The sequence below is a fragment of the Roseivirga seohaensis genome, from assembly GCF_001592945.1.
Lineage (GTDB): Bacteria > Bacteroidota > Bacteroidia > Cytophagales > Cyclobacteriaceae > Roseivirga > Roseivirga seohaensis.
Window position 1 is genome coordinate 1 of the sequence record NZ_LRPB01000012.1, and the last position, 57,671, is coordinate 57,671.

50 protein-coding genes (1 of these 50 running past the window's edge) are annotated in these 57,671 nt (G+C 38.9%); 29 read left to right on the top strand and 21 right to left on the bottom strand.

Going from position 1 to position 57,671, the window contains the following annotated elements:
- Positions 1-179 precede the first annotated feature (179 nt).
- The 5 genes from AWW67_RS05175 (at position 180) to AWW67_RS05195 (ending at position 10,335) form a co-directional block, all read left to right on the top strand.
- Positions 180-1,925, top strand: coding sequence for a tetratricopeptide repeat protein (locus AWW67_RS05175; RefSeq protein WP_082793979.1), 1,746 nt, complete (start codon positions 180-182; stop codon positions 1,923-1,925).
- 227 nt (positions 1,926-2,152) lie between these two features.
- The gene (locus tag AWW67_RS05180) at positions 2,153-2,419 is read left to right on the top strand and encodes a response regulator transcription factor (protein ID WP_062300570.1); all 267 of its coding nucleotides are present in this window, start codon (positions 2,153-2,155) and stop codon (positions 2,417-2,419) included.
- A gap of 25 nt (positions 2,420-2,444) precedes the next feature.
- Positions 2,445-5,033, top strand: a complete 2,589-nt coding sequence (locus tag AWW67_RS05185; protein WP_141655381.1) for a tail fiber domain-containing protein — start codon at positions 2,445-2,447, stop codon at positions 5,031-5,033.
- A gap of 68 nt (positions 5,034-5,101) precedes the next feature.
- Positions 5,102-9,871, top strand: a complete 4,770-nt coding sequence (locus AWW67_RS05190; RefSeq protein WP_176699995.1) for a tandem-95 repeat protein — start codon at positions 5,102-5,104, stop codon at positions 9,869-9,871.
- A gap of 2 nt (positions 9,872-9,873) precedes the next feature.
- Positions 9,874-10,335, top strand: coding sequence for a hypothetical protein (locus AWW67_RS05195; RefSeq protein ID WP_053223504.1), 462 nt, complete (start codon positions 9,874-9,876; stop codon positions 10,333-10,335).
- Here the strand turns inward: AWW67_RS05195 and AWW67_RS05200 are convergent.
- Both AWW67_RS05200 and AWW67_RS05205 read right to left on the bottom strand, forming a co-directional pair.
- Positions 10,311-10,586 carry a hypothetical protein gene (locus tag AWW67_RS05200; RefSeq protein ID WP_141655382.1) on the bottom strand — a complete coding sequence of 92 codons (276 nt, stop codon included), beginning with the start codon at positions 10,584-10,586 and terminating at the stop codon, positions 10,311-10,313. The two genes, AWW67_RS05195 and AWW67_RS05200, sit on opposite strands and share 25 nt — an antisense overlap.
- A 20-nt stretch (positions 10,587-10,606) precedes the next feature.
- Positions 10,607-12,295, bottom strand: a complete 1,689-nt coding sequence (locus AWW67_RS05205) for a Na/Pi cotransporter family protein (RefSeq protein ID WP_053223505.1) — start codon at positions 12,293-12,295, stop codon at positions 10,607-10,609.
- A gap of 222 nt (positions 12,296-12,517) precedes the next feature.
- Here AWW67_RS05205 and AWW67_RS05210 point away from each other — a divergent pair, with 222 nt between their 5' ends.
- The 5 genes from AWW67_RS05210 (at position 12,518) to AWW67_RS05230 (ending at position 16,680) form a co-directional block, all read left to right on the top strand.
- Positions 12,518-13,681 carry a Na/Pi symporter gene (locus tag AWW67_RS05210; protein ID WP_071387062.1) on the top strand — a complete coding sequence of 388 codons (1,164 nt, stop codon included), beginning with the start codon at positions 12,518-12,520 and terminating at the stop codon, positions 13,679-13,681.
- A 123-nt stretch (positions 13,682-13,804) separates the two neighbouring features.
- The gene (locus AWW67_RS05215; RefSeq protein ID WP_062300719.1) at positions 13,805-14,980 is read left to right on the top strand and encodes a porin; all 1,176 of its coding nucleotides are present in this window, start codon (positions 13,805-13,807) and stop codon (positions 14,978-14,980) included.
- A 197-nt stretch (positions 14,981-15,177) separates the two neighbouring features.
- Positions 15,178-15,522: a phage holin family protein gene (locus AWW67_RS05220; RefSeq protein ID WP_062300574.1), complete on the top strand. Its 345-nt coding sequence runs from the start codon at positions 15,178-15,180 to the stop codon at positions 15,520-15,522.
- 5 nt (positions 15,523-15,527) lie between these two features.
- Positions 15,528-15,935, top strand: coding sequence for a hypothetical protein (locus AWW67_RS05225; RefSeq protein WP_141655383.1), 408 nt, complete (start codon positions 15,528-15,530; stop codon positions 15,933-15,935).
- Entirely contained in the window at positions 15,925-16,680 is a 756-nt protein-coding gene (locus tag AWW67_RS05230; protein WP_062300575.1) for a phosphoglycerol geranylgeranyltransferase, read from the top strand. Before AWW67_RS05225 ends, AWW67_RS05230 begins: the two co-directional genes overlap by 11 nt.
- On the opposite strand, the gene AWW67_RS05235 is transcribed toward AWW67_RS05230, so the two are convergent.
- From AWW67_RS05235 to panC, 7 genes are all read right to left on the bottom strand, one after another.
- Positions 16,666-17,589: an AraC family transcriptional regulator gene (locus tag AWW67_RS05235; RefSeq protein WP_053223510.1), complete on the bottom strand. Its 924-nt coding sequence runs from the start codon at positions 17,587-17,589 to the stop codon at positions 16,666-16,668. The two genes, AWW67_RS05230 and AWW67_RS05235, sit on opposite strands and share 15 nt — an antisense overlap.
- A 130-nt stretch (positions 17,590-17,719) precedes the next feature.
- Positions 17,720-18,859: an acyl-CoA dehydrogenase gene (locus AWW67_RS05240; RefSeq protein WP_062300576.1), complete on the bottom strand. Its 1,140-nt coding sequence runs from the start codon at positions 18,857-18,859 to the stop codon at positions 17,720-17,722.
- Positions 18,860-18,913: 54 nt separating this feature from the next.
- A complete protein-coding gene (locus AWW67_RS05245) occupies positions 18,914-19,603 on the bottom strand; it encodes a zinc metallopeptidase (RefSeq protein WP_053223512.1) in 690 nt (229 codons plus the stop codon).
- Between the two features lie 10 nt (positions 19,604-19,613).
- Complete coding sequence (gene rfaE2 / locus AWW67_RS05250) at positions 19,614-20,039, bottom strand: D-glycero-beta-D-manno-heptose 1-phosphate adenylyltransferase (protein ID WP_053223842.1); 426 nt, start codon at positions 20,037-20,039, stop codon at positions 19,614-19,616.
- Positions 20,040-20,070: 31 nt separating this feature from the next.
- On the bottom strand, positions 20,071-21,081 hold the full coding sequence (locus tag AWW67_RS05255) for a lysylphosphatidylglycerol synthase transmembrane domain-containing protein (protein WP_176699996.1): 1,011 nt from the start codon (positions 21,079-21,081) through the stop codon (positions 20,071-20,073).
- Between the two features lie 7 nt (positions 21,082-21,088).
- Positions 21,089-21,436, bottom strand: coding sequence for an aspartate 1-decarboxylase (panD, locus tag AWW67_RS05260; protein ID WP_053223514.1), 348 nt, complete (start codon positions 21,434-21,436; stop codon positions 21,089-21,091).
- Between the two features lie 25 nt (positions 21,437-21,461).
- Positions 21,462-22,310, bottom strand: coding sequence for a pantoate--beta-alanine ligase (panC, locus tag AWW67_RS05265; RefSeq protein WP_062300578.1), 849 nt, complete (start codon positions 22,308-22,310; stop codon positions 21,462-21,464).
- A 131-nt stretch (positions 22,311-22,441) separates the two neighbouring features.
- On the opposite strand from panC, the gene AWW67_RS05270 reads away from it, so the two are divergent.
- From AWW67_RS05270 to glmS, 3 genes are read left to right on the top strand one after another with little or no spacing between them, the layout of a single operon-like run.
- Positions 22,442-23,254: a glycogen/starch synthase gene (locus AWW67_RS05270; protein WP_053223516.1), complete on the top strand. Its 813-nt coding sequence runs from the start codon at positions 22,442-22,444 to the stop codon at positions 23,252-23,254.
- Positions 23,247-24,539 (top strand): DUF4270 family protein, encoded by a 1,293-nt coding sequence (locus AWW67_RS05275; protein ID WP_176699997.1) that lies wholly within the window; start codon positions 23,247-23,249, stop codon positions 24,537-24,539. The genes AWW67_RS05270 and AWW67_RS05275 overlap by 8 nt, the downstream gene beginning before the upstream one ends.
- Positions 24,540-24,583: 44 nt before the next feature.
- Positions 24,584-26,419, top strand: coding sequence for a glutamine--fructose-6-phosphate transaminase (isomerizing) (glmS, locus tag AWW67_RS05280; protein ID WP_062300580.1), 1,836 nt, complete (start codon positions 24,584-24,586; stop codon positions 26,417-26,419).
- A gap of 52 nt (positions 26,420-26,471) precedes the next feature.
- On the opposite strand, the gene AWW67_RS05285 is transcribed toward glmS, so the two are convergent.
- Positions 26,472-27,140 carry a 3-hydroxyacyl-CoA dehydrogenase family protein gene (locus AWW67_RS05285; RefSeq protein WP_062300720.1) on the bottom strand — a complete coding sequence of 223 codons (669 nt, stop codon included), beginning with the start codon at positions 27,138-27,140 and terminating at the stop codon, positions 26,472-26,474.
- A 49-nt stretch (positions 27,141-27,189) separates the two neighbouring features.
- On the opposite strand from AWW67_RS05285, the gene AWW67_RS05290 reads away from it, so the two are divergent.
- The 3 genes from AWW67_RS05290 to AWW67_RS05300 all read left to right on the top strand — a co-directional run bounded on the left by AWW67_RS05290 (position 27,190) and on the right by AWW67_RS05300 (position 29,442).
- Positions 27,190-27,573 (top strand): RidA family protein, encoded by a 384-nt coding sequence (locus tag AWW67_RS05290; RefSeq protein WP_053223519.1) that lies wholly within the window; start codon positions 27,190-27,192, stop codon positions 27,571-27,573.
- A gap of 90 nt (positions 27,574-27,663) precedes the next feature.
- The gene (gltX, locus tag AWW67_RS05295) at positions 27,664-29,178 is read left to right on the top strand and encodes a glutamate--tRNA ligase (protein WP_062300581.1); all 1,515 of its coding nucleotides are present in this window, start codon (positions 27,664-27,666) and stop codon (positions 29,176-29,178) included.
- Positions 29,179-29,220: 42 nt separating this feature from the next.
- A complete protein-coding gene (locus AWW67_RS05300) occupies positions 29,221-29,442 on the top strand; it encodes a hypothetical protein (protein WP_053223521.1) in 222 nt (73 codons plus the stop codon).
- A gap of 27 nt (positions 29,443-29,469) precedes the next feature.
- Here the strand turns inward: AWW67_RS05300 and AWW67_RS05305 are convergent, their stop codons facing one another.
- Positions 29,470-30,465 (bottom strand): DUF8457 domain-containing protein, encoded by a 996-nt coding sequence (locus tag AWW67_RS05305; RefSeq protein WP_062300582.1) that lies wholly within the window; start codon positions 30,463-30,465, stop codon positions 29,470-29,472.
- Positions 30,466-30,498: 33 nt separating this feature from the next.
- Here AWW67_RS05305 and AWW67_RS05310 point away from each other — a divergent pair, with 33 nt between their 5' ends.
- Genes AWW67_RS05310 through chrA form a run of 6 tightly spaced genes read left to right on the top strand, consistent with a single transcriptional unit; the run spans position 30,499 to position 36,593 of the window.
- Complete coding sequence (locus AWW67_RS05310; protein WP_053223523.1) at positions 30,499-30,822, top strand: 2Fe-2S iron-sulfur cluster-binding protein; 324 nt, start codon at positions 30,499-30,501, stop codon at positions 30,820-30,822.
- Position 30,823: 1 nt separating this feature from the next.
- Positions 30,824-31,429 (top strand): thymidine kinase, encoded by a 606-nt coding sequence (locus tag AWW67_RS05315; RefSeq protein ID WP_062300583.1) that lies wholly within the window; start codon positions 30,824-30,826, stop codon positions 31,427-31,429.
- 35 nt (positions 31,430-31,464) lie between these two features.
- Positions 31,465-33,678, top strand: coding sequence for a type IX secretion system anionic LPS delivery protein PorZ (gene porZ / locus AWW67_RS05320; RefSeq protein WP_062300584.1), 2,214 nt, complete (start codon positions 31,465-31,467; stop codon positions 33,676-33,678).
- Positions 33,678-34,367 carry a DNA repair protein RecO gene (gene recO / locus AWW67_RS05325; protein ID WP_062300585.1) on the top strand — a complete coding sequence of 230 codons (690 nt, stop codon included), beginning with the start codon at positions 33,678-33,680 and terminating at the stop codon, positions 34,365-34,367. Before porZ ends, recO begins: the two co-directional genes overlap by 1 nt.
- A 53-nt stretch (positions 34,368-34,420) precedes the next feature.
- A complete protein-coding gene (locus AWW67_RS05330; RefSeq protein ID WP_062300586.1) occupies positions 34,421-35,395 on the top strand; it encodes an isopenicillin N synthase family dioxygenase in 975 nt (324 codons plus the stop codon).
- A 13-nt stretch (positions 35,396-35,408) separates the two neighbouring features.
- Positions 35,409-36,593 carry a chromate efflux transporter gene (gene chrA / locus AWW67_RS05335; protein ID WP_245620798.1) on the top strand — a complete coding sequence of 395 codons (1,185 nt, stop codon included), beginning with the start codon at positions 35,409-35,411 and terminating at the stop codon, positions 36,591-36,593.
- Between the two features lie 63 nt (positions 36,594-36,656).
- Here chrA and AWW67_RS05340 read toward each other — a convergent pair whose 3' ends face one another.
- Entirely contained in the window at positions 36,657-37,559 is a 903-nt protein-coding gene (locus AWW67_RS05340; RefSeq protein ID WP_062300587.1) for a S66 peptidase family protein, read from the bottom strand.
- 74 nt (positions 37,560-37,633) lie between these two features.
- Positions 37,634-40,255, bottom strand: a complete 2,622-nt coding sequence (gene clpB / locus AWW67_RS05345) for an ATP-dependent chaperone ClpB (protein ID WP_062300588.1) — start codon at positions 40,253-40,255, stop codon at positions 37,634-37,636.
- A 164-nt stretch (positions 40,256-40,419) separates the two neighbouring features.
- On the opposite strand from clpB, the gene AWW67_RS05350 reads away from it, so the two are divergent.
- The 3 genes from AWW67_RS05350 to AWW67_RS05360 all read left to right on the top strand — a co-directional run bounded on the left by AWW67_RS05350 (position 40,420) and on the right by AWW67_RS05360 (position 44,412).
- Positions 40,420-40,842, top strand: coding sequence for an acyl-CoA thioesterase (locus AWW67_RS05350; protein ID WP_062300589.1), 423 nt, complete (start codon positions 40,420-40,422; stop codon positions 40,840-40,842).
- Between the two features lie 17 nt (positions 40,843-40,859).
- Positions 40,860-41,900 carry a dual-specificity RNA methyltransferase RlmN gene (gene rlmN, locus AWW67_RS05355; RefSeq protein WP_062300590.1) on the top strand — a complete coding sequence of 347 codons (1,041 nt, stop codon included), beginning with the start codon at positions 40,860-40,862 and terminating at the stop codon, positions 41,898-41,900.
- A gap of 64 nt (positions 41,901-41,964) precedes the next feature.
- Positions 41,965-44,412, top strand: coding sequence for a TonB-dependent receptor (locus AWW67_RS05360; RefSeq protein WP_062300591.1), 2,448 nt, complete (start codon positions 41,965-41,967; stop codon positions 44,410-44,412).
- Here the strand turns inward: AWW67_RS05360 and AWW67_RS05365 are convergent.
- The 4 genes from AWW67_RS05365 to AWW67_RS05380 are packed head-to-tail and all read right to left on the bottom strand — an operon-like array spanning position 44,409 to position 48,364.
- Positions 44,409-45,323, bottom strand: coding sequence for a rhomboid family intramembrane serine protease (locus tag AWW67_RS05365; protein WP_062300592.1), 915 nt, complete (start codon positions 45,321-45,323; stop codon positions 44,409-44,411). The two genes, AWW67_RS05360 and AWW67_RS05365, sit on opposite strands and share 4 nt — an antisense overlap.
- Positions 45,324-45,329: 6 nt before the next feature.
- A complete protein-coding gene (locus AWW67_RS05370; protein WP_062300593.1) occupies positions 45,330-46,127 on the bottom strand; it encodes a rhomboid family intramembrane serine protease in 798 nt (265 codons plus the stop codon).
- A gap of 5 nt (positions 46,128-46,132) precedes the next feature.
- The gene (gene mutL, locus AWW67_RS05375; protein ID WP_062300594.1) at positions 46,133-47,995 is read right to left on the bottom strand and encodes a DNA mismatch repair endonuclease MutL; all 1,863 of its coding nucleotides are present in this window, start codon (positions 47,993-47,995) and stop codon (positions 46,133-46,135) included.
- A gap of 15 nt (positions 47,996-48,010) precedes the next feature.
- Complete coding sequence (locus AWW67_RS05380) at positions 48,011-48,364, bottom strand: hypothetical protein (protein WP_053223537.1); 354 nt, start codon at positions 48,362-48,364, stop codon at positions 48,011-48,013.
- A 109-nt stretch (positions 48,365-48,473) separates the two neighbouring features.
- On the opposite strand from AWW67_RS05380, the gene AWW67_RS05385 reads away from it, so the two are divergent.
- Genes AWW67_RS05385 through AWW67_RS05395 form a run of 3 tightly spaced genes read left to right on the top strand, consistent with a single transcriptional unit; the run spans position 48,474 to position 53,393 of the window.
- Positions 48,474-51,401 (top strand): serine hydrolase domain-containing protein, encoded by a 2,928-nt coding sequence (locus AWW67_RS05385; RefSeq protein WP_062300596.1) that lies wholly within the window; start codon positions 48,474-48,476, stop codon positions 51,399-51,401.
- A 38-nt stretch (positions 51,402-51,439) separates the two neighbouring features.
- Positions 51,440-52,582: an N-acetyl-alpha-D-glucosaminyl L-malate synthase BshA gene (gene bshA, locus AWW67_RS05390; protein ID WP_062300597.1), complete on the top strand. Its 1,143-nt coding sequence runs from the start codon at positions 51,440-51,442 to the stop codon at positions 52,580-52,582.
- Positions 52,583-52,592: 10 nt separating this feature from the next.
- Entirely contained in the window at positions 52,593-53,393 is an 801-nt protein-coding gene (locus AWW67_RS05395; RefSeq protein ID WP_062300598.1) for an NAD(P)H-binding protein, read from the top strand.
- A 12-nt stretch (positions 53,394-53,405) separates the two neighbouring features.
- On the opposite strand, the gene AWW67_RS18965 is transcribed toward AWW67_RS05395, so the two are convergent.
- The 3 genes from AWW67_RS18965 to AWW67_RS05405 form a co-directional block, all read right to left on the bottom strand.
- A complete protein-coding gene (locus tag AWW67_RS18965; protein WP_176699998.1) occupies positions 53,406-53,573 on the bottom strand; it encodes a hypothetical protein in 168 nt (55 codons plus the stop codon).
- A 188-nt stretch (positions 53,574-53,761) separates the two neighbouring features.
- Positions 53,762-54,178 (bottom strand): DUF1761 domain-containing protein, encoded by a 417-nt coding sequence (locus AWW67_RS05400; protein ID WP_071387063.1) that lies wholly within the window; start codon positions 54,176-54,178, stop codon positions 53,762-53,764.
- Positions 54,179-54,200: 22 nt separating this feature from the next.
- On the bottom strand, positions 54,201-54,647 hold the full coding sequence (locus AWW67_RS05405; RefSeq protein WP_062300600.1) for a hypothetical protein: 447 nt from the start codon (positions 54,645-54,647) through the stop codon (positions 54,201-54,203).
- Positions 54,648-55,213: 566 nt separating this feature from the next.
- Here AWW67_RS05405 and AWW67_RS05410 point away from each other — a divergent pair.
- Positions 55,214-57,094, top strand: a complete 1,881-nt coding sequence (locus AWW67_RS05410; protein ID WP_062300601.1) for an asparagine synthase-related protein — start codon at positions 55,214-55,216, stop codon at positions 57,092-57,094.
- A 2-nt stretch (positions 57,095-57,096) separates the two neighbouring features.
- Here the strand turns inward: AWW67_RS05410 and AWW67_RS05415 are convergent, their stop codons facing one another.
- On the bottom strand, positions 57,097-57,671 hold the 3' portion of the coding sequence (locus AWW67_RS05415; protein WP_062300602.1) for an HTTM domain-containing protein. 250 nt of this gene lie beyond the right edge of the window; only the last 575 of its 825 coding nucleotides appear in the window; the start codon falls outside the window, past its right edge; it ends in the stop codon at positions 57,097-57,099.

The window sequence follows — 57,671 nt, forward strand, 5'->3', positions numbered from 1 at the left end:
TTAATCTCTTGGGGTTTTTTTATGACCTTAGTCTTTAGGAAAGATGGTAAAGGACAGTTTTGAAAGCGCTTTTATATGAATTTTGTTTCAGGGAAGTGAGAAATATTGTATTATAGTAAAGAATTTCTATTTGTATTAAGCAGTAGCAATTTCGACCTTGAACTGAACGCCTCAACTCGATGATCCAGATACGTATATGTCACTATACGACAAAAATATTTTTTACATTATTATTTTGTTTCATATTTTTCCTCGTTACAAGTTCTCCATTACATTCTCAATCTGAGAAAATTTCTGACTTAATAGAACTGTCTAAACGAAATTCACGGTATCCAGATAGTTTAGCACTTTATGGAAGGGAACTCATTTCATATAATGATTCTCTTGCATTGACAGAAGGTCATTTCGCCATTGGTTATGCTTTTTACCAAAGAGGAATAATGGAAGCTGCTGGTTTACATTATGATAGTGCGTTAAACTTCATTGATTCTTCAAAAGATTACTTAACCTATAGTAGAATTAAAAGAAATAGGGGGATAGTTTACCAGAGGCAGGGTGAGTTCACAAGGGCAAAAGAAGTTTTTGAGACATTATTTCAGGAGGCTCAAGATCAAAAGAATGAGTTGGGTCAGGCTTTGATGTACAATCAATTAGGGATTATTGCACAGTCACAAGGTAATTATAATGAAGCTGCGGACGACTTCAATAAGGCTATTGAGATATATTCAAAGAAGGATTCTGCCAATATAGCCAATACATTAATGAATTTAGGCACCCTATATGGGAGAATGAACTTGATTGGCCAATCTAACCAGAAATTACTGATTGCTGCTGAGATTGCTGGAAACTTCAAACAGTGGGTAATACAGGCTAGATGTTATAATAATATTTCTGTCAATTATAGAAAAGTATCTAACCTAGATTCTAGTAATTATTATCTTAGTTTAAATGAGCAACTGTACAAAAAGTTGAATAATAGATTAGCCTTAATTGAGGTCTATCAAAACAAAACCAGTAATTTTTTAATTGCTAAAAACGCAGATAGTGCTTATTATTTTTTAGAGAATGCACTTTCGTTAATTACACCAAATCAGGATTTATATAGGGAGTCGCAACTAGATTTTTTAAGAGCTAGGGTTGAGTTGGAGTTTGGAGATGCGAATTTAGCCATACAATATGTGAACGATGCTATTACTAAGGCATTAGCTCAGAATAGGGTTGATGATCTCAATGATCATTATGTTTTACTATCTGAGGCATATGAAAAGGAAGGTGATACAAAGGCGGCCTTGGCTATTATGAAGAAGTGGAAAATTTTGGATGATAGTCTTGAGATATATAAAAGCATTAAAACTATTCATGAGATAACTTCTGCTTATGATTTGGCAAGATCAGAAGAGGTAATTAAACAGAGCCAAGAACAGGCTACTTTTTTTCAGAAATTAAGTACTCGTTTGGCTATTGGCGCTATTTTATTTGCTGCTTTAAGTGCCTTACTCTATTTTAAATTTAGGAAAAAGAGTAATGAAGCAGAGCTCATAGAGAGTGAGGTAAATGAATTGAAGTCGAAAATATCAGAATTACAACAGAAAGTTAAAAAGTCAACCGAGAACTTTATTACCCTTAAAAGCAAAGCAGTAATACCTCTAAACAAGTTGATGTTCGTTCAATCCGATGGCCCTTATCTAGAATTTTTTCTAGAAAATAAAGAGAGACCCGAGATTGATAGAGGAACCTTAAGGGATTTGAAAACCGATTTGCCAATCAATACCTTTATTCAGGTTCACAGATCATATATAATCAATATACATTTTATACGTGAAGTGTATGCCAATAGAGTGGTGTTACAAAACGGCCATGAATTGAATATTTCTAGGAGTTTTAAGACGAATATGGATGAGATTTTTCAAGCAAAAGCTTCTTAGCTAACATTTGTGCTAAACCCAAACTCAAAAAAGGAGTGTCAATCATTTTAGGTTTTTGGTGATTCATGACAAAATCTTTCAATTTTACTTTTTTTGGGTATTGAAAGCATTTCCATTCGTGCTGAGACTACTGTCATTCGTGACATTTTTTTTGAATAACCCATATTCCTTTCGACCTTTTCCTAACAACAACTAGTACCCGAATTCGGGTGTGATTTCAGACGCTTATGACTATTGTAAGATTTCGAGAAACTCGAAAATCTATTATTGAAATACTTTCTAATCGAGAAATGGAGGTTCTACTCAGGCTTGCAAAAGGAGAAAGTAGAAAAGGCATTTCGGAACAGCTTGGTATTTCAGTTCTTACTTATGATGAACATCGAAAAAATATAAAACAGAAGCTACGGTTGAGAACGCAAGCCGATTGGGCTTCTGCTATTGTGCTTTTTAGAAATTCCGGTTCAATAACTGTAAAAAAGAAAATTGATAAATAAACATCAAACACATAATAACCCACTCATGAAAAAACATTTACTACTCTTAACATTGTTTAGCGCCTTTATGCTTTTTAACGGCCTCAACAGTTATGCAAGTCCCTTTCAGGAGACAACGGTACCAGCAAATGCTGGTATGAAAATGAACTTTCAAGGAACACTTTATGAAAATGGTGAACCTGTGAATGGCGATAGAAGTATGACTTTCAGTATTGATATTGAAGGTACAGCATGGACTGAAACCCAAACGGTTCAAGTAATTGAAGGTTTGTATTCGGTTACTTTGGGAGCTGAGAACCCACTTCCTGAGAGTCTATTTTATGATGTAGCTGAGAGGAGTCTTACAGTAAGTGTAGGAAGCAACACTCTTGGTACTGTTCAACTTTTGGCTCCTTTTTCACCTAAAGAAATTGGCCCAGCTAATGATTTGCCTAGGAGGATTGAAATTGACAATGAAAAAGCCAATTCAGATACCATTTTTCACTTTGTAATGAGTTCTGATAATCTGAATAATGGAGCTCAAAGAGGTCTTCAGATTGACATGACCGGTATAGGCTTCAAAATGGCGGTTAGAGGAAATATTGCTTCTCAAGCTGAAGACGCTACTACTAAAATTGGTTTAATAGGTAGTACGATAGGTCAAGGTACTGGAAATCATTATGGTGTTTTTGGCCAAGCATTTGGAGCCGGTAAAACTAATGCTGCTATTTACGGTTTAGCAGGTGGTCCTGGAAACGGGGATGAAGGTTACGAAAACGGTTCTTACAACAATGGTGTGCTTGCGTATGCTCAGTCTAACCCTTGGGGGAACGTTGGAGTTACTGGTTTTGCAACGGGTACTGTTGGAGTTGATAATATAGGTGTGTCAGGTATTTCTTGGGTTGGTCAAGCTGGAAATACAGAAATTGAGAACAAAGGTGTTTTAGGTAGGGCTGAAGGGCCAGGAATAAACAAAGCTGTTTGGGCAAGGGCCATGAATGGTGTAGAAAACTGGGCTGGTTGGTTCGAAGGCGACATAGCGATAAGAGGTGGCAAAAATTTGAAAATTTTTGGGCCAGAAGAAAATCTAAAGGCAGATTTAAATTATTACGAACCAAATAATGCAGGTTCTTTGGTTTTGTACGGGCATAATAACACTAGACGAGTAATTCTTGGTAGTAATTCTGGTGGTCAGGCTGGATTTTTAGGACTATATGATTCGTTAGATGTTAGTCGTGCGGTATTAAGGGCTTACCCATCTGGAAATGGATTTTTTAGTTTGGCAGGTAAGAACTCAACAAATATTGAGGCTGGGGCTAAATTTTGGGAAGAAAATTCAGGTTTAGATTTAGGCTACTTCAAAATTCAAGGCTCAACCCAAGTAGACGATGGAAATGGAGGAACTTATTTTCCGGATTTAGTTTGGATGGACGCTCAGAGATGGGAAGATGGTACCGAACTGGGTTCAATAGAATTTAGATCTACTGATGGTGCGCATTTTGGAATGAATGCTTACGGTTTAACAGGGAATAGACCTATTGAAATACATGATAATGAAGGTGCTGTTAAGTCTGCGCTTAGGTTTGATGAGGGTTATAACTCAGGTATTCTAGAGCTATTTGGTGCCACAAGTGAGCCAGATATAAAAATGGGATCTTTCGGTAGTAGCCCAGGAGGCCGTTTGCAAATGTACAGAAGAAGCGATGATAATAGTTTTGTAAGAAGCGCTATTGCTGCGGCTGCATATGGTGAAGGGATGTCTTATTTAAACTTATATGCTGAAAACTTTACGGCAGATAATAATGCAAGATTAGTCGATTTATACACTTACAATAGAGATATTAATAACAACCCATACTCTGATAATTATAAGCGATCAGGCATTGATTTTTATGATAACCAAGGAACGAGGCTGGTTGCTGTTGGTTCAGATAGAGAAGAAGGAGGAGCAGACCCAACGGGTAGGTCTGGCTTTATTTACTTATCTGGAACAAACTCTCCGAACGTAGAAATGTCAGGAAAAAGAGGTGAAAATAATGATTTGGGAGCCATTAGAGTTTATGGGAATACCTCAGATGGAGGCGCTTGGTATCATGCGAATGCTTCTATGGAAGTAAATACTGATGGAACCAACCAATGGGGAAGATTAAGCTTAAATAAGACAGAAATTGCGAACAGTACATCTAGCGAAAATATTGTTCTAGATGCCAATTCAGGAGATATTGTAATATCAGGCTCTTTATCTCAATCATCAGATGTACGTCTTAAAAAGAATATTTCAACTTTAACTTCTGGCCTAGCCACAGTAAATAGATTGAGAGGAGTACGCTATAACTGGAAAGATTTATCTCAACCAGAAAACAAAATAGGCTTCATTGCACAAGAGGTAGAAAACATACTTCCAGAACTGGTAAACACAAAATCAGATGGATTTAAAACAGTGAATTATGCTGAAATGACAGCCGTTTTAGTAGAAGCAGTGAAAGAACTTAGTCAGCAAATTGAAGACTTAAAAAAGGAAAACACTTCTTTAAAAGCTGAGCTAACAGGCGTAAAAGAGATGGAAGATCGATTGGCCAGAATTGAGGCTTTATTGGGCGCACAAAACACAACTCAAAAAACTGATCAGAAATAATCATGGTGGATTTAAAAGGAATATTTAATGTGTTCCTGAAATCCATATGCTGCCTATCTCTATTGCTTTTGACACATCAAGTAGAAAGTCAAGAAGTTAATAAAGATGATTTGCGAAACCGTAGGGTGACCAACGCAAGGGGTGGAGAATGGATTTCAGGAGGAATATACACCGGTTATACTTCGGTGGGTCAATATGGTTCTTCTAGTGTGTTAACAGTTACCGATGGACAAACAGAGCTCAAGGGTTCTTTTGGTTTCGTTATACCGTTATTTAATCTTGAAGAAAACAATGCGCCTATTGCCATTGTACCCAGTTCAGAGGTGTTTTATAATTTGGGTAGTAGTATTGAACTGAACGGATTCGATCCTGATGATGACGAAATTACTTTTGAAATAACGGGTAATCCAATGTTGGGGGATTTGACAGCTGTTGAAGGTTCTGATTATGAATTTCAATTCTCGCCTTCATCAAGTTTGGCCGCTGGGTCAGGTTATAAGGATACCATCAGGTTTAAAGTGAATGAAGTTGAGGGTGAGCTTTCTTCAGAGGTTGCCACTTTCCCTTTTACATTCAATGTTGAAGATAAACCTCATGCAATTACAGATTTTCAGGTAATTACGGCTTTAGCCGATAGCAAAACACTAGGGCTTAGTTTTGAAGATGATCGATTCAACTCAAGCTACGATGTTAAGATTAGCTATATTGATTTGTCGCAACCAGGAGCTGTTACACTGGTAACTTTGGTTGATCAAACGTATAAATTAGCAGACCTAACAGCGTCAGGAAACAAGCTAACGGTAAATGTTAATGCTGCTAAAGCGCAGTTCCCATATCTTTTTTCAGCATCACAAGTATTTATTACGGCTGAAGTGAGTGTGAACAATGGCTATGAGGATGACGAGGCCTTTGTTCTTAGTAATTCGGCCGATGGTAGTTCGAGTGGAGCCATAGCAAATTCGGAAAATACATCAGGTTTGTTTGATATTTCTTCGGCAACCGCTGCCACGGGTGTAGATACACAAACCTCTGCTGATGGACAGTTTTTCACTTTTGCTACCAGAAAATCGACTCCTGAGAACCAATCTGTGGAATTGAATTTGTATGCAGTAGAATTAGGTGCTTTTGATTTAACGAAGGCTTCAATTGAAATTCCAACACTTCCTAAAACAGGGAGCAATGAAAGCCCTGTGAAAGTAAAAAGCACGGCTAATTTGGTTCAATGGTCTGTAAAGTATAAGCCTAAAGGAGAAAAAGGCTATTTAGATTCTTTACAGTTCGCGGTGAATAATACGGGAAGAGGTTTTACTTCGAAATCATATGCTGTGGTGCAGGTAGTGGATGTTAACGATCCGCCAACGATGAGTGATATTCCAAACCAACAATTGGATGAGGATGGAAGTCTTACACTTACCTTGGCTTTTGCCGATGTAGATAGTGACTTGACCGTAACGGCCAAATCATCAGATAACACTAAGGTGGGCACTACAGTTAATGGAAACCAGTTAACAATAACTCCAGCAGCAAACTTCAATGGCAATGCGAATATTTCGGTTCAGGTGTCCGAGACGGGTACAACCGAAGCGTATTCTGTTATAAAAAGCTTCACTGTAAATGTTCTACCAGTGAATGATGCACCTATCATTGCTGATATTAATGATGTTACTATTGATGAAGACAACTCGGGAACAATTAACATTTTAACCACAGATGTAGATTCTAAGATTTCCGTTTTCAACTATACTGTAACACCTGACAAATTAGGTGTGGTTGACGTTTCATTTTCGGGAAATACAATGAAGGTGACACCTAAACCTAATTATAATGGTACGGTGAGTTTTAGTGTAAAGGCCGATGATCGACTAGGCACAGACCAATCTATTTCTCAGCCTAAAACCTTTAACTTAGTAATTAACCCAGTAAACGATGTGCCAATTGTTGAACAGGTTATTCCTACTCAGAAGGTATTGAAAAGCTTTCCTACTTATACCTTAGAGTTAGGGCGCTTTTTTCAGGATGTTGAGACAACGGACGCTAACCTTACATACAGCTTGAGTAATAGCTCATTATTTACCTTAACCGAGGCTAATGGTGTGTTAAGCATAAGTCCTAATAATGTGGCTGCCGGAAATGAGTCGGTTACAATTACGGCAAGTGATGGCACTGCGAGTGTAAGCCAAAGTGTATCTTTCGTATTAGAAGAACTGGCAGCCGATATTCAAGTGGCGAATCCTATTTCTAACCGAAATGAAAATGAAGACTTCGGTCAGGTGAGTTTTGATATTAGTAATGTGTTTACCGATGTGAATGATGCGAATGCAGTTTTCACCTATGAAGTTACAGGTAATTCCTCCATTGGTGCCAGTATTTCAGCAGACGGTAAATCCATAGTTCTTACTTCGCCTCAGAACTATTCAGGAACAGAAAAAGTATTTTTGGTTGGGAAGACTGGGGCAAAGTCTGGATTCGTATCTTTTGACATCACCGTCAGCCCAGTAAACGATGCTCCAACTTTAGGAACTGTCTCAAATCAGACGGTTCAAGAAGATTTTGCATTGAACGGACTGTTTGTATCATATGAAGATATAGATAACAGCTTAAGCGAAATGAGCTTTACGGCTTCATCTTCTAACCAGAATTTGATTAAAGACGGGGCAATTACGTTGACCCCGAGCGAAACAGGAGTGTTGGTTTCTTTAAATCCAGAAGTCAATAAAAATGGAGTTGCAGCCATCACGTTAAACGCCTCTGATGGAAATTTAAGTGCAAGCCGTACTTTTGATGTAACGGTTCAATCTGTCAACGACATCCCAACCGTAGTTTCAACAACTATGGCTGATGCAACCGAGGATGTAGCCTATACGGTAGACCTATCAACACTCTTCAACGATGTAGATAACGATAAGCTTACATTCACTTTTGAAAACAAACCTACATGGTTAACCTTTAGCGGAAACCAATTGGCAGGAACACCTTCTAATGAGAATGTAGGGACAGCGACCTTCTTTGTAACAGCCGATGACGGAAGTGGCGGAAAGGTGCGTCAACCCTATAGTTTGAATACTATTAATGTAAACGATGCACCAACATTGGTTACTGCGTTGCCAACTATTAATGCTACCGAAGATGTATTGTTGAGTGTAGCGTTGAATGAAGCTTCTTTCCTCGATGTGGATGGAGATAACCTTACTTATTCAGCTACTTTTAGTGGAAATAGTTGGTTAAGCTTTGATGCGGCTACAAAACGCTTTACGGGAACGCCAAGTAATGATAATGTTGGAGATGTTACCGTTACTGTAACGGCTACCGATGGTTCGAATGAAAGTGTTAGTGCTACATTCCAGTTGAAAGTTATCAATGTAAATGATGCACCAACGGACATCACTATACCAACTTTAACTATTGCAGAGAACGCAAGTTTAGGCGCTGTTTTAAGTGCGCTTTCAACAGCCGATGTGGATGCTGGTGATGTACATACTTACACTTTGGTTTCTGGAGAAGGCTCAGACGATAACAGTGTGTTCAGCATAAACAACAGTAATTTGCTAACAGCTTCTGCTATCGACTTTGAAAGTAAATCATCATTAAAAATCAGGTTGAAATCTGCCGATGGAAGCGGAGCAAGCATCGAGAAGGCCTTTGTTGTTACGGTAACAAACGTAAATGAGAGCCCAGAAGCAATAGTTTTAAGTGCTAGCAGCATCGAGGAGAACAAAGCTTCTGGAACAGTGATTGGCGCATTAACCACAACTGACCCAGATAACGGTGATAGTCACACCTATTCGTTCGTGGCTGGAGCCGGAGATACAGATAATGCTTTGTTCGAAATTTCTGAAGGCAATTTGGTTAACAAGTCCGCCTTTAATTATGAGGCAAAAACGGCTTATTCGGTACGTATTAAAACCACAGATGCTGATGGATTGAATTTTATACAAAATTTCACAGTGAGTGTTCAAGATGTGAATGAAGCCCCAAGTGCTGTGGCTTTGAGTAACCTGTCTGTTTTGGAAAATGAAGATGCAGGAACTTTAGTAGGTAATTTAAGCACTACCGACCAAGATGCGGCTGATAGCCATACCTATGCTTTTGTGAGTGGTGAAGGAGATGGTGATAACAGTGACTTTATTATTAATGGAAATCAATTGGTAACAGCTCAGACTTTCGATAGAGAAGCCAAGGGTGCGTATACCGTGCGGGTGTCAACTACTGATGGAGGCGGGTTGAGTATTGAAAAAAGTTTTACCATTGAAATTTCGAATGTGGCAGAACCTAATTTGAAAGTAGAAGGCGATCTGAGCTTTAACCAAACGGATATTGGTATGAGTAGTGAGTTGACTTTCACCATTACCAATAATGGAGATGGAGACGGTTTGGAGGTCACTAATATTCAAGTGCCGGAAGGCTTTAGTGTAGATAAGAGTACCGTTAGTCTTTCAGCAGGAGCTTCTGAAGAAGTGAAGGTTACATTCAGTCCTACTGAAGGTAAAACCTATAATGGTCAAATCTCTATAAGCTCTAATGCTGGAACTGAAAGTTTGAATGTTTTAGGTGAAGGGGCAGTAGTAACAGATATTGATGATGATTTAATAGATCAGGATGAAGTTCAACTCTATCCGAATCCTTCTAGAGATATTGTTACAATTGACTTAAGTCTTGCTCCTGTAGTAACTCCAGATGTTGCCATTGTAGACATAAACGGAAATACGGTTTGGTCACTGAGTAAGGTGAAGGAACGAAAGGTTCAAGTGACTGTGAGTCAGTATCCGGCAGGCACCTATTTGGTGAGAATATCTTCAGAAAAGGGTTCCGTAATTAAAAAGCTAATGATAATTAAATAGTCATGTATACTTTCAAAAATAAAATATCGAGACACTTTGAATTACTATTGTTAGCTATTGTAATTCTGTTAATTACCGCCTCCTGTGGGGGAGGCGGTGGTGGTGATGATAACCCAGGCCCTTCCGAACAAGAGTTGGCCTTTGACAAGCTTAAGGGAGATTGGGGAATTACCAATAATGGTAAAATTGAACTGGATGGAGGCAATGTAGCCGCTAATTATGTTGGTTTTACACTTTCCTTTACAAATGGCGCATTCACAACTACTAATGCTGGCGATCTTTTTCCAGCAACTGGAACATGGGAGTGGGTTGGAGAAGGAACCAATCAAATTCGTACAGGAAGAGGGAAGCTTGTTACAATTACATCCCTTACCACAACAAATTTTGAATTCTCTTTTACAAAAACGGCAAGTAATTCTGTAGCCGGAGTAAGTGGAAATTATGTAATTAAGGTAACCAAATAAACTTCTATTATTATGATGGAGAGGCCAATGGTCTCTCCATTTTTAATTGAAAAAAGTAAAAATACCCTAAACTGGGTATTGATACTGGAAGCCAAAAAACTCAATTTTGAATTACTAGTTGGGATTAACACTTCATATAGTAGTCTGATTTTAGTTGAGTCTCTTAGGGTATTGCGTACGGCAGTACCCTTTCTTTTTGCCCTATCATTAATAGGCATAAAAAAAGGCATCACCGATGATGCCTTTTTCATTTTGATGAGCTTTTTATTATTTACATGTCTTCATCATCCTTACCAAAGTCTCCGCGAACAGCCTCGCTTACATTGATAACGTGATCCCCAATCTTTTCGGCAGCAAAGAATAAATCTCGGTAGATGATTCCACTTTGAACATCATATTCTTTTTTCTCAGTGCTCTTTAAATGCTGCTTTCTCATTTTCGTTTTAAGGGCATTAATGGCCATTTCTGTTTCAATAGCTCCAGAAATATCTACTTTACCATAAACACCATTTAAATTGGTAATCATTTGTTCAATAGAAAGGTCAACCAATCCGAATATTTCCTTAATATTTTTGTTTTGCTTTTCTGAGAAAACAGACTTTTGTTTATTCCCTCGCTCAATATCCTTCGACATCCTAAGAATAATATCGGCAATTCTTTCTAAGTCATGAGCAATGCTCAGTATGGACCTCACTTTAACGGAGGATTCAATACTCAATTGTTGTTCAGAAACCCTTACTAGATAGTCGGCAATTCTTTCTTCAATTTCATCTGTACGAACTTCCAGTTTAGATATTTTGGCTTTTAGTTTATCTCTTGTGTCCTGTTTTTGCTCATTTAGAAGTTCTTTGAGGTTAGTAAACATGAGCTTAGTAATTTCAGCAAACTTAATGCTCTCCTTTTGTGCGCTTAAAATAGATACCTCTGCAGTTAATGGTGCATCATAATTGATGTTTGTAAGAGAGAACTCTTCGTCTTCATCTCCTTTAGATTTCACCAATCTTGTAGCCAGCTTCACAATTGAAGGCACAAACCAAATCAAGAGCATTACATTCATAAAGTTGAATGTAGTGTGGAATAATGCCAAGGTAAATTTGTTTGGATCGCCAGTTTCTGGTGCAGGCCAAATGTAGTGTAGAAGATCTAGCACATACGGTAGCATAATCACCATCCATGTTACCCCAATAATATTAAAGAGAGAGTGGATTTTAGCCGACCTTTTTGCGTGAACGTTTCCAACTAAAGCGGCTAATTCTGCAGTAATCGTTGTTCCAATGTTTTCTCCCAAAATCATTGCTGTTCCAATTTCAATTGGCAAACCCTGTGCACAAAGCACAATAGTAACCGCCATAGCAGCACTAGACGATTGAACAACGATAGTAAGTATAGTACCAACACCCACAAACAATAACCTTGTTAATATGCCTGGGTCATTAAACTGAGTAAGGAAGGAGAGTAGTTCTGGGCTTTTTTGTATTTCTGGAACGGCCTCTTTTAGAGCTTCTAAACCCAAGAAAAGAAGGGCAAATCCGATCATAAACTCTGACCAGTTTTTAAGGTTTGGCTTTTTAGAGAACATTAGAGGCATTGCAACTGCAATTAGAGGCAGCGCATAAGCCGAAATTTTCATTTTAAAGCCAATCAAAGAAACTAGCCAGCCTGTAATGGTGGTTCCAATGTTCGCTCCCATCATTACACCAGCTGATTCCACCAATGAAATTAAACCCGCATTAACAAAGCTTACCGTCATTACTGTGGTGGCAGATGATGACTGAACTATAGCAGTGATTAAAAAGCCCGTAAGTACTCCCGTATATCTATTGGAAGTCATGGTGCCTAAAATGCTTCTGAGGTTATCTCCTGCAGCTTTTTGAATGCCTTCGCTCATGACTTTCATGCCGTAAATGAAGAAGCCAAGAGCGCCTAAAAGTTCTATTACATTCCAGATGCCGTAATCCATTGTGTTATTTTACTGTGATGACGATATTATGAAAATTCGTTTTTCAGCCGTAAAAGTAGAAATACTTTTTTTAAGGCTAATGTTAAATAATCATTACCAAGCTGCGTAATCTTGTCAAGCATACTTAACAATAGGTTCATGTTGCCTAAAAGTCTTTGAGTCAATTAATAATTACCTTTGCGACTTTCTAATGACTTTAAAGAAACGGGAATTTTAAACAATATGAAAGAAGTTACCTTTGAAGAGAGCGTATTCTCTAGCATAGTTGCGAAGGTGACCCTTATTATATTGGCCGTTCTATTTTTTCTAGTATCCATTGATCTAGTGATTACCGCTCTTTCGGGCTCTCTCAATTTTATAAATGAGAACTTACTCTCAAATGCTCTGAATCCTTTTGTAGGGTTGTTCTTAGGGTTATTGGTTACCGCCATCATTCAGAGTAGCTCTACTACCAGCACTATGGTTGTAGCGCTTGTAGCTTCTGGTACTCTTTCACTCGAAGAAGCCGTTCCTATTATAATGGGAGCAAATGTGGGTACAACACTTACCAGTACAATTGTAGCTTTAGGCTTTATTTCCAATAAAAGAGCATTTAGGAGAGCTGTAGCAGTAGGTACTATTCATGATTTTTATAACATCATTTTAGTGTTGATTTTATTTCCACTCGAGCACTACTATGGGTTTCTTTCGGGCGTTTCTTTTTACTTTAGTGAACTTTTATATGGTAGCGGTATTTCAGAGGCCTTACCACATACTGATAACGTTTTAGGAAGCGGCTTAACAAACCAGTTTGTACTTTGGGTAAATAATAGTGTTCTGATTTTAATCATCTCTTTTGGTTTTTTATTCGCCTCGATTAAGCTTCTAACCTGGATCATTAAAAAAACTATTATTGGGGAGTCGAAAAATAGGTTGCAATCTTTTGTTTTTGGTAAGCCTATACAATCCTTTAGTTGGGGTGTTTTACTTACAGCGGCAATTCAATCAAGTTCTGTAACTACCTCTATTTTAGTCCCCTTAGCTGCCGCAGATAAAATTAAGTTAAGAAATGCCTTTACTTTTATTATTGGAGCAAATGTTGGCACTACCTTAACAGCACTTATAGCAGCTGGCTTTAGGTCTGAAGCTGCAGCTACTATAGCCATAGCCCATTTACTGTTTAATTTAACAGGGGTAATTATTTTTATGTCATTACCTATACTCAGAAAATTGTTGGTTCATTTTGTTAAGGAATTTAGCTATGCTATCGCTAAATATAGAATTATAGGTTTGGCTTATATAATTGTTATGTTTTTCTTATTGCCCTTCTTGCTAATTTCATTGAACAGAAATATGGACAAGCCAGTTGATAAGGTACATGATACAAGTGTGGGTCAGCACTTTTAACTTAAAAAAATTTACTCATTAATGTAAAGTTAGCTTTACATTAATGAGATATTTGTAATTAAAAATAGATTAATGCTGAAATTAGACGATCCTATAACGGGTGCAATATGCAGAATTTTTTTTATGGCTGTGTTATTTTCCGCTCTGACTTTACCCCTAAATGGGCAAGATAAGAGTAGCAACAGTTTTGGTAAGGGACTTCAGGTTGTAGCCTCAGACTCATCGTTTTCGATGAAGTTTGGATTGAGATTTCAAAGCCTGTATCAAGGGTCTCTTAATGTAGTTTCAGAAAAATGGAGTGATCAATTTTTAATTAGAAGAGCTCGGATGAAATTTGATGGTTTTGCATACCATCCTAGCCTTACTTATAAAGTTGAATTAGGCCTTTCTAGTAGAGATATTAGTGGAGGTGATGTAGATGAACATAGTAATACTTCTCGTATAATTTATGATGCCGTTTTGAAATGGCAGTTTAAAGAAAATTGGAGTCTTTGGGCAGGTCAAACAAAATTACCTGGAAATAGAGAGCGTGTAATTTCGTCTCAAAAAATGCAATTTGTAGATCGTAGCCTTTTAAACGCTAGGTTTAATATAGACAGAGACATAGGAATTCAATTACACCATTCAGCTAACCTTGGTAAAAGGGCTGTGATCAAAAATATTTTGGCGATTTCAATTGGTGAAGGACGTAATCTTACCACTGATAATATTGGTGGGTACGATTACACTTACAGGCTAGAGTATCTGCCATTTGGAGAATTTTCTGGAAAAGGTGATTATTTTGGATCTGATTTGAAGCGAGAAACCGCCCCAAAACTAGCCATAGGTGCTACTTTTGATTACAATGACGGTGCTGCTAGGCAAAGAGGGCAGCTCGGAAGTTTTGTGCAAGGTTCAAACGGGTATCAACTTTCAACCGATCTTTCTACCTTATTTATTGATACTCACTTTAAATATAGAGGGTTTTCATTGATGGGGGAGTACGCCAATAAACGATCATCTAAGCAAGTGTTTGTTGTATTAGACGATTTCTCAACACTAAAGTATACTACAGGAAATGCTATTAATCTTCAAGCGGGTTATTTAATTGATAAGTCTGAATGGGCTGTTCGCTATACGCAGGTAAAGCCTGATGACTTGGAGTATTCAAGTTTGAAAGAAGAAACGCAGTATACCCTTGGGTACTCTAGGTATATTGTTGGTCATAGTTTAAAACTACAAAGTGACTTATCTTATACTAACAAGGCACTTGGAGATAACTTGGTGTCATTCAGGGTCCAATTTGAAATTTCGTTTTAACGAAGTAACCAACCTTACTAATTGTTAACCCCCTAATCATAAAGCGCCTAATATTAATATGAAGGTAATAGCGTTTACATTCAAACAAAGTTGCCTGAAAAGGGATTGTTTATTAAGAGCGTTACTGGAGCTATTTTAAGCCGAATTGCCTGATAGTTCCTTTCTTCTTCTTAAATTGAAAACTTAAATCAGGGAGTTTGAAACTATTCGATTTTCATAAATTAATTGAGGCCCTTACTGGCTTTATTGAAACCAAAGTTGAACTTTGGAAGCTCGAAGCTAAAGAAGAGATTGGTGCGCTTATCGCTAAAACACTAGTGGTAATTTTGCTGGCTTTGGGGGCTGTAATGGTCTTATTGTTTTTTACTTTGGGCTTGGCCTTTCTTTTGAATAATGTACTTGAAAGTAAAATATGGGGCTTTGTTATTGTAGGAAGTCTTTATGGCATTGTTACCACTGGCCTTTACCTCAAAAGAAGGGCTATTGTCGATATTATTATTAAAAGGCAGAATAACGAAATTGAAGGAGTAAGTGAAGAATAATGCTTATGAAATCTAGAAAAGAAGAGTTGGAACAATCTAACGCTAGCTACAAAGAGTTATTGGAAGATCAGTTTGAGTTGATAAAAAACAATTTTCAAGATACAGGAAAGAAAGCTTTGTGGATTGGCGGTTCACTTTTATTGGCTTATGGACTGACCAGATTAATTACATCTGGTACTTCTGAAGAAGGTGAGGAAACGGAAGAAGGTCAAATTATTGAAATTATACCAGAACCTTCATCAAGCAAAAAGATGAAAGTGAGAAAGTTAGTTCAAAATGAACATACTGAAGAATCAGCTGTTGTAAGTGCCCTAAAACACCAAGCTATTGTTTTTGTGTTAGGCTTGGCTGCTAAAAAACTTGGAAGCTTTCTAAACGAACTCGGAGAAAAAGAAGAAAATAGTGGTTCTTAATTTATTCAAACAAAGAGTACGAGAAGGTAAAAAATCCCTTGCCTTGCTTATCGACCCTGACGACATAAATAAAAGTGGTTTAGGCGCTGTTATTAATGCTGCCATTGAAAACAGAGTTGATTATTTTTTTGTAGGAGGTAGTTTAATTACAACCAATAATCTTTCATCTGTTATAGAATGTATAAAATCCCAAAGTAGTATTCCTTGTGTATTGTTTCCTGGCAATGCCATCCATATTCATTCAGATGCAGATGCTATTCTTTTTCTGTCTTTAATCTCTGGAAGAAATCCCGAATTGCTTATTGGGCAACACGTGGTAGCTGCGCCAGTTATAAAAAGGAGTAGGCTGGAAGTTATACCAACGGGCTATATGCTAATCCATTCCGGAAAACCTACGAGTGTTTCATACATGAGTAATACTCAGCCTATTCCAAACGACAAACCAAGTTTAGCGGTAAGTACAGCCATGGCGGGCGAAATGCTTGGTTTGCAGTGTATTTATTTAGATGCGGGAAGTGGGGCCATTGAGCCCGTGCCTCCAAAAATGATCAAGGCAGTTAAACGAAATATTGACTCAACTTTAATTGTAGGAGGAGGAATAAATACCACTAGAAAGGCAAAGGAAGCGCTCGAGGCTGGAGCTGATATTATTGTTATAGGAAATGCTGCACAAAAAAACCTCAGCGTTTTGGCTGAGGTTTCTGATGTAGTCGAATGTTTTAATCAAGAGTTAAACGTTAATTAAACTCTCTCTTCTTCTCATTTTTCCTGCAGGAATACCGAACATCATTTTAAATCTACGGCAGAAGTAGGCAGTATCTTTATAACCCACTTCGCGTCCGATATCGCGAATGCTCTTTTTAGTAGTACGAAGTAAATCAACCGCTGCTTCCATTCTTTGGTATTCTATGTAATCCTGAGGGTTGATTCCAGTAAGCATTTTGAAATACTGACCCACGTAATCTTCAGAAACACCAGCAACACCAGCCAATACTTTGTTGGAAAGATCTCCACCAAGGTTGTTTTTGATGTAAGCAAAAATATCGATAAGTCTTGGATCCTTAAAGTAAGTGCTGTTAGTTACCAATTGCTCAACAAAAAGACGTTTGTCAAGAATGTATCTAATGATTTCTACACAAAGATATTCTGTATTTACCTTAATAATTCTGTTTTTACCAGGCTTGGTAGAGTTGGTCTCTTCAATAATTACACGGATTAATTGTGCAATTGTATCGTTACCTCGAATGGCAAAAGGTGTGATGTTTAGCGAAGCAAAGAAGTTTACAGAATCAAAAACTTTAGCTTCAAACATTACTTGACTAAATCCATCAACATCATAATCATTAATGTCAGAATCAGTAGCGTTTTGAAGGTACTTCTTTTTATTAGCAATAAAATCTTCGCTAGAAACAACTGGTGCAGTTAAGGAGCTATATGAAATTGCAGTCGACTTTCCACCAGGGATGAAAAGCATATCTCCTTCAGAAACTTTTTCTTGGTCGGGGCCAAAAAATATATCTCCATTATTTACTATGAAAATCGTGTTCTCTACATCGTAGTGATTTTCGATAGTTACGGGCTTCGCTATTTTCATGTTTCGGCTCTTAATATAGCGTACTCCTAGCGACTCAATGATTTTGTTGTAGTCTTCCATTTACGTTCTTGTTAAAATTAATTATACACTTACACACTGTAAAAGTAAAACAGAATTAACGAGAAACAAAAAAAAATGACCATTGGCAATATTTATTATTCCAATGGTCATTTTAATAGGATAATTCTAACTATTTGAGTAGCTCTCTAGAGATTACAATCTTCTGAATCTCTGATGTGCCCTCATATATCTGAGTGATCTTTGCATCCCTCATCAATCTTTCTACATGATATTCTTTAACATATCCATAGCCGCCATGAATTTGTACTGCCTCAACAGTAGTGTCCATTGCAACTTTAGACGCAAATAATTTTGCCATTGCACCTGCTTTACCGAAGTCCTTCTTCTGGTCTTTTAAGTAGGCAGCTTTAAGGCATAATAATCTCGCTGCGTCAATTTCAGTGGCCATATCGGCTAATTTAAACTGAATGGCTTGGTGTTGGCTGATTGGTTTGCCAAATGCTTTTCTTTCTTTTGAATAAGCCAGGGCCAATTCGTAAGCTCCTGAAGCAATTCCTAAGGCCTGAGATGCGATTCCGATTCTACCACCATTTAATGTTGACATGGCGAATTTGAATCCAAAACCATCTTCTCCTATGCGGTTTTCTTTTGGAACTTTAACATCGGTGAACATTAAAGAATGAGTGTCTGAACCTCTAATTCCAAGTTTGTTTTCCTTTTTCCCAACAACAAATCCGTCCATTCCTCTTTCTACAATGAGGCAATTAATGCCCTTGTGACCTTTTTCACGGTCGGTTTGGGCAATTACCAAATAAATTGAAGCGGTATTCCCGTTTGTGATCCAGTTTTTGGTTCCGTTTAAAAGGTAGTAATCACCTTTGTCTTCTGCGGTTGTTCTTTGCGAAGTTGCATCAGAACCTGCTTCTGGCTCAGAAAGGCAAAAAGCACCTATCTTTTCTCCAGTAGCTAAAGGCTTAAGGTATTTTTCTTTTTGTTCTTCAGTTCCGTATTTTTCAATTCCCCAGCATACAAGGCTGTTGTTAACCGACATACAAACAGAAGCTGATGCGTCAATTTTAGAAATCTCTTCCATGGCGAGTACATAAGAAATGGTGTCCATACCACCTCCGTTATACTTAGGGTCTACCATCATTCCTAAAAAGCCGAGTTCTCCCATTTTCTTTACCTGCTCTAATGGGAAAGTTTGGGTTTCGTCTCTTTCAATGACTCCTGGAAGAAGTTCTGTTTGTGCAAATTCTCTTGCGGCTTGTTGAACCGCTAATTGTTCTTCGGTTAATTGAAAATTCATGCTTTAATATTTACCTAACGTTTGTTAGCAAATGTAATAAATTCAGCTTAATGTTTAGTCGCGATTCATGAACATTAACACGTAATATAGCAACATGGCTAATGAACCTAATGCGGCAACTAAATATGTTCTTGCTGCTGCGTTTAATGCGTCTTCGGCCATGCCGTGTTCACCCGAGGTAACAATATTGCGTTCATCAATCCAAGCTAAGGCTCTTTTTGTAGCATCATATTCTACTGGTAGGGTAATGAAAGCAAATAGGGTGAAAATGAAGTAACAGCCAATTACTATTGGTAACCCTACCGTGAATAAGTCTAGGCCAGTCATCAAAAATGAACCGAAAAGCATAATCATAAAAATGGTATTGATGATTCTGCCACTTGCGTTTTGAATTGGCACCAAGGCAGACCTCATTTCTAAGGGGCCATAAGCCGTAGCGTGTTGTACAGCGTGGCCACATTCGTGGGCGGCAACTGCAGCAGCCATTACTGAGCGACCCTCGTATATTTCTGGGCTAAGGTTTACAGTTTTGTCTGCCGGATTATAATGGTCAGTTAACCTGCCTTGTACTGAAACTACTCTTACATCGTGAATGTGGTTGTCTCGAAGCATTAACTCAGCAATTTCTCGGCCCGTTAAGCCAATATTCAAGCCTACTTTCGAGTACTTTTTAAACTTCCTCTTTAAGTTGTTCTGAACCACCCAGCTGACTATTGCAATTACTATAATCAATATTAAAAACATGTTTTTTTATTTATTTAAGTTTTTGAATCAAATTTGTTGTGGAGTATCCGTCCACTAAATCGATGGTTTTTACTTCTCCACCGTTCGCCAATACGATATCTGCCCCAACAATGTTGCTTAAATCGTAGTCGCTTCCTTTTACTAAAATATCTGGAAGCAAATAGGTAATCAATTCCTTTGGTGTGTCTTCCGAAAATAGTGTCACACCATCAACAAAAGCCAATGCCGCAAGCATTCTCGCTCTGGCATTTTCATCGTTTATTGGTCTTTCTTCCCCCTTAAGTCTTTTTACAGAAGGATTATCATTGAGCCCCACTACTAGCTTGGAGCCTAAAGTTTTGGCTTTTTCCAAATAGTCGATATGGCCTAAGTGAAGAATGTCGAAACAGCCGTTGGTAAAAACCACTTTTTCTCCTTGGCTTTTCCATTTCAGCATGAGCGCTTTTAAGGCCTTTGGGCTATAAATTTTATTTTTCGTTGGTGTCAATTCGCTTTTTCTTTTTTCTAAAGTTAAGAATCAGAAGACTCAAAAATCCAAATAAGATAACTGAAACTACTTGTGATCCGTGTGATACCACTGCAAAAACATAACCATCGTTATAAGTTATGCCATAAACGACTAAAATGCTTGCTACTAAAGCTTGATAGGCCCCAATTCCGTTGTTTACTGGTGCGGCCATGCCAAGACTTCCCATTACTAGTACTGCAACGCCTGCTATTAATGACAGTTCGGCAGTAGGGGCATAGCCAAAGGAAATAACATAGAGCATAGCAAAATATAATACCCAAATCCCTAAGGTAGATACCCAAAAACCAAGTGGGTTTTCTACTTTTTTGATGGCTTTGATTCCTGAAACAAGCTCTTGGACTTTTTGATTTATCTTGTAGTAAATTGATTTTGGATTACGCTCTTCCTTAGATTTTCTCACGAAGAATAAAATGGCTAATAAACCCAATACTCCGGCTAGTGCTAAAAACGGCCAAATTGTGATTAAAAAAGGTAGCTTATCATCTATAAATTGGCTGAAATATGATTTGAGCAAATCAAACTGCATTGCGAGTAAAAACATAGCCAGCAGCATAAGCATAAATAAATCCAAAAGTCGATCTGTAATTACGGTGCCTAGTGAGAATGTTACTGGAATATCTTTCTCCTCTTTCATGATGGTACAGCGAGCGACTTCGCCTAACCTGGGAATGGCCATATTCCCTAAGTAACATGCCATTACAGCCAAAAATGCCGTCCATGTACTTGGGCGAGGGCCTTGGGTACCCAATAGCATAGCCCACCTGTAAGCTCTCAGGCCATGGCTTAAAAGGGATAGTATAACACTTACTGCAATCCATTCATATTTGAAGCTTTTTAGAGCTTCCCAGATTTGATTCCAGTCGGTAGTTTTTGTGCTATTATATAAGATATACCCTGTAATCCCAAGGGACAGAATAAGTTTGAGGATATCTTTAGAACTGACTTTCAAAATAGCGTTAAGCTAGCTTGTTGTTCTTATCAGGGAAAACGATTTTAGGCTTGAAGGTTTTGGCTTCTTCATAATCCATTATGCCATATGAAACTATAATGATGATATCACCCACTTGTACTCTTCGAGCTGCCGGGCCATTTAAGCAAACTGTGCCGCTGCCTTTTTCGCCTTTAATAACATAAGTTTCAAATCGTTCTCCGTTGTTTACGTTTACGATTTGTACTTTTTCATTTTCAATGATTCCAGAGGCCTCCATTAAGCTTTCATCCAGCGTGATACTGCCTACATAATGCAGTTCTGCCTGTGTTACTTTTGCCCTGTGAATTTTTGATTTAAAAACTTCTATCTGCATACCTTCTTAAAATGCGACCGCAAAGCTAATAATTTAATAGTAAGTTGTCTATTAACCTTACTTTTCCAATTTCAGCGGCTATACAAAGCGCTGTGGTCTTTGGGTCCGAAACCGTAGAAATTCCTGTGAAATTCTCGGTTTCAACTACTTCGAAATATTCAAGTGTCAAACGCTCGTTTTTCGCGAATAGTTCGTTGGCTTGATCAATTACATGATGAATTGATCTTCCTTCGAGGATTGCCTCAGCAGATAGCTTAAGTGTTTGGTAAATCAGCCCAGCTTCGAATTTTTCTTCTTGAGTAAGTCGTTCATTTCGAGAAGACATTGCCAAGCCGTTGTCTTCTCTTTTGGTCGGAATCATGTGTAGCTCAATTGGAAAACAAAGCTGATTTATTAGTTTTTTAATTATGAAAAACTGTTGCAAGTCTTTCTGGCCAAAGAAAGCGCTATGAGGTTGGAAAATATTGAAAAGCTTAGAGACAACTTGACCAACACCACTAAAATGACCAGGCCTAAATTTCCCCTCTAATGAATTTTCAAGGGTTCCAAAGCTGATTTTTAAATCATGGCTTCCAGCGTACATTTCTGTTACTTCAGGTGTGAAAACTATATCGCAGCCTGCTTTTTTCAGTAAGTCTAAATCGCGCTCAATATTTCTAGGGTACTTTTCTAAGTCTTCAGGGTTGTTGAATTGTGTGGGATTAACAAAAATTGAAACCGCCACCACATCAGATTTCTCTTTGGCTTTTTCCACCAGTGAAATATGGCCGTGATGTAAGGCTCCCATGGTTGGAACGAGTCCAATTTTCTTGTTTTCAAGTCGATATTTGAGTAGCTCAGCACGGAGTTCCTCTATTTTTTTGAAGGTGTTCATTTGATCGCGAAGGATAGTCTAATTAACGCTTATTAACAACGCTTTTTTAGATAAATCAAGGTTTTTTCGGGAAAATGGAGTAATTTTGTGCTCATTTTCTAAATGAAGGTGTCATTAAATTTCCAATAATTATGTCAAAATTTCGAATTCTTTACGTTGCGAGTGAGATCAATCCGTTCCTAGAAACTTCCGCTGTTGCCGATTTTGTGAGAAAACTTCCACAAGCGATGCAGGAGAGAGGTATGGAGATTAGGATTTTAGTTCCTCGTTTCGGACTTATTAACGAAAGAAAAAACAGGCTACACGAAGTGGTCAGACTTTCAGGTATCAACATTTCTGTGGGTGACGAAGAAAAACCTTTAGTAATTAAGGTGGCGTCTATCCCAAATGCTAAACTACAAGTCTACTTTATTGACAATGAAGACTATTTTCATAGAAAATCGGTATTCGTTGATAAGGAGAATAACTTTTATGCAGATAATGACGAAAGGGCAATATTCTTCTGTAAAGGCGTTCTTGAAACAGTGAAGAAGTTAGGTTGGGCTCCAGATATTGTTCATTGTAATGACTGGATGACTAGTTTGATTCCATTGTACCTGAAGACTACCTATAAAAACGACCCTATATTTCAGAATACTAAGTCAATCTTTACAATCTATAACAATGCATTCTCACATCAGTTTGATGCAGATTTATTAGATAAGGTGAAAATGATGGACATTGATGATAGTATGCTTGAAAATTTAAAAACCGCGGATTTCGCTGGTTTTATTAAAACAGGTGCTGAATATGCCGATGCTGTTATTAGGGCCGAAGAAGAAGGTCATGAGGGTTTAAATGATTTAGTGACTGAAATCGAAAAACTTAAAAAAGTAGATACAATAGAGAAAGACGATAATTTCTTAGACTCTTATTATAACTTATATAATGAACTTGTTGGGTAAGATTAAAAGTATTGGGGCCTTAATGTTAGGCCTCACTCTTTTGTTTTCTTGTGAGAAGAACGGAGATTTTGGGTTTGGGTCAGATGATGTCTCACCTGTAGAGTTTTCAGTAGAAACGGTGGGCACTAGCTCGTCAGTTGTTCTATTGGATTCCATATCATCTACAAACTTAGGAGTAGGCTTTATTGGTAATATTGATGACCCTGATGTAGGGAAAGTTAAAGCTACCACATACGCCAAAATGGAGTTGAATGAAGATGATTTAAACAGTATATCTGAAGAGGCTATTCTTGATAGTGTTAAACTGAGTATTAAGTTTGGTTACTTATACAAGGACTTCGCAAAAACAGTGCGTCTTAAAGTAAGCTTGCTATCTGAACAAATAGAAGACACACTACATATCACAACTAATAGTACTGCCATTTCGAACGAATTGGTTGCTGCGGGTAACATTTTAATCGATGAACTTGATTCGGTTTATACCATAGATTTAGATATGGCTTTTGCCAACAGGTTATTCGAAATCATGAGAGATGAAGGGCCTGAAGTGGCTTCTCAAGAAGCTTTTGAAGCAGCTTTTCCTGGTTTAGCTTTTCAAACAGAGGATAATTCATCGAATGCTTATGGAATAGTTTTAGATCCAGAATCTTCGATGATTGACTTTTACTATAGTGAAGTGTCGAGCACAGGGGCGGTTAACGTTCCTTCTACACACAAAATAACGCTAGGAGACCTCACACATTATTTCGGGCTTGAACTCGATCGCTCAGGCACAGCGTTAGAGGGATTGACTAACACAAACGAAGAGTATTCACCAAGTTCTGGTTTACGATACATTCAAGCCGGTGCGGGAATTGTAACAAAAATTGATCTTTCTGAATTGGAAACATTTGCCAATTTAAAGCCCGAAGCAATTGTGAATACAGCTCAAGTCTCAATTGGGCCTATAGAAGAGCCTGTAGACGGAGTTACTCCTCCGACAAGGTTATTACTTTTACTTACCGACTCTGGAAACAGATTGATTCGTGATGGACAGAACTTTAGAGCCATACAGCAAGATGGTTCGAATCCAATTGGAAGTGAAACTCCGCTGATACTTTTATATGATGAGGATTCAAAAACTTATATTGGATCGATTACGTCATTTGTAGGCTATTATTTTTCTGATGTTTTTAGAAGAAACCAATTTTTCATTGCTCCCCCATCTGTAAATGGAGAGTTAGGAAATGTAGTATTTCGACCAGAAGATTTTAAACTAAAAGTTTTCTACTCCGAACTTAAATAGAGTAACCCATCTTCTTATATTTATCCAATAAAAAAAAAAATCGTATGTGCGGAATAGTTGGCTATTTAGGTCATAGAGAAGCTTATTCAGTAATTATCAAGGGTTTACAGCGCTTGGAGTATAGAGGCTACGATAGTGCCGGTGTGGCTTTGTTGAATGGCGACCTTAATGTTTACAAGAAAAAAGGAAAGGTAGCAGATCTCCATGATTTTGCTAAAGGAGAAAACTTAAAGAGTAATATTGGTATTGGGCATACGCGTTGGGCAACCCACGGAGAACCTAACGATGTAAATGCTCACCCACATTTATCAAACTCAGGTAAATTGGCAATGATTCATAATGGGATTATTGAAAACTATTCCTCTCTTAAAACCGACCTGATTAAAAAAGGCTATGATTTTAAGAGCGATACGGATTCGGAGGTGTTTATAAATTTTATTGAAGACATATATTTAAACTCTGAAGTTAGTCTTGCTGAAGCTGTTCGCTTAGCATTAAATAAAGTAGTTGGGGCATATGCTATCGCTATTATTTCTTTGGAAGATCCAAATTTAATGATTGCCGCGCGTAAGGGCAGTCCATTAGTTGTAGGCTTGGGTAAAGATGAGTTCTTTCTTGCTTCAGATGCTACTCCAATTATAGAGTATACCAACGAAGTGGTGTACCTAGATGATCAAGAAATTGCCATTATTAAAGATGGGCAACTTACCATAAAGAATGTTTCTGACGTTGAAATGACTCCTTATGTTCAAACTATTGATATTCAACTAGAAGCGATAGAAAAAGGTGGTTACGACCACTTTATGTTGAAGGAGATTTTTGAGCAACCAAAATCAATAGGTGACTGCCTCAGAGGCCGACTTCAAGCAAAAGAGGGCAAATTGGTGCTAGGTGGTATTTTTGACTACGTGACCAAAATGGTTAATGCCGATAGAATCCTGATTATTGCTTGCGGAACCTCTTGGCATGCTGGCTTAGTGGCTGAATACATATTTGAGGAGTTCTGTCGAATTCCGGTAGAAGTAGAGTACGCTTCTGAATTTAGGTATAGAAACCCTATCGTAAATGAAAAGGATGTAGTAATTGCTATTTCGCAATCAGGCGAAACGGCTGATACATTGGCTGCCATTGAGTTGGCCAAGTCGAAAGGTGCTACCATTATAGGGGTTTGTAACGTTGTGGGTTCTTCGATTGCACGAGCTACACATGCTGGTTCGTATACGCATGCAGGGCCAGAAATTGGTGTAGCAAGTACCAAGGCATTCACTGCTCAAATTTCGGTACTCACCATGATGGCCTTGATGATTGCTGAGAAGAAAGGCTCTCTTTCTGAAAGCAAATACAGAGCATTATTATTTGAGCTGGAATCAGTACCAGAGAAAGTGGCTAAGGCTTTGCTGCTAAATGATCAACTTGAGGAGATTGCTAAAGTATTTAAAGATGCTAGAAACTTCCTTTATTTAGGTAGAGGTTTCAATTTCCCTGTAGCCCTAGAAGGAGCCCTGAAACTGAAGGAGATTTCTTACATACATGCAGAAGGTTACCCTGCAGCAGAAATGAAACACGGCCCTATTGCTTTGATAGACGAAGAAATGCCAGTTGTAGTAATTGCTACTAAGGACAGTAGTTATGAGAAAATTGTTTCTAACGTTCAAGAAGTAAAGGCGAGAAAAGGTAAAGTAATCGCAGTCGTTTCTGAAGGTGATACTGAAATTCCTAAAATGGCTGATTATGTGATTGAAGTACCTCACATTAGTGATGCATTGATGCCACTTATTGCTGTAATTCCATTACAACTGTTATCATACCATATTGCGGTAATGAGAGGTTGTAATGTAGATCAGCCTAGAAACTTGGCCAAATCGGTTACTGTTGAATAATAGAAATTAAAAATATACTTAAATGAAAAGGGAGCTCAATAGGCTCCCTTTTTTAATGCGAAACTTGGCTTAAGTATTCCTTTTTAAGCATTGGACATATTTTATATCGTTCTTCTTTAGTATCGTCATACAAGGCTTCAAGAACTTCATAAACATTGTTGATTCCTATTTTTTTGCACCATTCAAAAGGACCAAAAGGGTAGTTGGTTCCTAACTTCATGCCTGTGTCTATAGCCTCTTTTGAGGCTGTGCCTTCCTGAAGCGTATAAAAGGCCTCATTAATAATCATGAAGATGATTCTAGGAGTTACCATCCCAACACGATCTACAACCATTTCAAAGTCAGTGTTTAGCTTTTTGCATAGGTCCGCCAAACCCGACTGGGCCTTATCATTCAAGGCTGAAACTTCTAGAATATCTCGATTCAGGAAAGTCGGTAAACCGTTAAACCCATAAAGGTTACAGTTCAGTTCTTCTTGGTAATAAGCCAGTTCTGCGAGTGATATTTTAGGAGCGTTTACGAATAGGTTAAGCCCTTCATATGCGCTAAATATCTCGAATTGCTCAGGGCTATCACCAATGAAAAAATCAAAAACACAATCAAATGAGGAGAGGTCTTCTTCGAAATCATAGTCCGTTTCGAAGCGGCATTCATGCCCCGTATTAAATTTTAATTTAAACTCTTCAATATTCTGTTCGGAACCGATGACTAGAATTTTCATAAATGTGTAATTTGCCCCAAAATTATTCATTAAATCAAACAATCCGAACATGTCGAAAATAATCGTTAATAGTCCAGATGCCCCAGCACCAATAGGGCCTTATAGCCAAGCCGTTAAAGCAGGTAATACATTATACATTTCAGGTCAGATTCCTTTTGATCAAGCTACTGGCGAAATGATCAATGAGAACATTACAGAAGAAACGCATCAAGTAATGAAGAACCTTGAGGCCATTCTTTCCGAAGCTGGAATGACATTCAATAACATTGTGAAATGTTCAATTTTTATTAAAGACATGAACCAGTTTTCTACCATCAATGAAGCTTATGGTGTTTATTTCAAAGAGAACCCTCCAGCAAGAGAATGCGTTGAGGTGGCCAGGCTACCTAAAGATGTGAACGTTGAAATTTCGTGCATTGCGGTAGATCTTTAATCCAAATAAATTTTAATTCATTGTAAATCACCAAGTCATTCTTAGCGATGGACTTGACTTTTGCGTATTTTTGCGCCCAAATTAAATTTCATGAGTGTTAGAGTAAGATTTGCCCCTAGCCCAACAGGAGCTTTACATATTGGAGGAGTTAGAACGGCTCTTTATAATTATTTATTTGCCAAGAAAAACGAAGGTAAATTCATTATTAGAATTGAAGACACCGACCAAAACCGCTATGTAGAAGGGGCTGAAGACTATATTCTCAAATCATTGGAATGGTGTGGTATTATACCAGATGAAGGCCCGCAAACTGGAGGCGATTTTGGCCCTTATCGCCAGTCTGATCGTAAATCTCTATACAAAGAATATGCTGACAGACTGATTGCTGAAGGAAAAGCATACTACGCTTTTGACACCCCAGAAGAACTTGATGAAATGCGTGAACGACTTAAAGAAGCACGCATGGCAAACCCACAATACAATGCCATCAGCAGAAATCAAATGAAAAATTCGTTGACAATGTCTGCCGAGGAGGTTGAGCAGAGGCTGGCGTCTGATGAACCTTATGTGATTCGCTTTAATATGCCTAAGAATGATGATGTCCGGTTTAAAGATGTAGTTAGGGATTGGGTTGTAGTAAATACCACCACGCTAGATGACAAGGTGCTGATGAAGTCAGACGGAATGCCAACCTATCATTTGGCGAATATCGTGGATGACCACTTGATGGAAATCACGCATGTAATTCGTGGTGAAGAATGGTTGCCTTCGGCTCCTTTACATGTTTTATTGTATGAAGCCTTTGGTTGGGAAGCGCCACAATTTGCCCACTTGCCACTGTTGCTCAAGCCCGATGGTAACGGTAAGTTAAGTAAGCGAGCCGCAGACCAATTGGGCTTTCCTATATTCCCAATGAATTGGTCTGACCCAGTTACAGGAGAGTTGTCAAAAGGCTTTAAGGAATCTGGTTACCTGCCAGAAGCTTGTATGAACTTCTTGGCTTTGTTGGGATGGAATCCAGGTACAGAGCAAGAAATGTTCACTATGGATCAGTTAATTTCTGAATTTTCGTTGGAGCGAATCAATAAATCGGGAGCCAAATTCGACATTGAAAAAGCGAAATGGTTCAATCAGCAATATTTGAAGAACAAGTCGAATGATGAGTTGGCTCAAATGCTGAAAGCAGAAAGCGATATAGATGCAGATTTAAAGCTATTGAGTACTATTGCTGGCTCAATGAAAGAGCGTATTACTTTCGTTTCCGATATTTTGGAAAACGGAGAGTTCTTCTTTTCTGCACCAAGCACTTACGATGAGAAAACGGTAAATAAAAAATGGACGGCAGAAGCGGTTAAGAAATTGGCTGAGTTTGCAAAGGAAATAGCTAAGCTTGAAAAGGTTAGCCCAGAAGAAGCAAAAGAGAAGTTTGTAGCCGTACTAGCAACAGACGATACTCCGCTTGGAAAAGTAATGCCCGCATTGCGTTTGGCTTTAACGGGAGCAGGAGGTGGCCCAGACCTCATGGAGATAATCTCTATTTTGGGAACAGCAGAAACAGTTAGCCGAATTAATACAGCTATTGAATCCTTAAAAACATCAAACTAAGTCATTCCGTTACTGACTAGGACTGATATAAATAATAATAACATGGCAAGGAAAAAGGAGAGTAAACAAAAGGATCAGAAGCCAAAGGTGAATAAAGAGCTTGAAGGAATGGAAATCAAGATCGACTCTTTTGGAGAAATTCGTAACTCCTTGTCAATTGATAAAATCAATGAGTTCTTGAACAAGAATGTTGATGATAAGAAGCTCCGAGATCGAGATGATCTGGATGAAATTAAGAGTAAAGAAAGTGATGAAGAGGAATAAAAATTCCTCTTCTCAAATTTTTTGAAATCAATTAAATCTTCTCTTTAATACCTGAATAAAGGCGTCCATTTCATCACCTTCAATATCCCATTTTTTATTGTATGGCTGGGTTTTTGCCAAAGCTTCATCCATGCTGTTCGCTGTATCAAGCTCTTCAAGCACCTTCGTCATTAATTCTTGATTGCCCTCAAAAAGTGTTTTAGTAAACATGATCCGCTCATTCAAGGTAAGTGTTTTTTCAAGCGGCTGTCTATTACTTTTCTGCAGCTTTTCTGCTAGTGTTGGTGCGGTTGTATTTCCGTTGAACCGATCATTAATGGTTTCTTTACCATTCTCATGCTTGTTAACAACAGTGTTTATTACCTCTGGTGTTTCTTCTATTTCTGGTGTGTGAATTGGTGCTGGGGCTGGCTCAATTACTACTTCTTTCTCGAAAAGGAGATCAAGTTTGTTTTCAGCTTTTAACTTTTGTAGAAACTCAATAGGTTCGGGAATTTCAAAATGAGAACTCATTGAATCGAATAAATTACCCAAATAAGCAGGGTTAATCGGTGTTTTTGCGGTTTCAAAAATTAATTTAAATCCTTCTGTATGCGTTTTGATGTACCTTAGCTTGCCTTTTGGAAGGTTTTCTCTGTTCATATCTAACAAATAGCTTAAGAGAAATTTCTTTGGAGCGAAAGTCAATAGTATTGTGGCCTCAATTGCCTTACTCAAAAGTGGCTCTAAATGCCCTCGGCCAATACTAATGTGGTTTGAAAGGGTATTCATAAACTCTTTAAGCGCTATTTGAACCTCTTCTGCTTCGTAATTAAAATAAGGACTTCTCAGGCGGGCCATTTCGGCTTGCCATTGGGTAAATAATGCTTCAATAATAAATGAATTCACTTGTCTGACATCGGTGAGACTCATAATGGACTCTCCGCTGATCTTATTTTTTCCAGCAAAAAACTCAGTACATATGTTTGCAGCAGTGGCAGTAGAAAAACTCGAGATTGATTCTTGCTTTAGCTTGTAGCTCATGGCTTATTTCTTTTGTTTTGTAAATTAAAAATTATGGGACAGATCACTATTGAAAACCTGAACAATAAAGAGATTTCTAACACAGATAACTCTAAATCGGTACTGGATATTATTCACGAAAGCGGAATCGACTGGATGCACGCTTGCGGTAAAAAAGGCCGTTGTACCACATGTAAAATTATAGTAGTAGAAGGAGCAGACCAACTGAGCCCGATTGAAGAAACAGAGCAACTGCTTTTCGATGCTGGTAAGCTTCAACCTGGAGAACGTGTGGCTTGCCAGGCAAAGTTACTGGGTGATGTGAAAGTTCGCGTAGCTGACAAAAATAAATTTCCTCATATGACCTATACCGCATAGTATGTTTATCGAACCACAAGGTAAAATAGCAGGAGAACATGCGTCAGGATCCATCGAGGTGGTTTGTGGCTGTATGTTTTCTGGAAAAACGGAGGAGCTAATTAGGCGCCTCCGAAGGGCTACTATTGCCAAACAGAATGTGGAAATCTTTAAACCAGCTATCGATACGCGTTACGATGTAGAGAACGTAGTTTCACACAATAATACCGTGATTCGGTCTACGCCAGTGCAGTTCGCGTCCGATATTTTGCTTTTATGCGGTGAAAGCGATGTGGTAGGAATTGACGAAGCACAATTCTTCGATGATCAAATCATAGATGTGTGCCGAACCATGGCCAATAACGGGAAGAGGGTAATTGTTGCTGGTTTAGATATGGACGCCCAAGGAAATCCTTTCGGCCCCATGCCTCAGTTACTTGCAATTGCAGAATTTGTAACCAAATTACATGCTATTTGTACAGTGAGCGGTAGCTTAGCTTCGTTCTCATACAAACTTTCCGACTCTGAAAGGACAGTGGAATTGGGTGAAAAGGATATTTACGAAGCTCGAAACCGCAAATACTTCTACAAGGGACTCGAAGAAAAAAAGAGAAATAAGAAAAAGTGATCAAACGCCTGCTTAGTCTGACTTTAGGAGCCGTCATGCTCCTTGCAGTGCAAACCAGCTTTGCACAAGGTCAGATTCCAGTTTTTAATTGGCGGTCGCACATCAGCTATAATAATGTGATTGACATTGCTGCGGCAGGCGAGTTGATTTATGCCGCTTCCCCCAACGGACTTTTCTTTGTCGATCTATCCGAAAACTCTGTCAACAGACTTACAAAAAGTAACGGACTTTCCGATGTGAGTATTGGCGCTATTGGCTACGATTCTGACTCCAAAACACTGGTGATTGGTTATGCAAATGGAAATATAGATTTGCTTTCAGCTAATGGTATACACAACATTAGAACAGTACTCGAAGCACCAACAACTACCAATAAATCATTTAAGGATATCGCCTTCAATGATGGAAAGGCCTACTTGTCCGGAGATTTAGGTATTATCGTTTTAGACCTTTCCTCCGAAGAAATTATCGAATCGTACCAGAGTATAGGTGTGAATGGCGAAAGTGTAAGTGTTTTAGAGATCGTATTTTCGAATGACCGCATTTATGCTGCTACCGAAAGCGGAATTCTTTCAGTCAGCTTAAAGAACGGAGTTAATCGCCAAGATTACAATAATTGGGAAAGAGATTTTGTTGGGATTCCTTTTTCGAATATTCATGAAGTAGAGTCGAAACTTTACGCTAGTTCAACTACGGATTTGTTTGCCTTCAATGGAAGCAGTTGGTCGTATCAAACTTCATCTGATGCATCGATTACGGCAATTACTTCCGATTCAGACTTACCATTGATTTTAACCAATTCCGGTATTTTTTCTTTCGACAATAATCAGTTTAACCTTCAATATAGCTTTCCAAAACAAGGAATTTCCCGAAATGAATTATTGCGCTATCAGAATTATTGGTGGGTGGGCGATGGCTTTGATGGCTTGCTCAAGGTAGAGTCTAATGGTCAACAATCCTTCAAACCTTCTGGCCCAGCCTACGACAATACTTGGTTGATAGGGAAGAATAAAGAACAAACGGTTAAGCTTTCAGGCGGATTTGACGATAATCTTTCGGCTTTAAATAGAGCCTCATTTTTCTCTTCTTTTTCGTTTGACGAGGGTTGGAAAAGCTTGGCTGTCGTGAATAGTCAAGGAGATAGCATTCAAGATTTGTTGGATTTTGAATCCATTTCTTTTTCAGGAGAGAACAAGTTGGTTTTAGCTTCATTTAATGAAGGCCTCTTCTTGTATTCAGAAGGAAACATTCGCTCGGTTAATGAAATTTCACCTAATACCACTTTGAATACAAGTGGGAATGTTAAAATCACTGGCTTGGCTAAGAGCGAGAATTCGCTATGGGTTACTGATTATGGAACATTGAATGTTCTTCACGAATGGAATTTTGAAGAGGATAGTTGGCGCTCTTATTCTCTGACCAACTCTCGAGCAAGATATGCGGTTTCGCTTTTCATTGCACCCAATGGCGATAAATGGCTTCCTATAGACGATAGTCGCGGAGGCGGAATTTTGGTGTTCAATGAAACCAGTAACACCGAACGATACTTGAACACCAATGGTGGGCAGGGCGGTTTGCCAGGAAGTAAAATCACTGCTTTGGTATTGGATAAAAACCAATTTTTATGGGTGGGAACTGACGAAGGGATCGCTTTTTTTCCTAACCTGAATGCCGTTCTTCAAGGCCAAGCGTTAACAGCCAGTATTCCTATTTATGAAAATCGCCTTTTGCTTCGCGATGAAAATATTACTGCCGTGGCAATCGACCCAGCTAATCGTAAATGGTTCGGAACGAAGAATAATGGGCTTTGGCTGTTTAGCGAAACGGGTGAGGAGTTGGTGCAAAGGTTTACTACTCAAAATAGCCCGCTCATTTCCAATACCATCACTTCGGTTTATGTTGAAGAAACTTCGGGAGAAGTGTTTGTTGGAACAGACAAAGGCTTGGTGTCTTTTAAAGGCGATGCTACTCAAGGTACTTTCGAACATCAAAATGTAAAGATTTATCCTAACCCAGTACCACCAAATTTCGATGGGCAAATTGTAATTAATGGACTGGTGAATAATGCTTCGGTAAAGTTTACTGACATTTCGGGTAAGCTGGTAAAAGAAACCAAAGCCAATGGCAGCACAGCCATTTGGAACGGCCGCGATAACAACGGTGCAAAAGTGAAAACCGGTGTGTATTTGGTGTTTAGCTCGAATGCCGATGGTACAGAAACCTTTGTTGGTAAAATAGTGGTTATCTAATGCTACATCGTACCCGAGGCATAGTTTTGAGCTATATAAAATATAGAGAAACCTCCGTCATAGTACGGGTGTTTACTGAAGCCTTTGGTATGCAAAGCTATATTGTGAACAGCGTTCGGAGTGCAAAATCAAGAGGAAAAATGGCGCTTTACCAGCCATTGAGCTTACTCGATTTGGTAGTGTATCATAAGAGCGGTAAAGACTTACAGCGGATTTCTGAAGCCAGATTTGCTTATGGTTATAGCTCTATTCCTTTTAATCCAGTAAAAACCGGAATAGGGATTTTCCTTACCGAAATGCTCAGCAAAACATTGCGAGAAGAATCGGAAAACGAAGGCCTTTATGATTTTGTGCATCAGGCCATGGTTATTTTCGATCATTTGGAAACGAACATAAGCAACTTTCATTTACAGTTTTTAATGAAATGCAGCGGTTACTTGGGCTTCGAACCCCAATCTGCCGAAGGGTTTATTGAAGAGCTAGGTGAGCATGGTGTTCACTTTTCTACTTTAGAAGCTGAAAGAGCAATTATTTCTGATTTAATGAACAAGCCTTTGGGAGACGAAATAACGTTGAGTAGTCAGCTCAGACGTGATGTGCTCTCACATATTATTAAGTTTTATCAGATTCACGTTTCAGGATTAAATGAAATAAAATCGTTAGAAGTACTGAAAGAGGTGTTGAGATAGTGAACTCTATAACGAATATTTAATAAATTAGACTGTTTTTAACCATTTGAGCCATGAGCGAAAAATTATACGATGAGGTTCCCTCACTAGATTTAGCCGATTTCACTTCGGGTGACCCAGCCAAAAAACAAGCATTTGTAGATGCACTAGGCCAAGCTTATAATAATATTGGATTTGTTGCCATTAAAAATCACGGACTTTCCGATGCCCAAACGCAAAAGCTTTATGCCATTATTCAGAAGTTCTTTATGTTGCCCGACAACATTAAGCAAAAATACGAAGTGCCAGAATTAGCAGGGCAGCGTGGCTATATAGGCAAAGGTAAAGAACACGCCAAAGGTCGTAAAACTGGCGACTTGAAAGAGTTTTATCATGTTGGCCAAGAGGTAACCGATGGCGACCCGATAAAAAACGAATACCCAGATAATATTTGGCCAGAAGAACTTCCAGAAATGGAAGAGATTGCGCTAGAAGTATATAAAACCATTGAGGCAGCAGGTATAAAAATGTTACAAGCCATTGCGCTTTATTTAGGTTTACCTGAGAATTATTTTGATGATAAAGTAAAGAATGGGAATAGCATTTTGCGTCCTATACATTACTTTCCAATAGAAAACCCAGACGAAGTACCTGATGATGCGGTTCGTGCAGCTGAGCATGGCGACATTAACCTGATTACGCTTTTAATGGGAGCCAGTGCCGATGGTCTTCAAGTGTTGAGAAATGACGGCAAATGGATTCCGATCACTGCTTTGCCAGAGCAATTGGTAGTAAATGTGGGCGATATGCTTTCGCGTCATACCAACAATAAGCTGAAATCAACAATCCATAGGGTGGTAAATCCGCCAAGAGAGCTAATGAAGAATTCACGTTTTTCAATTCCGTTCTTCATGCATCCGCGTTCCGACATGGATTTGACTTGCCTAGAAAGCTGTATTGATGCGGATCATCCAAAGCTGTATGACGACATTACGGCTGGCGAGTTTCTGAATGAAAGGCTTATTGAGTTAGGCTTGAAAAAGAAGTAAAGCACTTCGAGCTTTGATCAAGCGTATTCGATACTATATTTTTCTGCGTGATGTTTTACTCATGGCGGTAAGTGCCTTTGGTGGTGCCCAAGCTCATTTTGCCATGCTCATTAAAATCATGGTGAAGAAAAGAGGCTACCTCACCGAAGAAGAATTAATAGAATTGAATGCGCTTTGCCAAATTTTACCTGGTCCAACTTCTACCCAAACCATAACTGCCATTGGTTTTAGAATTGGTGGAGCAAATCTAGCCTACCTTACTTTATTGGTTTGGATGCTGCCGGCAGTTGCTGTTATGACCACGGCCGCCATTTTGGTAGACTCTTACCAAACCAAAAACCTGAGCTTAGAGTTTACGCGATTTATTCAGCCCATGGCTGTAGGCTTTGTAAGCTATGGCGCCTATATAATTGCTTCAAAAGTTGTCACAACCCGAACGGCTGGTGGATTGATGGCGCTTTCGGCCATTGTTACCTACTTTATTTCTAAACCGATAGCCTTGCCTTTGGTTCTGATTTTTGCTGGTACACTTACAGCATTCAAATACAAAAAACAGGTTCCCGAAGAGAAACAAAAGATAAAAATCAAATGGGGAAACTTTACGCTTTGGGCATTGGTGCTTTTAACAGCCGCTGGATTAGGTGCTGTTACTCAAGATAGGTTTGTATTACTTTTTGAGAATTTTTATCGAAACGGAAGTTTGATTTTTGGCGGAGGGCAAGTATTGATTCCCTTCTTACACACAGAGTTTGTAGAGTTTAAAGGCTTTCTTACCTCAGAAGAATTTCTTTCAGGTTTTGCGATGGTACAAGCTGTTCCTGGCCCAGTGTTTTCAGTAAGCTCATTTGTTGGAGCTTTGTCTGTTCGTGAGATGGGATTGGGTGCACAAATCTTGGGTGGTTTTGTTGCCGCCTGCGGAATTTTTCTACCCGGTACCTTCTTGATTTTCTTTGTTATTCGCTTTTGGGATGACCTAAAACGCTACCGTGTTGTAAGGGCTTCGTTGGAAGGAATTAACGCGGCCAGTGCAGGCATGGTGGCAGCTGCCGCTTTCGTTCTTTTTCAACCCATCGAAAACAATGTATTGAATGTAAGTGTGATTATCGGCACTTTCTTAATGCTTACTTACACCAAAATACCACCCCCATTTATCATTTTGGCTGGGCTACTGGCAGGAATTTTTATACCGAATATTTAGTAGTAGCAAACCTCCAACTTTCCAAAAGTTTCAAACTTTTGGAAAGTTAATTCTACTAAAAGCCTACAAACTTGTTATATCGAAGTTTAGGCTCACGCCTGTCTCACTAACATCGAAAGTTGCAGGAACCCCACAATAAACAGGTAAGTTTTTTTTCTCATGACCTAAAGGAAAGCTATAGGCGATTGGGATATTCAAGCCAGTTAGGTTACGAGAAATGACTTCCAATGCTTCTGCTCCAAAGCTATCCTTGTGGTCTTTCATGGAAGAAAAATCTCCGATGATTACGCCTGCCAAATCATCAAGTTTTCCAGCTCTTTTTAACTGCACAAGCATTCGGTCTAAATGATAAATATATTCCCCTACTTCTTCCAAAAAGAGGATTTTACCTTTGCTTTGGATTTCTGAAGAAGTACCTATGGAATTGCAAATGATGGATAAATTCCCTCCAATAAGTTCGGCATTGGCTTGACCGAGTTGATTTAACGGGTGAGGAGTGATGTTGTAATTTACCCTTCCTTCAAAAAGTATAGATTTTAAGCTTTCTGTAGTCAATTCATCCCAATCGAGAGTAACCGCCAATGGACCATGAATGCAGGCTACTGAACGATTGTTGAGTTCGGTAATGAGTGATGTAATGTCGCTAAAACCGCAAATCCATTTTGGGTTTTTGAGGAAATTGCTCCAATTGATTTGCTCCAAAATCCTTGTAGTGCCATAGCCGCCACGAGCAATTAGAATGGCTTTGATTTCGGGATTGTCTAGTGCTTCTTGTAAATCCTGAAGTCTTTGGCTGTCTGTTCCTGCAAAATAATGGTCTGTTGCTAGAACGTGCTCGCCCAAAACGGGTTTTAAGCCCCATTCGGTTAAGGTGTTCACCGCAAAAGTCAAGTCGGATTGAATTTTCTTGGCAGGAGCTACGATGGCAATTTTATCGCCTTTACTTAATAATGGAGGGGTGAACATGCCCCTAAAGTAAAAAGAAGACGCCTGATTAAGACGTCTTCTTTCAATTTTTATGTTGCTACAGCTTTGAAAAGCTACAACTCTTCTACTTTTTCAATATTCACGAATTCGATTTCCTTCTCAGGAGTAAGTTCAATACTTACAACGGAATCTTTATCCACTTTGCCAGATAAAATTTGCTTAGAAAGCTCGTTCAACACTTTGCGTTGAATCACTCTTTTAAGCGGACGAGCACCGTATTGCGGATCCCAGCCTAATTCTCCAAGGTAATCGAGCACTTCGTCAGTCGCTTCGATTTCAATTCCGTTTTCACTCAATTGGTTCTGAATTAAGCCAAACTGAATTCGAACAATCTGCCTGATATTATCGCGGTTGAGCGGCATAAACATGATCGTTTCGTCAATCCTATTTAAGAACTCTGGCCTCACCGATTTCTTCAGCTGATCCATCACTTCCATTTTCGTTTCCTCTATCACATCCAATACATTTTCTTCGTTAATAGTAGCGAAGTTGTCTTGAATTATGGTCGAGCCAATGTTGGTCGTCATAATGATGATGGTGTTTTTGAAGTTGGCGACTCGGCCTTTATTATCTGTTAATCGTCCATCATCTAAAACCTGTAAAAGAATGTTGAAAGCATCTGGGTGTGCCTTTTCAATCTCATCCAATAAAATTACCGAATAAGGTTTTCTACGCACTGCTTCTGTCAATTGACCGCCTTCATCGTAACCGACATAGCCCGGAGGTGCTCCAATCAATCTACTCACCGCATGACGCTCTTGATATTCTGACATATCGATACGTACCATATTGTTTTCGTCATTGAAGAGGTATTCCGCCAAGGCTTTTGCCAATTCGGTTTTTCCTACCCCAGTTGTTCCTAAGAAAATGAAAGAACCAATCGGGCGTTTAGGGTCTTGCAAGCCTGCTCTGCTTCTTCGAACTGCATCCGATAAAGCTGTAATCGCTTCTTTTTGTCCCGCCACGCGTTTACCCAATTCTTCCTCTAGATGAAGAAGTTTTTCACGATCAGACTGAAGCATTTTGGAGAGGGGAATTCCCGTCCATTTTGCTACTACTTCCGCAATATCTTCTGCATCCACTTCTTCTTTTAGCAAGGTTTTTTCGCCCTGCATTTGCTTCATGTTAGCTTTTTGTTCTTCTAGCTTGCGCTCGGCTTCTACGATTTTACCATAACGTATTTCCGCTACTTTACCGAAATCGCCTTCTCTTTCAGCTTTTTCAGCTTCAGATTTATAGCGGTCTATGTTTTCTTTGGCTTCGCGAATACTGGTGATCACCGATTTCTCGTTTTCCCACTTCGCTTTAAGCCCATCGCGCTTCTCGGAAATTTCTGCAATCTCTTTCGAAAGCACGGTTTCCTTGTCTTTGTTCTTTTCTCTACGGATGGCTTCGCGCTCAATTTCCAATTGCATGATCTTACGGTTCATCTCATCCAATTCTTGAGGAAGCGAGTCCATTTCAATACGCATTTTGGCGGCAGCCTCATCCATTAAGTCAATCGCTTTATCCGGTAAGAAGCGATCAGAGATGTATCGGCTTGAAAGCTCTACCGCAGCAATTACCGCGTCATCTTTTATTCGTACTCCGTGGTGCACCTCGTATTTTTCTTTGATTCCTCTTAGAATTGAAATGGCATCATCACGATCAGGCTCGTCAACAACAACTGCCTGAAACCTTCTTTCCAAAGCCTTATCTTTTTCGATATACTTCTGATACTCTTTTAGTGTTGTTGCTCCAATGGCATGCAGCTCACCACGGGCCAAAGCGGGTTTTAAGAGGTTGGCTGCATCCATTGCGCCTTCGCCTCCACCACCTGCTCCAATCAGAGTATGAATTTCATCAATGAAGAGAATGATTTCTCCAGCCGCATCTTGTACTTCTTTGATTACGGCTTTCAAACGCTCTTCAAATTCACCTTTGTATTTGGCACCAGCCACCAAAAGCCCCATATCCAAAGAGATAATGGTTTTCGATTTCAGGTTCTCAGGTACATCACCATCAATAATGCGTTGCGCCATACCTTCTACAATGGCGGTTTTTCCTACACCTGGTTCGCCCAAAAGAATTGGGTTGTTCTTCGTTCTTCTTGAAAGAATTTGAAGCACCCTTCTAATTTCTTCATCGCGACCAATTACGGGGTCGATTTTACCTTGTCTAGCGAGCTCATTTAAGTTTTTTGAATACTTGCTAAGCGACTGGTATTTGGATTCTGCGTTGGCGTCTGTTACGCTATTTCCTCCGCGTAACTCTTTAATAGCAGCAATCAACTCTTTCTTGCCAAAGCCCACTTCCTTCATCAGGTTGGCTACCTTGTCTTTTCCCGCCAAAAGGCCTAAAACAATATGTTCAATAGCTACGAATTCGTCTTTAAACTCCTTTAGGTAGTCTAAGCCTTTGGTGAGCGCTGCATGAGCATCGTTCGATAAATAGGGCTGCGAACTACTTCCGCTTACTTTTGGGTATCCGTTTACTATATCTTCCAGTTTTGTTTCAAACTGTACCTTGTTCACACTCAATTTTTTTATCAGGAAAGAAAGCACATTCTCATCCGATAAAAGGATCGCCTTTAAAAGGTGTCCTGGCTCAATGGCTTGTTGCTGATTTCCAGCGGCAAGCTCGGCCGCCTTTTGAATGGCTTCCTGCGATTTGATGGTATATTTTTTAAAATCCATGATTGTTGTTTTCCTTTTAATATTCTCAAGCTTTTAAGCTGACATCGCTACCATTACAAACTATAATCCATAGTTGATGTTCGGAAAATTTGGCCGAAAAATATGGCTTCATTGCTTTTATTCGGACATTATGTCTTAGATTTGCACAAAATTCCTTTAGAAATATGCCAAGAGTGAAGATAGAGTTACCTGATGTTTTTTTGTATGAAACTGAAATCAAAGTGCGCATTTCGGACATTAATTATGGAGGGCATTTGGGCAACGATAGCGTGCTGAGTATGATTCACGAATCGCGCTACCGTTTCTTTAATTCTTTGGGTTATAAAGACGAGCTTTCCATTGATGGCTGTGGTACAATCCAAGCCGATGTAGCCATTGCCTACAAGGGCGAAGCCTTTCACGGAGATTTAATTAAAGTAGAAATTGCCGTTGCTGAGATTAGTAAGAAGAGCTTTGAATTAGTGTACCGATTAAGCTGCGGTACTAAAGAAATTGCTCGGGCGAAAACTGGCATTGCCATGTTCGATTACAAAGAGAATAAAGTAGTGAATATCCCTGCATCATTCCTTTCAAAGATTCAAGCTTAGATCGTTACCTTTGCAAAATGGTAGAGGCAAAACGCGACATTAGACAACTCTCGCTCGAAGAAATTCAGGAGTTTTTTGTGAGCATTGGAGACAAGGCTTTTAGAGCAAAACAGGTGTATGAATGGCTTTGGAAGAAATCGGCAAAGGATTTTGACCAAATGACCAATATTTCGCTTTCTACCCGTGAACTTCTTAAAGAGAAATTTAGCATCAACCATATTAAGGTGGATGAGATGCAGCGCAGTTCGGACGGGACTATAAAAAATGCTGTGCGCCTGCATGACGGTATGACGGTGGAATCGGTATTGATTCCTACAGAAACACGAATTACCGCCTGTATTTCATCGCAAGTGGGTTGTAGTTTAGATTGCCACTTTTGCGCCACGGCCCGCCTTAAGCGTATGCGGAATTTAAATCCTGATGAAATCTACGATCAGGTAGTCGCCATTAAGGAAGAAGGAGAGCTTTACTTTGGTCGCTCGCTTACTAATATTGTGTACATGGGAATGGGCGAACCTTTGCTCAATTACCAAAACGTGATGGAGTCCATTCGAAAAATCACTTCGCCAGAAGGTTTGGGCATGTCGCCTAAGAGAATAACGCTTTCTACCGTGGGCATTCCGAAAATGATTATGCGCATGGCCGATGAGGACATGAAGTTTAATTTGGCTGTTTCACTGCATTCTGCTATTGACGAAACGCGCTCGAAGGTAATGCCAATCAACGAAAAAAGTGATTTGAATGAACTGGCAGAATCGTTGAACTATTGGTATCAGAAAACGAATCGAAAAATTACTTTTGAATATGTGGTTTGGAAGGGCATTAACGATGATGAAAGACACGCGCATGCTTTAGCCAAATACTGTGGCCGTGTAGCTTCAAAAGTTAATTTGATTGAATACAACCCAATTGACGATGGCATGTTTCAACAAGCCGATCCCGAAAAAATCGATATGTATGAAAGGATTTTAGGCGACAAGGGCATTATTGTAAATGTGCGCAGAAGCCGAGGAAAAGATATAGATGCGGCATGTGGTCAATTGGCCAATAAGTTATAAACCTTTTGGTTTTCAGGCCGTCTATAAATTATCTTGTTAATTCCCATGTATTTACGCTGATTTCATGACCAAAAAAATAGTTCTAGTATTGTTGCTTGCGTTGGTATTTAATGCCGGCTATGGTCAGAAAAACACTACAATACAAGAGAAACTGAAATTCTATAATAAGGAGTACCCTCAGGAAAAAGTTTACATCCACACCGATAGAAAGTATTATGCACCGGGCGAACCCATTTGGTTTCAGTCGTATATAACGGCTGGTTACCTTCATGAACCTTCTCCGTTTAGCGCTAATGTTTATATAGAGCTCTATTCAGCAAGTGATAGTTTGGTGGCCGAAAAACTAATTTTTTCCGATGATGGCTTCGGTCAGGGGGTAATTGATATTCCCCAGAAATTGGCAGAAGGTAACTATATATTACGGGCCTACACCAACTGGATGCGCAATTTTGATCAAGGCTTCTTTTTTGAAAAACCCATAGTAGTAGTCACCGGTAGCGAGTTAGAGAAGGGTGCTTCGGCTGTTGGTAGCGAAATTGATCTTCAATTTTTCCCTGAAGGAGGACATTTAGTAAGTGGAATTCCTACAAAAGTGGGCTTCAAAGCAATCAATAGATCAGGCAAAGGTGCCTATGTTGAAGGAGAAGTATATAATAGTGCAGGAGTGAAAGTTACCAGCTTTAGTGCCCAGCACGATGGAATGGGTTTGTTTACGCTGCTTCCGTTGGCTGGCGAGTCTTATAGCGTTAGATTAACAGGAAAGGATGAGGTTTACAGTCTTCCTGAATTAAAAAAAGAAGGCTATGGAATGGAGGCTATACTTCGTCCAAACCAATTAAGGTTGATTTTTAGGGCTAACATAAATAATCCTTCAAAAGATAAATTCAAAGCACTTATCCATACGCGTGGCTTGGTGTCGCATATTATAGAGGTTGATTTATCTAAGGGCGAGGCCTTGGGAGTGATTTCCACAGATGAAATACCAGCGGGCATTTCCCATATTACCCTTTTTAATGAGAATGATAGGCCTTTGCTTGAACGCTTGGTTTTTATTGATCGCCCGATCGAAACAAGCTTGTCTTTAGATAAGAATAACTATAAGCCCAGAGAGAAGCTTACCACCAAAATTAAACTGACCGACTTGAACGGAGACCCTTTCACAGGGATGATGTCGATGAGTGTTCTGGACATGGATAAAGTAATTGACGGCAGTCCAGAGCAGACCATTTATTCTGAATTATTGTTGACTTCCGACCTGAAGGGCTATGTTGACAACCCAATGTACTACTTCAATGGTGAAAATACCGAAGCTAAAAAACACCTTGATTTGGTAATGATGACTCATGGTTGGAGTCGGTTTGTATGGGATGACTTAATGAGTGATAATTATCCCAGCTTCGGTTTTCCTGTAGAGCTAGGAGTTTCTTTGGAAGGTACACTCTACAAAGAATCGAGCAATAAAATAGAATCGTCTGGTAAGGTGACTCTGGTAAATAATCGTTCTTTTCCTCCACTTATTTTAGAAGCCGAAACCGATAAAAACGGGCGTTTTTCTTTTCAAAACTTAATGGTTTACAAGTCGGACAACCTTCTGCTGAAAGGTAAAAGTTCTAAAAGTAAAGACAACGTTCGCTTTGAAGTTGATACTTTGAAGGAAAGCGTGAGTCTTCCGTTACCTGAGTTTAAGTCAATTTTGAGTGAAGAACTGAAATTTGAGAAAGAAGACTTCTTGCAGTTCAAAAAGGAGAGAGATATGATTGAAAGGGCTTTCAATCCAGACTCTTTATTTACCGATTTAGGAACGGTAATGGTAGAAGGCGACAAATTACAAGTAGAACGAGAAGACAAACAGCTGAAGGAGAAAACGGCTTATGGCAGAGGAACTGCCGCTTTTGATTTTACAGAATGGTCTGCCACAGGCGCCTACACCAATATTTTTTCTGCTTTGGTTGGCAAGTTTCCAGGGGTTACGGTACGGATGGGGCCAACAGGAGAACCCACTGTGGTGATTCGTGCGGGAGGCTTTACTTACCCAGCACTTTTTTTATTAGACGATGTTCCAACAGATGCAGCTTTAATTTCGGGTTTATCTCCTGTGAATTTTTCGAGAGTAGTTTTATTTAAAGGACTGGCAGCCACCGCAATTTTTGGAGATGCAGGAAAGGGAGGTGTGATGGCTTTCTATACAAAATCTGCCGATGGCATATCGCTAAGCCCAGAAGAATTGAAAAATAGTAGCACGGTAACAGTAGAATTGCCTTATACCTATGATCAGCCTAGAGAATTCTACGCACCTAAGTATGACGTTCAAAAACCAGAAGATGCCAAGCCCGATAAACGTGTTGTATTACACTGGCAAACCATGATTTCGTTAGACGAAAATGGAGAAGCTACTATCGAATTTTATAATTCAGATGACGCAAAGCAGATTATGTTTGATGTGCAAGGGTTGACCAATTCTGGTATTCCGTTTTTCATCAACAAAATTTATACTATAGAAGGAAAGAACTAATCCTTACTAGCGTTAAACAGCTTCTGCTTTTCTTCTTTGGTTAGGGCATCGTAGCCTCTTTCTGAAATTTTATCCAGAATAGCGTCAATTTCACTTTGCGAGGTTTCTGACTTCTTCTTTTCAGGGGTTTTAGCACTCTTGGTTGACTTAGCACTGCTACTCGATTTTGCACTTCTGTAGCTTACCTTAATTTTTGGCTGCGGCTTAAAAAGGCTTTTCACCCAAGTGATAAACTGAACGACAGGAATACTCCAGTCTGAACCACCTTGTAGCTGTTTCATACTTAAGTAACCAATTAAAGCTCCTCCTAAGTGGGCAAATTCTCCTCCAGCATTAATACCAGTTGTGTTTAGCAATGAACTTACTACAAAAAAGGCTGCAATGTATTTTAATTTTACAAGGCCAATAAAAATTAAGCGGACATTATAGTCAGGTAGAAAAGTAGCTGCACCTACTACAATAGCATTAACAGCAGCAGATGCCCCAAGAGCTTCCGCTACATTAACTTCATTTCCAAATAAAGGGATTAAGTTATACGCCAGAATAAATGTTAGGGCTCCACCAATTCCCCCCCAAACATATAGTCCTAACAACTTATTCTGCCCGATATATTCCACTATTATTTTTCCAAACCAATACATAAATAGCATATTCCAAAATATATGTCCTATACTGGCATGCATAAACATATGAGTTATCAGAGACCATGGCCTATATAGTAGTCTACTAGCATTAGATGGTAATGAAAAGAAACTCTCTACCTTTTGATAAACCTCTGTACTCTGACCGAAATCAAAGAATAACTTTAATAAGCCAAACATCACAAAAACCACCACATTGATAACAATCAACTGGTTTAAGATATTTCCCGTTTTAAACGCGAGTTTAAAATCGTCTAGAATACTATTCATGTGTTTTTAGTAAAATTCCCTTCTGCTTTTCTTCCAAAAAGTAACCAAGAAAAAGGCAATGATTGCACCCCCGATATGCGCCAAATGGGCCACGTTATCTCCTTGTGCTCTTTGAAATTCAGCGAACAGCTCATAAAGAATGTACACCGTAACTAAATATTTTGCCTTGATTGGGAAAGGAAGAAAGAGTAAGAAAAGTTCGGTATTGGGGAATAAAAGGGCAAAAGCCGCTAAAATTCCAAAAATTGCGCCCGAAGCTCCAACCATTGGGTAATCACCAAAGAAAGCGTATAGACCACGTGCATATTGAATAGACTCTTGTCTTAACTGTGGGCTGTCTTCGTTTCTGGAATATTGCTCAATGAAAGGATAAATATACTCTGGCTTGTACACATTGTGCTTTGCAATCAGGCGATTAAAATCTTCAGAATTAGGATTGTCTAAGTAGCTTTCAACATCATTTTTAATGGCACTCACCTCTAAGTAGTTTGCTCCTGTGTAGAAAAGTCCAGCTCCCACGCCTGTAACCATATACAGGATAATGAATTTCTTAGGTCCTAAAAACTGTTCTAAAAGCGGTCCGAAAATAAAGAGGGCAAACATGTTTCCGAAAATGTGCATTGGACTCAACGTGTCGTGCAGAAACATATAAGTAATAAACTGCACCGGATTGAAATTATCAGAGGCAATGAAATACAAGCCAAAGCGGCTACCCAAATCCATTTTCAGTAAAAACTGAACCAACCAAATTCCGATATTGATATATAGGAGGTTTTTTACAAGGGGAGTAAGTCGTCCAAACATAGGTGTTAGTTAAAAAACTGGTCTATTTTTTCCAATTCCATTACGAAAGATGTTTTTCTTCCATTAGGTGAATAATTCGGGTTTTTGCATGCAAAAAGTTGGTCGATCAATGAAGCCATTTCTTCTGGTGACAAAGTTGTTCCCGTTTTTAAAGAAGAACGTTTTGCGATTGATCTAGCAATGTTTTCATCGGCACTGATAGACAGCTCCGATTGATTTTGCTTGAACTGTTCAACAAAGCCCTCAAACAATTGTTTTTCGTTTGCCGCTTTTAAGTCTGCTGGTACTCCATTAATCACCACCGTATTTTTTCCAAATTCTGAAAACTCAAAACCAATGGCACTGATTTCGTCTTTCATACCCATAACGAGGGCAAAGTCGGCAGGGTTGAGTTCTAAACTTTGCGGAAACAACGACTGCTGAGAGGCTCCTGATCGGTTCTGGATCATCTGAAAAAAGCGTTCATATAAAATACGTTCATGTGCCTCTTGTTGTGCCACTAAAAGCAAACCAGATTTTACATGGGTTGCAATATACTTTTTATGAATCTGAAAATACTTTGCCGATGGTAAAACCGCTTCATGATTCGGTTTATAAGCCTCAGCTGTGTTGGCTGCGCTGCCCATGGTTACAGTGCTTTGTGCTTCTGGGTGAATGTCCAGCTGAGCGTTTTGTCTTTCTTCCTTTTCTATGTCCTTCTGTAGGCCGTCATACAATTTCTCCCAATGCGAAGTAGATTCGCGTTTTTTGTCCAAGTCTCGGAACTGCCCATAATTTCTATCTGATTGGCTTGAGATGGTTCCCGTGCTTGAGCCTTGAGATTGTGGCCGGAAAGAAGCAAAGTTGACATCGGCACCAAAGTCTAGGGCTGGAGTAATATTGTGCGTTCCTAAAGCTTGTCTTACGGCAGCCTTTACTATGGCATAAACCGTACGTTCATCATCAAACTTTATTTCAGTTTTGGTGGGGTGAACGTTGATATCGATGTGCTTTGGATCAAGCTCTAAAAAGAGGGTGTAGAAAGGAAAGTTTCCATCAGGAATAAGTCCAGTAAAAGCAGTGGTTACGGCATGGTTCAGGTAATTGCTTTTAATGAAACGGTTGTTCACAAAAAAGAACTGCTCCCCACGGGTTTTCTTAGCAAACTCAGGTTTTCCTACATAGCCGTAAACTTTCAGCATGTCGGTTTCTTCTAAACAAGAAGCCATTTGCGCTTGGTATTTTTTACCAAAAATGCCCACAATTCTATTGCTCAACTTACCCGAGGTAAGGTGATACATTTCCAAATCGTTGTGGTACATGGTCATTTCCACTTGAGGATTCGATAGCGCCACACGCTGAAATTCGTCAACGATATGGCGCATTTCAACTGAATTTGATTTTAAGAAATTCCGCCTTGCAGGAACATTGTAAAAAAGGTTTTTTACACAAAACGAAGTGCCAACTGGGGTAGAAGTGGGTTCTTGTTTTTTTACTTCGGAAGCCTCAATTTGAAGCAAAACCCCAAGTTCTTCACTTTCTTTTCTAGTTTTGGCTTCTACTTGGCTTACCGCAGCAATTGAGGCCATTGCTTCACCTCGAAAGCCCATAGTTTTTATACTGAAAAGATCTTCTGTAGAACGGATTTTTGATGTGGCGTGTCGTTCAAAACACATACGAACGTCTGTTTCAGACATTCCTGTTCCGTTGTCAATTACTTGAATTAAGGCTTTTCCTGCCTCTTTTATAATCAATTTAATGTTTGTAGCTCCTGCGTCAATGCCGTTTTCCAGTAGTTCTTTTACTACCGAAGCAGGACGCTGGACTACCTCGCCAGCGGCAATCTGATTGGCGATATTATCAGGAAGTAATCGTATTAAATCGGGCATGCAAGGTTGAAGAAATTACTTTCGCATTTTCTTCCAAATTAAATAAGGAACATAAAGAAGGGCAAGGTAGAAAATATCTTTTCCGATGTAAACGAAACCACCTACAAACAGCACCAAAATCACAAAAATGATTAGACGCAACATGATGGTTTGATCAACCCCATTTTTGGCGTGTTTCATGTTTTTTCTGAAAGAACCTTCTATTTGCGAACGATAACCTGCATCAAGTTTTGCATCGTCACTCAAACCCAACTCAGCTTTAATTCTGCTGGTGCGGTTCTCGATGTCTTCTTTTATAGGATCGTAGTACCGAGGCTTGATGTCGTATCGCTGATAATTGGGTTTCTTTACAAGACTTGGTAGCTTCATAATATAGTTTCTTATAATTTGACGTTCTTTATATCGCAAAGAATTTCGCTATAAACTACGTCATGAGCAAATTTATGGTTTATTTGCTATAACTAAAAATTACGGCATAATGCTTAAAAAAGTTACTTACACCTTTCTTCTACTTTCTTGTTTCACTATCGTAGCTAGCGCGCAAAAAATCTATTCTAAAATAGACAGAGCAAGCCAAAAAGTATGGGTTGATAGTGTTTTCAACAGTATGACTCCTGAGGAAAGGCTGGGCCAACTTTTTATGGTGGCGGCTTATTCAAACAGAAATGAAGCGCACTATGCAGAAATAGACTCCCTCATTTCTAAGTATAATATTGGCGGTTTAATCTTCTTTCAAGGAGGCGCAGGCAGACAAGCCCATCTTACCAATCGTTATCAGGCAAAAGCTAAAGTACCATTGGCCATTGCCATGGATGCAGAATGGGGAATAGGTATGCGATTGGACAGCATAATGGACTTTCCTAAGCAAATGACTTTAGGCGCCATACAAGATAACCGACTGATTTATGAAATGGGCAAGGAAGTGGCCAATCAGTTCAAGCAATTGAACATGCACATCAATTTTGCGCCAGTTGTCGATGTAAATGTGAATCCTAAAAACCCTGTGATTGGCTATAGGTCTTTTGGCGAAAATAAATTTAATGTGGCTGAAAAAGGTGTGGCTTATATGAAGGGCATGCAAGACTTTGGCATAATGGCTAATGCTAAGCATTTTCCTGGTCATGGCGATACCGATGTAGATTCTCACGCAGATTTGCCAGTGATTAACCACAGCAAAGAACGCATGAATGACATTGAACTTTATCCTTTTAAGGCCTTGATGAAAGATAGCTTGATGAGTGTAATGGTAGCGCATTTGCAAATTCCTGCTTATGATAACCGAGAGAAAACCCCAACTACGCTTTCACAAAAAGTAGTAACCGACCTGCTAAAAAATGAACTTGGTTTTGATGGTTTGGCTTTTACCGATGCCATGAACATGCAAGGCGTAGCAAAATATTACGAGCCTGGCGAAGCCGATGTGCGTGCTTTGATGGCTGGGAATGATATTATTCTTTATCCTGTAGATGTAGCAAAAGGCATTGACCAAGTAAAGAAGGCCATTAAAAAAGGCGATTTGACTCAAGCCTCACTTGATTATCGAGTAAGAAGAATTTTGGAAGCTAAATACTGGTTGGGGCTTTCTAAGTATAAACCAATTTCAACAGATAACCTTACAGAGCGCATTAACACCAGCTATGCAGAAATGCTCAATCGTATTCTTTACCAAAAGGCGATGACTGTGGTGGACAATACAGATGAGCTTTTACCAATCATTAGATTGGACAGTACCAAGTTTGCCTCACTGGACTTTGGTTCTGCAGATAATCTGGAGTTTCAGAGTACGCTAAGCAAGTATGCCAAGTTCGATCATTTTAGGGCAGGAACTACTTATCGGTCTTTGTTAGACTCGCTGGCTTCTTATAATACTGTAGTTGTGGGCTATGGTGGAATTACCAATTCAACCAAAGATCAGCACGGAGTAAAGTCGGAAGAGGTGCAGTTTATTCGCGACTTACAGGCCAAAACCAATGTCATTGTTGTGGCATTTGGTAATGCCTATGGGCTTCAGTTTTTTGATGGGGTGAAGAATGTTATTTGCACTTATGAAGACAATGAAATTACAAGAAATATTGCTCCACAAATCATTTTTGGAGCCCTTCGTGCCGAAGGTAAATTACCAGTAACTACAGGTAATTTTAAAAGTGGAACAGGAATTAAGACAATGACCGCCTCTCGTTTAGGTTTTGGATTGCCAGAGGAAGTAGGAATGGATTCTGAAACATTGAAAGGCATAGATGATTTAATGAAAAAAGCGATTGACGGTAAAGCAACTCCTGGTGGTCAAGTGATGGTGGCCAGAAAGGGCAAAGTGATCTTCAGCAAGAATTATGGTTATCAAACTTATGACAGTCTCATCGCTGTAAATGACGAAACGATGTACGATTTGGCCTCAATTACCAAAGTGATGGCCAGTGTGCAGGTGCTGATGTACCTTAACGAAAACGGCCTCATCGACATGAATAAAACCTTGGGTGATTACTTGCCCGATGTGAAGGGAACAAACAAAGAAAACTTGGTCATTCGAGATGTGCTTTTGCACCAAGCTGGCCTTCAGCCTTTTATTCCTTTTTGGAAAAGGACAGTAGAGAATGGAGTTTTGAATGATGCTTATTATAGCGAAACCCCAGGCCCGAGTTACAATTCTACCATTGCCGATCATGTATACGGAAGCCCAGCTTTAGCAGATTCAGTTTGGAAATGGGTAATTGATGCGGATTTGAGAAAAATGCCTAAGGGCGAAGAAAAGTACGATTACCTCTATTCGGATATGGGTTATTATTTTTTCTACAAGTTGGCTGAAAATATTCTAGACAAACCTTTTGATGCTTTTCTAAATGATAAACTTTATGCTCCGCTAGGTTTACAAACCATGGGATACCTACCTACGGAAAAAGGGTTTTTAGCAGAAATTGCTCCAACCGAAGACGATAACCTTTTCAGAAAAACTTTATTGAGAGGAACCGTACACGACCAAGGTGCTGCCATGTTTGGTGGAGTAGCAGGGCATGCGGGTTTGTTTTCCAATGCGCTCGATTTAGCTATTCTTATGCAAATGCATTTACAACTGGGCCAGTATGGCAATCAAAAATATTATAAACTGAATACGATTCCTGCTTTTACTTCGCAACAAACGGAAGACAATCGAAGGGGGATGGGCTGGGACAAACCAATTGTGGGTAAAGATGAAGGGCCAACATCACGTTATGCCTCAGCATCTACTTTTGGGCATTCAGGGTTTACGGGTACTGCGGTTTGGGCCGATCCAGAGCAAGAGCTGGTTTATGTATTCCTTGCAAACCGCGTTTATCCGAATGCGGATAATACAAAACTGATTCAATGGAACATTCGTACCAAAATTCAAGATTTAATCTACGAGTCGATCTGGAACTTTAATAATGACTAACCAGTTGAAAGAAAGTTGGCTTTAAAGCGCTAGAATTAATGAATATTGGAATCGTGTGTTACCCAACCTTTGGTGGTTCGGGAGTTGTAGCTACAGAACTAGGAATAGGGCTGGCTAAAAAGGGGTATAAAATTCATTTTATTACCTATTCTCAACCCACTAGATTGGACTTCTTTAACGAGAATCTTTTTTATCACGAAGTAAATATTCGTTCCTATCCGCTTTTCAAATTTCCTCCTTATGAACTCGCATTGGCCAGTAAAATGGTAGATGTGGTGAAATACGAAAAGCTTGATTTGCTGCATGTGCATTATGCAATCCCACATGCTTCGGCTGCGGTGTTGGCCAAGCAAATTCTGAAAGATCAAGGCATTGAAATCCCAGTAATTACCACTTTGCACGGTACAGATATTACTTTGGTGGGGAAAGATCCATCGTATGAGCCTGTGGTAACTTATAGCATCAACCAGTCCGATGGTGTTACTTCGGTTTCTGAAGATTTAAAGAAAGATACCTACAAGCATTTTAACATCAGACGTGAAATTGAGGTGATTCCCAATTTTATCGATCTGGAAAAATTCAAGAAACAACGTAAAGAACACTTCAAAACCGCCATTTGCCCGAATGGGGAAAAGCTCATCGTTCACACATCAAACTTCAGAAAAGTAAAGCGTATTGACGATGTAGTGAAAGTGTTCCATAAAATTCAAGAACAAATACCAGCTCGTTTGCTTTTGGTAGGCGATGGACCAGAAAGAAGTCATATAGAAACGCTTTGCCGTGAGTTAGGCATTTATGACGAAGTAAGATTTTTAGGAAAATTAGAAGCGGTGCAAGAAGTGCTTTCGGTTGCCGATTTATTCTTAATGCCCTCTGAAAAGGAAAGCTTTGGTTTATCTGCTTTAGAGGCCATGGCTTGTGAAGTGCCATTAGTGACTTCGGATGCGGGTGGTATTCCCGAGTTAAACCTTCATGGTATAACTGGTTTTGTTTCTCCCATTGGAGACGTAGAGGACATGACAAAAAATGCCTTACATATTCTGAAAGATGAGAACTTACCAACTTTTAAAATCAATGCACTTAAAAGGGCTCAAGATTTTGACATTGCGAATATTCTTCCTCTTTATGAAGCATATTACGACAGAGTAGTTGCTGAAATGAAAGCTCAGGCTGCGCTTTAATTTAACTCGAATGAAGGTAAGTATTGTTGGTTGCGGTTGGTTAGGCTTGGCTTTGGGTAGAAGATTAGCTGAGGAAGGTTTTGCTGTGATGGGCAGCACTACTTCAAAAGAGAAATGCGATTTACTTTCTGATGCAGGTATCAATCCGTTTTTACTCAAAATGGATCCGATGCCAACAGGCGAAAACTTCAATGCTCTTTTTCAAACCGATGTATTGGTCATCAATATTCCCCCCGGGAGAAAAAAAAATACACCTGAGTTTTATGGTGAACAAATCAAGTACTTGAAATATTTAGCAGATCAGCACAAAGTACCCAGAGTTATTTTTGTGAGCTCTACTTCTTACTACCCGAATACAGGCGATTGGGTAACCGAAACTACCAATTTCAACTTAGAAAATGGATCGACAAAAGCGGTGGTATTGGGTGAAAGGGAAATTCGACAATTGGAGGCTAAACTCACCGTTCTTCGTTGTGGAGGTTTAATGGGCGAAGACAGAGTTCCGGGAAAGTGGTTTGCAGGCAAGGTCACTTCAGGAGCTTCCACCCCAGTTAATTACATTCATCGTGATGACGTCATTAATATTATTCTCCAATTAATAAAGGGTGATTTGCCAGAAGAGGGTACACTCAATTTAGTTTGCCCCGAACACCCAACACGTAAAGAAGTACACGAAGCCATGGCGCATAAGTATAACTTCGACCAGCCCATTTGGGAGTCACCTGAACGTATTGATTCTAAAAAAGTGTCGGGGAAAAAGCTTACTGACCTAGGGTATAGCTTCTTAAAACCGACTCCTCTGGATTTCTAGAGAACGTCTATTTTAACTTTCAATAACCTCTAAAAAAAGTTCACCACGCTTCAGCTTGTTGATGGCTTTAATGGATTTCAATCGATTATTAATTTGGGTGAACATTTCATCTTCTGCTTGAGCTATCTGCCAGCCTTGTTTATAAGTGACAGGTAGTGATTGTTGTTTTTGATTTTTCATGTCTGAGTTAATTGACCATTCCTAAATAAAAAAATTGCTCAGTTAGTTCCCGAGACGACAATCGAGAACAATATTTTTTTAATTACACCCTAGACGATTAAAAGCCCATGTATGTTTAGGTGATGACAAGCTAAACGCATGGGCTTTAATTTTTGTTATTTACAACACTGTTTTTTAACATATGTTGGCTATTTCCATACGCCTAGAATAACTCCGATAATAGTAAAGGCGATGGTGTGGTAAAGTGAGTCAATCATAATCAGTCCAACTCCCTTTCTAGCGAAATTGTAATTAAGTGCGGTAGAAGGAATAATAAAAAATAAGCCTGTCATTAGTCCCATCATGCCACCCATTGTAGCATCCATATCGGGGTTTTCTCCAAAACCATAAAAGAACATGGCCATTCCAAAGCTCACTACAAAAGAGAGAATGAGTGCGCTACCGAATAGCTTTCCCATGTTTGCCTTCTTGAGTTCATCATCAGAGAGGCCAACGCCTCGCTGCCAAGCTTTACCGAAAAGAGGGCCATACCATATAGCGCCCAGTGCAAAATAGGCCACTGTCGATACGACAACCGCCAACCAATTGATGTTTGAAATGTCCATAGTTTTATGTTTGGTTAAAAAATCATTTCTTGATTTGAATACCCGAATACAAATCATCGGGCAAACCATCGCTATCCCAATCTAAAAAACCCGTAAACTCTCCTTTACCATCCATCCAGACGAATTTATATGCGGTGGTAATGTCATTTTCTGTAAGGTAAAGACTGTCGCCTTTTACTTCCCATGTGCCCGAAGTTTCCATGGATACTTCTCCAGATAAATCGGTGTACACAGAAGCGTACTTTCCATCTTCCGTATAAGTGGTCAGTATGGGTTTAATGCCAAGAATTTCTTCCCAACTGCCAATAGGGACTTTAAATGCTGTTTCCTCTGGCTTGCCGTGGTCTATAGTGACGATCATGGATTCATTATACCATTCACCAATAATGAACTCAGCATTGTTGGTTTTGGAGCAAGAAGAAATTGCGCAAAGCACAAGTCCGAAAAAGTGCAGTTTAGTAAGTTTCATTCAGTTTAATTTATAAAGTTAAGCCCGTTGGTCAAAATAGAATTAGTATGACCTAGGTACTTGATGTTTACATTAAAGTACTGATAGTCATTGTTTTAATAGTGGTGAAGACAAGTCAGTATCTATATCAAATATAGTTAAGAATTACCAGAAGATACTGTATGCGTTGAAACCTCTTTATTAAAGGATCGAACAACTCTCCAAATAATGAAGGAATCCAAAGCTGTTTTTAATAGAAACATCAACAACCGTAAAGTTCAAATTATTTAGTTTCCCAAACGGGTTTACTTAATTAGTTATTGTATATTTAATGGTTGAAAGTATGGCTGAAGGTTGTTATATACTCCATTATTTATTATTATTGTTTAGGGTAAAAAAGTAAATTTTTTTCAGATGAAGGAAAAATGCAAATTAAATTCACAAAAGATAAGAGGCCAGTGGAAAAAGCCTTCAATTAAAAAAACAGTTAGGATTTCATCCATTACGAAAGGGACATTTGGCCCTTCAGTATTTGATGGTAGTTTTACGTCTTGATGACAATTTAGTATTCAGATGAGTTTTTTTAAATGAGTTTATTTTTTGGTTTGTTTGATTTGGAAAATGAAATAGTTCCAGATCAAGTTTATCAGAGTTTTTGTAAAACTCAAATTGATATTGAAAGTGAGTTCCATTCTTTGAGTGGGACTCACTTTTTTTTGGGGAGAAATGGCAAGCAGAAGGATAGTGGCCTCTTTGCGAGCGAAGATGGAAGATACTACGCTGTGATCGATGCGCGCCTAGATGGGGTAGGTAAACTTGTATCCGAATTGAAAAGTAGCTATCCAGAAGTAAGTCAGGATACTTGTCATAATTTACTGGTTTTTAAAGCTTATTTGGTATGGGGAGAAGAGTGTACTTCGCATTTACAGGGTGATTTTGCAATAATGGTTTATGATAGTGAGCTTAATTCAGTTTGGGGTTCTCGAGACCACTTAGGCATAATGCCATTCTTTTATTGTATTAGAAGTTCTACAATGGTTTTTGCGCAATTGCCGTCTATAGTAGCTTCCGTAGTTAATAGCTCGATTAACTTTAATTATATAGCAAATTACTTGGCCTTTATGCCAACAGATGGAGAGTATACCTTTTTTGAAGATATCCATACTCTTAAGGCAGGTCAAAATATAAGGTTTCAAACCTCAGGTTTTAGTGTTTCAACATATTATACACTAGGGGCCACATTGGATAGGAGCTTAAAGCCTGATGAGACCGCTAGCAAATTGCTGGAATTGATGAGTCTTGCAGTGAAAGATCGCTTGGGAAATGCTCAGATACCGTCAAGTATGCTTAGTGGAGGTTTAGATTCTTCAACTGTTAGTTGCCTTGTTGCTCGTGAAATATCAAAGGAAGACAAAAAACTGCATGCTTATACCTATGTACCAATGGAAGGTGTCAAATATCCGAATCTTCCAGGACTATTTGTAAATGAGGGACCATTTGCAAAAAAGGTTAAAGAGGCTTATACAAATATTGATCTCTCTTTAATTGATTTGAAAGGTGTGAGTATATTTACTCATTTGGAGAGATACCTAAAACTCTGCGGTGCGCTGGAGGTTCATAATTTTTATAATTGGCTATGGACGCAAGAATTTCTAATACGATGTAAAGATAAAGGAAGCACTGTATTATTCTCTGGCCAAATGGGAAATCTAAGTATTTCTTATAATGGTAGACTTTATGGTCTAGAGTTGGCAAAGAAAGGTAAATGGAAAGAATTTGTTAACTATGAACTTAAAACAAAAAAACTAAAGGGCAGAAAAGTTATTACTCATTTGGCATACCAAATGTTTTGTGCTTTTGCTCCTTCTAAACTAAGGGTGTTTGTAGATACCTATATAAGCCAACTGGGGTCTCATAGTTACAATTGGATGGTCAAAGATTCTTTTTTGAAAAAAAATAATTTAGGGAAAAGGTCTTTTCTCAAAGCTAATAATACCTTTAAGAATGATAGAGCACTACGTGTCCAAATGGCATCTTATATCCAGAAGTTAGCAGTTAATAGTAAAACCTATGAGCAAATCTATGGAGTAAGAGAACTCGACCCAACTGCGGATAAGCGTTTACTTGAATTTTCTTTGTCAATACCATCTGAGTACTGGTCGTTACATGGTGAAAACAGATATATGGCAAGAGAAATGAGCAAGGGCTTGTTGCCAGATGAAATACGGCTAAACAAAAAAAAGGGTAGGCAGTTGATCGATAGTAATCTATTGATATTGCAAGATCTAGATGAAATAAAAAGAAGGATTAGTGGCTGGAAAAACATGAAAGAGTTAAGTGATATTTTTGAATTTGATAAGGTGCTTAAACACTTGGATTCATATGACTTTAACAGCTATGACCCCGATTTTAGTACGTTTTTAAGTAGGCTGATTGCAGTATGTTTATTAGTTGAAATGAATAGTTGATTTTATAAATATTCAACCAACCACCTATTACAATAGATAATAGCGGGGTATGCGGCAATAAATACCCAGAAAAATGTGCCCAAACCAAGGGCCCAGCTATTTATTAAATGGAATGTAAATCCTAGGCTCAATAAAACTATCAAGCCAATATTGCCACCAAATAAAGCCAAGGGAAAGGTGAGTTCGAACATAATTACTGACCAAGAAAGTAATCTGTTGAATTTATGGTTTTTAAATACCGACCAATTTGATATTGAGGATATATAAATGGGATTGTTGAGAACACGTAAAATTGCTTTGCCATTTCTCCATTCGACTTCTTTAAGTTTTGTAATTCCATTTTCAAAATAAACAAGACAGCATTGTATGGCAATAGCCCATATGCAAAAAAGCTCGGTAAGTTCACTATTTGGTACTAACCTTTGTAAACTAAGTGTTACAAAAATGGCCTGTAGGAAAACGGAATATCCAGTTCGTATAATTACTCTAATATTAAACAATAGTAAACCCGATATATAAATCCACCAAATTGCCATACTGCTCAGCCAGTAGTTGTTGCTGAAGCAAAACAAAACAA

Coding starts and splice junctions, on each gene's coding strand:
- AWW67_RS05175 (WP_082793979.1), top strand. CDS start 180: ATGATCCAGATACGTATATGTCACTATACGACAAAAATATTTTTTACA.
- AWW67_RS05180 (WP_062300570.1), top strand. CDS start 2,153: ATGACTATTGTAAGATTTCGAGAAACTCGAAAATCTATTATTGAAATA.
- AWW67_RS05185 (WP_141655381.1), top strand. CDS start 2,445: ATGAAAAAACATTTACTACTCTTAACATTGTTTAGCGCCTTTATGCTT.
- AWW67_RS05195 (WP_053223504.1), top strand. CDS start 9,874: ATGTATACTTTCAAAAATAAAATATCGAGACACTTTGAATTACTATTG.
- AWW67_RS05200 (WP_141655382.1), bottom strand. CDS start 10,586: ATGAAAAAGGCATCATCGGTGATGCCTTTTTTTATGCCTATTAATGAT.
- AWW67_RS05205 (WP_053223505.1), bottom strand. CDS start 12,295: ATGGATTACGGCATCTGGAATGTAATAGAACTTTTAGGCGCTCTTGGC.
- AWW67_RS05210 (WP_071387062.1), top strand. CDS start 12,518: ATGAAAGAAGTTACCTTTGAAGAGAGCGTATTCTCTAGCATAGTTGCG.
- AWW67_RS05215 (WP_062300719.1), top strand. CDS start 13,805: ATGGCTGTGTTATTTTCCGCTCTGACTTTACCCCTAAATGGGCAAGAT.
- AWW67_RS05225 (WP_141655383.1), top strand. CDS start 15,528: ATGAAATCTAGAAAAGAAGAGTTGGAACAATCTAACGCTAGCTACAAA.
- AWW67_RS05235 (WP_053223510.1), bottom strand. CDS start 17,589: ATGGAAGACTACAACAAAATCATTGAGTCGCTAGGAGTACGCTATATT.
- AWW67_RS05240 (WP_062300576.1), bottom strand. CDS start 18,859: ATGAATTTTCAATTAACCGAAGAACAATTAGCGGTTCAACAAGCCGCA.
- AWW67_RS05245 (WP_053223512.1), bottom strand. CDS start 19,603: ATGTTTTTAATATTGATTATAGTAATTGCAATAGTCAGCTGGGTGGTT.
- rfaE2 (WP_053223842.1), bottom strand. CDS start 20,039: ATGCTGAAATGGAAAAGCCAAGGAGAAAAAGTGGTTTTTACCAACGGC.
- panD (WP_053223514.1), bottom strand. CDS start 21,436: ATGCAGATAGAAGTTTTTAAATCAAAAATTCACAGGGCAAAAGTAACA.
- panC (WP_062300578.1), bottom strand. CDS start 22,310: ATGAACACCTTCAAAAAAATAGAGGAACTCCGTGCTGAGCTACTCAAA.
- AWW67_RS05270 (WP_053223516.1), top strand. CDS start 22,442: ATGTCAAAATTTCGAATTCTTTACGTTGCGAGTGAGATCAATCCGTTC.
- glmS (WP_062300580.1), top strand. CDS start 24,584: ATGTGCGGAATAGTTGGCTATTTAGGTCATAGAGAAGCTTATTCAGTA.
- AWW67_RS05285 (WP_062300720.1), bottom strand. CDS start 27,140: ATGAAAATTCTAGTCATCGGTTCCGAACAGAATATTGAAGAGTTTAAA.
- AWW67_RS05290 (WP_053223519.1), top strand. CDS start 27,190: ATGTCGAAAATAATCGTTAATAGTCCAGATGCCCCAGCACCAATAGGG.
- gltX (WP_062300581.1), top strand. CDS start 27,664: ATGAGTGTTAGAGTAAGATTTGCCCCTAGCCCAACAGGAGCTTTACAT.
- AWW67_RS05300 (WP_053223521.1), top strand. CDS start 29,221: ATGGCAAGGAAAAAGGAGAGTAAACAAAAGGATCAGAAGCCAAAGGTG.
- AWW67_RS05305 (WP_062300582.1), bottom strand. CDS start 30,465: ATGAGCTACAAGCTAAAGCAAGAATCAATCTCGAGTTTTTCTACTGCC.
- AWW67_RS05310 (WP_053223523.1), top strand. CDS start 30,499: ATGGGACAGATCACTATTGAAAACCTGAACAATAAAGAGATTTCTAAC.
- AWW67_RS05315 (WP_062300583.1), top strand. CDS start 30,824: ATGTTTATCGAACCACAAGGTAAAATAGCAGGAGAACATGCGTCAGGA.
- porZ (WP_062300584.1), top strand. CDS start 31,465: ATGCTCCTTGCAGTGCAAACCAGCTTTGCACAAGGTCAGATTCCAGTT.
- recO (WP_062300585.1), top strand. CDS start 33,678: ATGCTACATCGTACCCGAGGCATAGTTTTGAGCTATATAAAATATAGA.
- AWW67_RS05330 (WP_062300586.1), top strand. CDS start 34,421: ATGAGCGAAAAATTATACGATGAGGTTCCCTCACTAGATTTAGCCGAT.
- AWW67_RS05340 (WP_062300587.1), bottom strand. CDS start 37,559: ATGTTCACCCCTCCATTATTAAGTAAAGGCGATAAAATTGCCATCGTA.
- clpB (WP_062300588.1), bottom strand. CDS start 40,255: ATGGATTTTAAAAAATATACCATCAAATCGCAGGAAGCCATTCAAAAG.
- AWW67_RS05350 (WP_062300589.1), top strand. CDS start 40,420: ATGCCAAGAGTGAAGATAGAGTTACCTGATGTTTTTTTGTATGAAACT.
- rlmN (WP_062300590.1), top strand. CDS start 40,860: ATGGTAGAGGCAAAACGCGACATTAGACAACTCTCGCTCGAAGAAATT.
- AWW67_RS05360 (WP_062300591.1), top strand. CDS start 41,965: ATGACCAAAAAAATAGTTCTAGTATTGTTGCTTGCGTTGGTATTTAAT.
- AWW67_RS05365 (WP_062300592.1), bottom strand. CDS start 45,323: ATGAATAGTATTCTAGACGATTTTAAACTCGCGTTTAAAACGGGAAAT.
- AWW67_RS05370 (WP_062300593.1), bottom strand. CDS start 46,127: ATGTTTGGACGACTTACTCCCCTTGTAAAAAACCTCCTATATATCAAT.
- mutL (WP_062300594.1), bottom strand. CDS start 47,995: ATGCCCGATTTAATACGATTACTTCCTGATAATATCGCCAATCAGATT.
- AWW67_RS05380 (WP_053223537.1), bottom strand. CDS start 48,364: ATGAAGCTACCAAGTCTTGTAAAGAAACCCAATTATCAGCGATACGAC.
- AWW67_RS05385 (WP_062300596.1), top strand. CDS start 48,474: ATGCTTAAAAAAGTTACTTACACCTTTCTTCTACTTTCTTGTTTCACT.
- bshA (WP_062300597.1), top strand. CDS start 51,440: ATGAATATTGGAATCGTGTGTTACCCAACCTTTGGTGGTTCGGGAGTT.
- AWW67_RS05395 (WP_062300598.1), top strand. CDS start 52,593: ATGAAGGTAAGTATTGTTGGTTGCGGTTGGTTAGGCTTGGCTTTGGGT.
- AWW67_RS18965 (WP_176699998.1), bottom strand. CDS start 53,573: ATGAAAAATCAAAAACAACAATCACTACCTGTCACTTATAAACAAGGC.
- AWW67_RS05400 (WP_071387063.1), bottom strand. CDS start 54,178: ATGGACATTTCAAACATCAATTGGTTGGCGGTTGTCGTATCGACAGTG.
- AWW67_RS05405 (WP_062300600.1), bottom strand. CDS start 54,647: ATGAAACTTACTAAACTGCACTTTTTCGGACTTGTGCTTTGCGCAATT.
- AWW67_RS05410 (WP_062300601.1), top strand. CDS start 55,214: ATGAGTTTATTTTTTGGTTTGTTTGATTTGGAAAATGAAATAGTTCCA.